Source organism: Thermoflavimicrobium daqui (assembly GCF_003313465.1).
In the GTDB taxonomy this organism is placed as follows: Bacteria; Bacillota; Bacilli; order Thermoactinomycetales; family Thermoactinomycetaceae; genus Thermoflavimicrobium; species Thermoflavimicrobium daqui.
Genome location: NZ_KZ845675.1, coordinates 1 through 57,671, shown reverse-complemented (window position 1 = coordinate 57,671; position 57,671 = coordinate 1). Strand labels below are relative to the sequence as shown.

Here is a 57,671-nt window from a genome sequence, read left to right as displayed (position 1 = left end):
CACATAAAAATGGTTACGACATCTGAATATGTCGTAACCAAAAGTCACTTTCTATTAACAATCCAAACCACAATCTGGAACATCACAACAATCACAATCCGGGAGATCACAGCAATCACAGAAATCTAATTTTAATTTCTTTTTCAACTTCATCGCAAATGTTTTCTTTTTATAAAAGTACATCGTTCCTGAACTAATCAATGCTCCAGAGCCAAGCAATGAAGCTCCCAAAAGTAAATTACCTACCATTAGAAAATGCAGGCTAGCAATAATCAAGCTAAAAAATGACATCATTAATAAAATAAACATACTTTCCCTCATTTCAGCTAACTAATTTTTATCGATAAGTTAGAAGAGAAAGCTATTTTTATATTCCCATTATACAATAAAATAGAAACAAACAATCAGTATAATAAATGATTCTATACAATAATTAAAATAAGCTATTACATATTCACTCCACCCAAAAAGTGTATTTCAATCTAAACCATACTTTAATCAGAATTAATCGCAGCAATCACAATCTGGAAGGTCACAGGAATCACAACAATCACAGTCAAACTTCGATTTTTTCTTTTTCTTTTGTGTCTCATGTTCATGTTGTGTATGTGCTTTACTTTGGTATAAGAACATGGTTCCTGTTCCAATAGCAGCACCAGAGCCAAGTAATGAAACTCCAACTAACAAATTACCTGTAGCAAAAAAATGTAAGCTCGCTATGACCACACTAAATAAGGACATACTAAGTAACATAAACAAACCGAAATTCCCCCTACCGAAAAATGGTATTATTTCATACAAATCGGAAATCTTATTTTTTAGCATTTCCATTATACTAAAAAACAGAAATTTATCTATCAAATTATTTATAGAATTGTTATTTACCATAAATGAAAAGGTGTGATCATTAATAGATCACACCTTTTCGTGTATGCGTATTCGCGATAAGTTCAGGCACAGGGTCAAAATAAAATTCATCATATTTTTTAGTAAAGCCACCTTGGCCATTTAATACACCAGAACCCCAAGTCGGGTCCATCGTCACCCAGCGCCCAGCTATCCATACTTCAACCCAAGCATGTTGCTGGTTACCTGCTTCCCCTTCTACAAAACGAGCAGGCAAATTCGCTGCTCTTAAAAGAGCTATCGATAGGAATACAAAATCTTGACAAACTCCTTTACGTAAACGAAGAGTTTTGAGTGCACTATCATCCCAAGCATAGCTGTTGTTCTTCAATTTTCTTACGTCGTAATGGATGTTTTTCGCAACATAAGAAAAAATCGCTTTTGCTTTTTCTAGATCACTTCGCTTCCCTCTCGTCAATCGAGAAGCTAAACGCTTGATAATTGGATGATCGGATTCAATCCCTCGCGATGGCATCAAATCTCGTAAATCCTTTTGTGTTTGATTCCATACCTTAAACCGTGCTATGGGATAAAAGCGAAAGTAATCATTTTTCTGAGTCGTAATCTCAGGGACAAATACCACTACATCATACATACCCATACCAAAACGGAGGCCAATTTGCCCATCAAAGCGGTTTTGTCTAATTGGCAAAAAATACGTTGCTTTGGTGCCACCTTTGTCAATTTGTACCACAATATGAGTCGTCTTTCTCGCTAAGGAGACTTTGGGGTCGATTTTTCCTGCAATCCGATAAGTTAAGCGAGTCTGAGCATAGCCTTCAATAGGATGGCTTAAGAGAATCCCTCTTTGTTTGTAAAGTTCTGTAAATTGGATGCCTATTTTTTCTTGTTTTGACTTATTTTCTATATAAAGTGTAGCTCCATTTACAAATCCATCCTTTTTTGAACGGTCTGGAAGGAGTACCTGGATTCGGTAGATACCATTTCCTTCTAACAATGGAAGTTGCTCTGAAAACTCTCCTTTATGGACAGTGATCGGAAACCGCATCACATTTGCATCTTTATGAATCTGGACCATCAGATTACTTGCTGAACTTTTGCCAGCTAGTGTAAAGAATTGATCTTGTATGGTATAACCAGAGCTTGGTGCAGCTATCTTTAGTTGATCTTGCTTGACTTGTTGACTATAACTAATATCACGTTCGATCTTGGGATTCACATTTTTGACATAAAATGAAGCAAAAGGTATGTACCTTTGCTTATCTGCTATACGAATGATGACTCGATATTCCCCAATACCAGCAAATAGTCGAATATTTTGCTGAAATTTCCCATTTCGAAGGGGTACATAATAGTCAAAGGATTTCGGCAATCCCTTCATGGTAGGCTTTAAAGAATTTACCTGAATCCAGAGATAGGAGTTAGGACGTTTCTTGAATGCCTTTATTTGCCCTGATACAAATACTTGGGCATCGGCAGCAAACTGCCTATAACTGGGGGAAGTTAAGCTCCCTCCCAGCTCCTTTGCATAAGAAGAAAGCTCTATTTTTCGCTGTGGAATGCGTTTATTTAAGGTTTGGGCTTGTAGATCTTCAAATGATGAAATTGGCTTTGGTAAACCAAATCGCAACCAATCATAATCACAAGCAGCTAGACTGAGTACGACCAGAAAAAAAAGAAAAAGCCCAGATGTAACTAACTTCTCCTTTCTCATTGAAGGGTTCCTCCACTTATTTTTTCCAGTTCATTCTATATTCATGGTAACCCTTGTATTTTCCTGTTTATAACCCATATTTCTAACAACCATACAAAAAAAGCGCATACTCACTCCATGTGATCCGAGTTTTCTGCGCTCAAAAGTATAGTAATAGAAACCAAAGACCAAAACGAGAACTGCACTTACATAAGAACGAAAAGATGAAAATAAAAACAATATTATCATACACTAAATTTGGTTTAATGTCCGTATAAAAAAGGAGATTTTTTTACTTTTTTTCATTGATCATTTAGAAAGTTTCTCTAAGAAAGAGGCTTCGTCCAAAATTTGAATTCCTAATTCCTGAGCCTTCTTTAGCTTGGATCCTGCCTTCTCTCCAGCAATTAAGATGTCCGTTTTTTTACTTACACTTCCGGTTACATGAGCTCCAAAAGACTCCAAAAGCTCAGACGCTTCTTTACGACTCATCTGCTCAAGTGTTCCTGTGATGACAATCGTTTTACCTGCAAATGGAGAGTCCCCTTGTTCTTTAGATGGTGTTACTCCAAGATAAGTCATATTGACACCTGCATCTTTGAGACGCTCAATCGTTTGTTTAACCTCCGGCTTTTCCATATAGGTTAAGACACTGGAAGCCATTTTAGGACCTATCTCATCTAAAGCAAGTAGCTCATCCTCTGTCGCTTCTAAGAGTGCATCCATCGTCTTAAAGTGCTGAGCAAGAATTTTCGCTCCTTTGGCTCCTACAAAACGAATTCCAAGACCGAATAAAAGGCGTTCTAGGGAGTTTTTCTTACTGGCTTCAATGGCTTGCAGTAAATTATCAACGGACTTTTCACCCATTCGTTCCAAACCAAGCAAGTCGGCTCTATTTAAGTAATATAAATCAGCTACATCCCGAACCAGATCTTGGCCAAATAATTGGGTAACCACTTTTTCACCTAAACCATCTATATTCATCGCACCTCGAGAAACAAAGTGAATAATCCCTTCTCGGGTTTGCGCTGGGCACTTCGGATTAATACAACGTAAAGCAACCTCTCCTTCGAGTCGGACTAACTCGCTTTCACATTCGGGGCAATGTGTAGGCATCTGATAAGGTTGCTCTTCTCCTGTTCGCTTTTGCTCAAGTACACTAACCACTTCAGGAATGATATCGCCAGCCTTTTTGATAATCACATGATCCCCTAACATCATCCCTTTTTCACGGATTATATCTTCATTATGGAGAGAAGCTCGCTTTACTGTAGTACCAGCCAAAGAAACAGGTTCTAAAATAGCAGTAGGCGTAATGACTCCTGTTCTACCCACTCGTACTTCAATATCACGTAAAATCGTCTCTGCTTCTTCAGCTGGGAACTTGTATGCAATAGCCCAACGTGGACTCTTCGCAGTCGTTCCCATCTCTTCACGCAATCGTAAGTCATCTACTTTAATCACGATTCCATCAATCTCATATGCAAGAGTGGGACGCTGCTCACGCCAATGGGCTATATACTCCAAAACATCTTCAATCTGATCCAACGTCCTTCTTTCAGGATTCACTTTTAGACCTAGCTCCTCCAAGAAGTTAAGGGACTCTGTATGTGTCGTAAATTCGAGCCCTGCAATTTCATCTAAACTATATAAGAAAATATCGAGTGATCTTTCAGCTGCTAACTTCGGATCTAGCTGACGTAATGAACCAGCCCCAGCATTACGCGGATTGGCAAAAAGAGGTTCGCCTTTTTGCTCACGCTCTTGATTCAGCCTTTCAAACGCTTTTTTGGGCATAAATGCTTCCCCACGTACTTCTAGAGTTACTGGCTGTTTTAATCGTAGAGGTAAGGAGCGAATCGTCTTTAGGTTCTGGGTAATATCTTCACCTGTTTGTCCATCTCCACGTGTTGCCCCTAGTTGAAAAAATCCATCTACATAGCGTAGAGAGACTGCCAATCCATCAATCTTTAACTCACACACATAGCGCACAGGCTTTCCTTGGGCTGCTTTTTGTACACGTTCATCAAAATCACGCAGATCTTCTTCATTAAAGGCATTGCCTAAGCTTAACATGGGTGAGGTATGTTCCACTTTTTGAAAGAAAGGAAGTGGGTCCCCTCCCACCCGCTGTGTGGGCGAATCCGGAGTTACCAGTTCAGGATGTTGCTCTTCCAGTCGAACAAGCTCCTTCATCCAGTTATCATATTGTGCATCAGAAACAATAGGGTCATCGAGTACATAATAACGATGGTTATGCTCATTAATTAGCTCTCTTAACTCATGAGCACGCTCTCTAGCTTCTGTTAATGACAAGAAAACCCTCTCCTTTCAGCGTAAGGATTTACACCTTGGTAATCGGGGCAAAGCGAGCAAGTAATTTTTTCACTCCGGTCGGAGCTGGAAAAGCGATATTTAGCTCTAAGTCTTCGCCGGCTCCTTGCACTTTCACCACAGTTCCTATCCCCCATTTACGATGCTCGGCTTTATCACCTACAGCCCAATCCGAAACAGTCTGTACAGGTCGGTGGATAGCAGAGCGGCGCATCTCTGAGCTTGGTGTCACTTTCTTCGCTTGCCCCACTTGTTCGATTAGCTCACTTGGGATCTCTTTCAAAAAGCGGGAAGGAGGGTTTGCACTGGTATGTCCAAATATAGTACGAACACGCGCTCGTGTCAAATGTAAACACTTCTCGGCACGCGTAATTCCTACATATGCTAAACGGCGCTCTTCTTCCATCTCTTCCTCATCGTCCATCGTTCGACTGTGTGGAAAAATTCCTTCTTCCATTCCAACCAAAAATACATAGGGAAATTCCAATCCTTTTGCACTGTGTAAAGTCATCAGAGAAACGGAAGAGGCTGGTCTTGACTCGTCAACCGATTCATCCAAAGCATCAATATCCGAAATGAGGGCTAAGTCTGTCAAAAAGGCTACCAAGGATTTATCTTCACTACGTTTTTCAAACTCTTGTACTACAGACATAAATTCGTGAATATTTTCTAAACGCCCTTGTGCCTCCAACGTCTTTTCTTTCTTTAACTCTTCACGATATCCTGTCCGTGTTAACACTTCTTCCGTCAACTCTTCCGCTGATAAATATTCCACCATCGCATGAAGTTGCTGAATCAATTGGACAAATTCATTGAGTGGAGTAAGGTTCCGTTTGGTAAGCCCAATCTGATCCGCTTCGAGCAAGGCATCGATGAGGGAAAGCTGGTGTGCTGTTGCGTAAGTTTGGATTTTCTCCAATGTGACGGCACCGATCCCGCGCCGTGGCACATTAATCACCCGAGTTAAACTTAAATCATCGCGTGGATTTACAATCAACCGTAAATAAGCCAAGATATCCTTAATCTCTTTACGTTCATAGAATTTAATCCCTCCAATCACTTGGTAAGGAATATTCGATTTAAGTAAAACTTCCTCTACGACCCGTGATTGAGCATTGGTACGGTATAATATGGCAAAATCCTTATAATCCGTACCTGTTTGGTTCCCTCTCATAATCTGCTCGGCAATATAATAAGCCTCATCATGTTCATTTTCCGCTTCAAATAACTGGATGGAATCACCTGTTTCATTTTCAGTCCAGAGATTCTTCGGTTTCCTCTCCGTATTGTGAGCGATCAAATGGTTAGCAGCTTCTAGGATTTTTTTGGTTGAACGATAGTTTTGCTCTAGTTTAATCAGCATCGCATTGGGCCAATCTCTCTCAAACTGCAAAATGTTACTAATATCGGCACCTCGGAAGCGATAGATAGACTGATCTGCATCACCCACAACACAAATGTTTTGATGATTGGCCGCAAGCATACGAACGAGGACGTATTGAACATGGTTTGTATCTTGATACTCATCTACATGGATATATTGGAACTTTTTCTGATAATACTCTTTCACTTCAGGTACCTGCTCGAATAGCATAACGGTTTTCATCAGCAAATCATCAAAATCCAAAGACTCATTGGTACGTAGTTTATCTTGATATTTCTCATAGACTTCTGCCGCTACTTCAGCCATAAAGTCTCCTTTGGCTAAAGCTTGCTTCAGCATTCCTTGAGGACCTAAGAGCTGATTCTTAGCTGCACTGATCCGATGTAAAATCGAGCGAGGCTCAAACTTTTTGGGATCTAAATTCTCTTCTTTTAGAATTTGTTTGATCACTGAAAGCTGATCTGATGTATCCAAAATCGTAAAATTACGAGAATAACCAATCCGATCAATATCGCGTCGTAAAATTCTCACACACATGGAGTGAAAAGTAGAAATCCAGATGTCTTCGGCAACTGAACCAACGAGTCTTCCAATTCGCTCTTTCATCTCTCTAGCCGCTTTATTGGTAAAAGTAATCGCTAAAATATTCCAAGGATGAATCTTCTTTTTAGCCAAGAGATAAGCAACACGAAATGTAAGCACCCGTGTTTTCCCACTTCCTGCCCCTGCTAAAATTTGTACAGGTCCTTCTGTAGTCTCCACTGCTTGTCTTTGCATCGGATTTAACCCATCTAGTAATGATAATGTTGAAGGGTTCATTGATGAAGTCCTCCCTTTCTACTCCCCTTTTCTAAGTGGCGTTTCTTTCACCCATTTCACTGTGTTCATCGCTCTTTCTACATGGTAGTAAATCAAATTTCCCACCACAATCGTATCAGCCCATGCTGCCATGTCTTTCGCCTGTTCTTCTGTGGTGATCCCCCCACCATAAAAAAGGCGAGATTGCTTTAAGCCTTTACGTGCTGCTTTGAGCATCTCTACTTTTCCATATGTTCCGCTATATTCAAGATAAAAAATAGGAATACGAAAAAGTTGGTCACAGAGCTGTGCATAGGCAGTGATATCTTGTGGGGTTAATTGAGTATCGCATTTGGTTAAACGACTTACTTTCGCATCTGGATTTAGAATCACATATCCTTGTAAAGCGATTTGCTGCCAAGGAATGAGGTGACCATATTTTTGAATGGCTTCAAAATGGGCCCCCTTAATCCAATAAGCTTGCTCTGTATTTAGAACAGAAGGAATCAGATAGCCATCAAATCCTGGCATGACTGCTGAGTGATTGGAAATTTCCTGAACACAGTGGATAGGATATTGCTTCACTCGCTGTAAGAGCGCAAATGTATTTTCAAATGTAATTCCATCAGTCCCACCAATAATAACGGCGTCTGTCCCAGATGTACAGACCATTTTCAGTGCTAAGTCCGATAGCTTTCGGTTAGGATCTAATTTAAATACGTGACGCCACTTTTGCATCTTCTTCCGAAACATGATGTCATACTCCTTCCGATCTAAACCAACAAACCTATTATACACAACTCTATCCAACAAAAAAAAACCTCGCATCATTTGCGAGGCATCTTCCAATTATTTCTTCTTATTTCAAATAAAACGCTTTCAAACTATTCTTTTTCATTGGCTTTGATCCGATCTAATACCAAGTTATATCCTTCCGTTCCATAGTGAAGACATCTCTTCACTCTGGAGATCGTAGCTGTACTTGCACCTGTCTCTGCTTCAATCTGATTATAAGTATATCCAGCACGAAGCATTCTCGCCACTTCCAAGCGTTGTGCTAAGGATTTGATTTCACCAACAGTGCATAAATCCTCAAAAAATTTGTAGCAATCCTCCATTGTTTTTAACTGTAAAACGGCTTCAAATAATTGTTCTATTTCTTCTTTCTTTAATTTATTTAGCTGCACAAGCTTAGCCCCCTTACTCTTCCATTCCGTTTTCACCCTTTAAAGCAATAACATTCCACATATGAATGAAAAAAACCTTCTTTTAATTTTTCTATAACTATTCCTATATCATAGAGGTTGTTGCATGTTTTTACTTTTAGTTCCATCCATTTCTAGAGTTTTTAACTATTTTTGCAACAAAGTCTATTATAATAAAATAAACCAACTACTTTATTTCGCTAAAAAACGACCGCTTCCTTATTATGCAGAAAACAACACTTCGAATCAACTTTTATTAATAAAATACCCTTTCATCTATACAAAGAAAACTCTTTCTCGAAGACGTCTACTAGAGTCTCTCATTCCCCAAAACATTGAATTTTCGATCCATAGAGCAGATGCCCTTAATCAAATTTCCCTTGTCATAAATGAAAGCAAATCATGTACAATAAAAATAACAAAGATAAAGGGGGCACTCATTTGTCTATTACTATTGAAACACGAGGTTTAGAAGAGAGCCAACATCCTTTTTATGTCATTCGTTATGCTCTACTACGAGACCAACAAGAGTGGTTGACTAGTGTAGCTCGTTATGTCCATACCAATCAAGGAGGAAGAGTACAGTTCCTTGAGCCGGATCTAAAGAAAATCCGGCAACTGCCAGATGGTCTTCAACACATCGACCAATTAGAGCAAATGCTAAAAGACGAAGGTAATAAACTGGTCACTCAGCAGAAGGGGTAGGCAGTTAGCCAAATAGAAGTCATTCGTATCACTGATGATATAGTCGTGACCAATTTCAACAGACACTTTTTAGCAGAGAGAGCTTAGTTTATAGCTTCTCTCTTTTTTGTGCTATAATGGGTCTGACGTTCCCTTAAAGGAGAGATAAATGATGAGCAAAAAAGGATACATACTCATGCAAAACGGTGAAAAGATCGAGTTCGATCTATTTCCGGGCGAAGCTCCAAATACCGTAGCCAACTTCGAAAAGCTAGCCAATGAAGGCTTTTATAATGGTCTTACCTTCCATCGTGTCATCCCTGGCTTTGTAAGCCAAGGTGGTTGTCCAATGGGAACAGGAAGAGGCTCTGCTGGATATACCATCCAATGTGAAACGGAAGGAAACCCACATAAACATGGGGTAGGCGCTCTATCAATGGCCCATGCAGGTAAAGACACAGGCTCTTGTCAATTCTTCATTGTCCACGAGCCACAACCTCACTTAGACGGAGTTCATACCGTTTTTGGACAAGTCACATCCGGTATGGATACCGTCTTAAAGATGAGAAATGGCGATGTCATGGAGAAGGTCGAAGTATTTGATGCTTAAGTAGGTTTGTGATTTCGATGATCCTCAGCTTGTACGAAAAATAAGTAAATCCTCGTGCCATCTAAACAGTGGTACGAGGATTTTTTTGCTTATAGCAAAATACCCGTATTTGAATCCAAATTATTATGTATTTTTACTAAAAGCGATAGCAAAAACCACCAAATAAACTAATCACCTAGCTAATGATGTGAATGGCTACAGTACTCCATGATATTTGGATCATGAATGTCACTTTCTCTCTAATGTTTTTCTATGGTCAAATAGCAATTTACATGTTTTTTCCTCTGCGGTGTCACAGTTTATTTTTACGATATCTTCAATATAAAAAGTGGATTCTCCGTCATCTAATCCATTCGAGGTAATTCGTGTAATGGTAACTTCGTGAGAACCCATTTCTTTGACAAAGCCAACCATATTCAGTTGACTATCATTTTCATCGATACATATGGTAACGACCAAATTTTCATCTTGTGCCCTAACTAAACACGCTCTAAATAGATCTGACTCGAACGCTACCCCCGCATTCATCAGATCTTTATACGGTTGTTTTTGAAGTGTGTATATTAATTCTAGCCGTCGTTCATACTCTCCAGCTATATCCACTCTAAAAATATCTTCGATCCTTCTCAAAATATAGCCATCATTATACCCATCTGGTGTTACATGCTTCATCGCAAATTGCTTACTAGAGAGGGAATGGATAAATCCCACTGAGCAGCTATCAGGCTGAGATCGGTCGGTAAACACAGATACCATACATTTTTCTTCCATAGAACGCTTTAACATTGATAAAATCAAGCTTTCTCCCATGAAATGTCACCTCATTCAACCATATACTTAAACTACTTTTTAAGAAGAGATTATTTCTTCTGATCTTCTATATCTAAAATAATCAAATACACCATAAACCAAAGCCTCGTGTGATTGTTAAAGGAATATCTATCCCATTATGAAAAACAAATCTTTTCTGTATTTACCCGCTCTAAGATGGATGTTAGAAATATTTATCATTTATCTTGTGACATTGGTTTTTCCTTTTCATCTTGTTTATACACAAAGTATTCGGAAATTTCACTCATAATTATAAAAATAATGCAATAATTAAGGACTTGATCAGATGACCAAATTGGAGAATGAATCACATACTTATTTAACAAATGTAATGCCATATAAATGAGTACAAGATTTTCTAATAGGTTATAAAGTTTATTTTCAAAGATTTTTTTCATCTTAGATGATCCTCCATTTCTGAAGGTAAATACGAAGGAGCTCTTTTATCTAATTTCACTTAAACCAGTTAGTGTTAAAAGGCTTAAGGTTTTCGATCATATTTATCATCCTCATCATAGAAGCTAAAGAGGATAATAAATCAAAGGTATTAGGGTTTAATTCTATTTTAAATATCTAGGTAACCTTTTTATTATTCCACCCAAAATCATAGCTATTGCAGTAAGAATTAGACGATATACTTGGTCTGGAAAAGCAAAAGCTGCACTAAATCCTTCCATTATTAAAATAGGGAGTAAAGGCTTGGGAGGAGTTAATTTAATGGATATAACCATTAAAACAATATTTAATAGGAATAGCCCGAAATATAGTAGTTTTGTACTTTTTTGCTTTCCATATATGTCTTCTAAGTAATAAATCCATAGTCCAAAATTTCCCAAACAGAGCAAATTCCCAAACCATATATAAACAATTATTTGGTTAAATATATCCATATTACTCTCCCTATAATCTTTGAGATTCTCTTTAAAATCCTATAGAATTTCACTATCTTCCCTTTCTAACATTCACAATGGAAATATGTGGGAATATTTATATATAGGGGATCCTATATTGATTCTAGTCCTATTGATATTAGATCATCCTTATTTCCTTTGTTATTTTTAGTTGGTTATCTTGATCATAAGTGAAACAGATTTCTTAAACGCTTTTTATATCCGTCTTTTTTATGACATCGGCAATTCAATTCCCTATCTTTTGTAAATTTACTATAAAACAAAAATCCTGCCATACTTAAATGAAATTTGGAGGGATGACGAGATGAGATACAATCTTGTTTGCATTAGCAGCAATCCTTGAAATTGGCTTTCCCTTCTAAGTATATCTCTATCCTTTCAGCCATCTTAAGCTAACTTAATATGATAGAAAGTATCCTCTGTCATAATTCTTTTTTCATGAAAACTCTCTAAGTCGATGATCTCTCTTCTGCATTCTGAAACCTCTTCAGTAAATACATGCCCAGAGAATGAGTCCATTTTAACTCTGCAGTCCGTTCTATAATCTTAGGGTTTTAATAGTCTTGTCGAGCATGTTACATAGTTCGATCATTCCTAGAGTTAGAGCGAATCGCTTTTATGTAGGATCAGCTTTTCCCTAAAGGGACAAGAGTTATGTTCATAGTTCCTATGTTAGTAAATGTAAACTTTCATTAAGCGAAACGGGAAATACAGCTCAATCGGGTAGAATTCTCTCAAAATGGTATTCTATCTATTCTCTCTTAGCAAAAGAAACAGTTTTTTTGCTATGAAATTGACCGAGTAATAGACAATACCAAAAGAACAGGAAAATAAAATTTCTAAAAAGGTTCCTGGCTGTATAAAACTCATAAGAGTATTCCCTTCTCCTAACCCATATAAAAGATAACCAATAATATAGATTAAAAGGACCAGCAGAATAATCAAAGCTGCTAATTCAAAAAAGCTTGTTCTACCTGTATTAATAATTTCCTCAATAGACCCATAAACAAAAACAGCTGTCAAAATTATACAACCTGTCAGTAAAGACAAACCTACACTGATTAAAAATCTTTTCATATAACCCCCCTAATGGAATTGGAACACACAGCCCCTTATCTTATTCATAAGCTAGATTCCGTTATAGGTATAACCGGCAAGGATGTTGTTGTTTTGATCCGTTTCATAGATGACATTCTTATTCTCATTATTATGGAAGGTGATGGTGCCTGATGAGGTGGTCATCGTTTTCCTGATACTACTTCTCCTAGAACTTCTTTTTCCGTGAGACGGGGTATAAGATCGACTTAGTCGAAAACACGCCTCTTCCTACCTATTTAGGTAATCGACACGACTAATTCAAATTTGATTTTCCTTTTTTTCGAGTTGAGTACTTATCTATCAATACACCAACAATAACCAAATGAATCCCAGTCACAATAGAATATACAATTCCCTTTGTAGATACAAAGCCTACCCAAGATACCTTAATATATTCTAAAACACCATGGCTCCATAATAACGAAGGCGTATTGTAGTGCATAACTAGTTGAAAACCAAGTAATACAAGAATAACCCCGATTATTATTATGACTGGGGTATTTATAAACTTTAATTGTAATTTCGGATAAGTAAGATAACGAACTTCATAAATAAATTTTCCTAATACCATAACGTTTAATAAAATATCAAACCACAAGCCTAAAAATAGAAGCAAACCGCCTACCACAATCAACGCAATAACTATACCAGCACTCTCTCTTTTACTCATATTCTCACCACTTAACACTTAATTTTCTAACTCCTTTAGGCTAACTCTAATACATTCATAATGGATATCTTTTATAAATTATTTTAAAAAAGTCAGATTTACAAGAGCGATAAAAAACCCCTTGTAAATCAAATAATCTATAGAAAACTCTACAACTATCTAAAAGTGATCACCTTCTAAACCATTTTTTACTCTTTTCTTTAGACAACATAGTAAGTAGCGCAAGAATCTGCATTTTGGCCAGGATCACAAAAAATATTGAGAATGGAATCATTTTAAAAACATTCATTTTTTCATAACTAGATACGACAAACGTATAAAAACCTTTATCAGAAAGGAGTTGGAAATCATAGTATTCAAGTGATTATTCCATTCCCCACTAACAATTAAGAACGTTTAACAGGAATACCACCATAATAGCCAGATTGAATGATCCCACTCGCTTCGCCTTTAGGATCCAAACAATAAGAAAGATCAGACCTATTCCCATACCTACAACGGTTTCAAACCATACAAAAAACACAAATAAGTGACGGCTACAATCAAGGCTACTATTCCTAAAAGGACCTTAACATATGTTTTCATCATCTAATCCCTCAACATTATTTACACAAAAATAGGCAATTAAGTGCTTAGTCCTCTATATAGTCGATTCGAACAGCTTTTTATATTTTAGTAAACAGCTGTTCGAACTCTAACATTTCCTATCTTTTTTTGAAGAAATCCTTCTCAATATCTCTCATACAGTTTTCTATTATCGATGCAACCAGAATGGTTCATTCTCTTTTTAATTGGGTATATAATGCAAAGTAAATCTGATAATAGTTTTGCTCATTTGCTACCTCTCTTGTCAAATTGTCTTTATGCTGGGCTAATTTAATTAGTGTTTTTTTGCATCTGGATATGAAGCAAAGTAACTTAGCACTTCAGCAATCAAAGATGCAAAATATCCTGTTCTATCTTCATCGATAATATGGAGTAATTGTTCGAGAATTTCTTGGCTCTGATGTTCCTCTGCTTGATTAATAATTTTTCCCATTTGACAAGTTTACCCATAAATTATCAGCTCCATAAATAGTACATAGCTGACTTATCAACTATGTACTATTTTGTGATATTTATATATTATCAGTATCCACGTGATCTTCTTTTTTGTTGATTTCTCTTACCGTTTGATTTCAATTGCCTATCTATTCGTTGTTTAACTTACGTCCTTCTGTATTTGATGCTTTATCTCTCATTTTTATTAGCTCTTCAGTTGGGATACCTGCCAATCCACTATCCCTTTTATTCTGCTTCCCACCTTTTGATCGATAAACAACACGTTTTTCCCAAGAGACCGAAGGCCTTGCTGGACGATAGACCACTCTCTTTTTATAAGTCTTCTTTCTAGGAGCCCATCGGAATAAAGCCTTAGCAAATTCGTTTTTTGAGACTGGCTACTTTGTCGTTTTCTTCATAGGTAAACCAAGCTCTATCCACACCATTTTCTTTAATTTGTATGAGCTGGTTTAGATTATTAATCTATTCATCTGTTCAACCTTTCTTAAGTATAGGCAGGAATTATTCGATAGATCTTATAATAATTTTTTTGACTCCAATATCTTAAGCTTACTAATTACTGTAGTTTTTTAGTAATTCTCTTAATTACTCCACTGAGAATCATAAACAAGTCTAGTCATAAACAGTCTGTTTGAAAAAGTTTCTTTAACCGCTTGCTAAAGCTATCATTTTCTATGTCTTTACTAGATACTCGTCTTCGATCTCTCTCATAATTTTTTCGATAATCGATGCAACCAGAATGGTTCGTTCTCTTTTTAATTGGGTATATAATGCAAAGTAAATCTGATAATAGTTTTGCTCATTTGCTACCTCTTCTAATTTTCGAGCCGCTGAACTTCTCGTCAAATGACAAGAGGATTTTAACATGCTCATCATAGATTTAAAGTATCGATCTTCCCCCAAAAAATAGAGTGCTTGATAATAATGGAGTTTAGCCCAATCCTCCGTCTCTTGTTTTAATGCTCTTTTTATACTGTTGATACTTTCTTTATCACCTAATTCCCCTAATGCTACAGCTGCAGATCCACGAACCATCTCATCTTTATGATTTAGAAAGGGCTTAATAGTTGGAGATAATTCTTTCCAGCCAAACAAGCCTATACTGTCAAGTGCTTCTGATATCACAAATTCATTCGGGTCACTCAATGCTTCTATCATTAGCTGTTTGATAAGCGGATCTTTATCCCTTTTGTAAAAGAAATATAATGATCCAAGTGCTTCATATCTTGTTAAGTAATCTTCATGACGAGCTAATGTAATTAGTGCTCTTTTCGCTTCTGGATCGGAGATAAAGTAACCTAAAGCTTCAGCAACTAAATCTATATTCCTACCTTTCTTGTCTTCTTCGATTATATTTAGTAAACTTTCTAGAGTTTCTTGGGTCTGGTATTTTCTTGAATGTTCAATGACTTTTAACCAATCATCATATTTACTCATGGAATATCAGCTCCATAAACAGTACATGGCTGATTGATCAGCCATGTACTAATTTCTATATATTATTAGTATCCACGGGATTTTCTCTTTTGACTATTTCTCTTCTTTTCTGTTTTCAAATGCCTATTAATTCGATCTTTCAACTTACGTCCTTCCTTTGTGTTTGGTGCATTTTTTTCATTTTTAATAGCTGTTCTTCTGACATTCCTACAAATGCGCTATCTCTTTTATTCTGCTTCCCACCTTTTGATCGATAAACAACACGTTTTCCCCAAGAGATCGAAGACCTTGCTGGACGATAAATCACTCTCTTTTTATATGTCTTCTTTCTAGGAGTCCAACGAGATGAAAATGCTTTAGCAAATTTACGAACTCCCCAATTAATTATCGAACGCCCTATGGGTGTCCTAGCTCCCCATTTGATTCCTTCAAAAGCTAGTCGAATTAAAATCCCCCAATGCCCATCCGGATCAACAAACATCACCGGATTATTATTCGCATAGTTGTACCCATTCTGTGTCTTTGGGTCGTCTTCATCTCCAGGATCGGGATCGAGTGTTAGGAATCTTCCTGTATCTGGGTTATAGTATCTCGCTTGAAGATAATAGAGCCCTGTCTCCTGATCATAGCGATATCCTGCATAACGGTAAGGGTTGGTGATGGTGCCTGTTTCTTTGGTGATATTTCCATAGGCATCATATTCATACGTTGCGACGACAGCACCGCTGGAATCAGTCAGGGCGATGACATCCCCATGATTATTTAGCTGGTAGTAATAGGTTTTCCCATCTCTTGTCATGCTGACAGGTTGGATTCCGTTATAGGTATAACTGGCAAGGATGTTGTTGTTTTGATCGGTTTCATAGATGACATTCTTATTCTCATCATAGTGGAAGGTGATCGTTCCTGATGAGGTGGTCATCGTTTTCCGCATACCATCTGCTCGATAGGTGTAAGAGGCAACGGTGTTTCCTTGCAAGTCTTTGACAGCTGTGAGACGATCTTGAGCATCATAGACATAGATGAAGCGATCATCTTTGACTAGGTTTCCATTGGGATCATGCTCATAAGTTGTTCCGTTCACCGCCGTAAGTTCATTGGCATCGTTATAGGTATAAGTAGTGGTGTTAGCTTGTCCATTTTTCGTTACTTTTTTGGATAAACAATTTCCTACAGCGTCATAGGTATATTCATAAACTGTACCATCTGAGTAAGATTCTTTAACCAGTTGATCTAGCTCATCATATTGATAGGTGATGGTACCTTTATCAGACTTCACTGAGGTGATATTTCCTTTATTGTCGTAATGATAGACGAAACTGTCACGTGGATTGCCATCTCGATCATAGTTCACCAACTGCACGACGTCTCCTGCTCCATGATAACGATAGAAGGAGTAGGTTCCATCGCCATTTTTGCGACTCGCTACTTTGTCGTTTTCTTCGTAGGTGAACCAAGCTCGATCTGCACCATTTTCTTTAATTTGCATAAGCTGGTTTAGGCTATTGTAGGTAAATAGACTCTGAATCACTGTAGACCCGGCTATATGCTTACGATCAGTTACATTTCCGTTTTTGTCATAAGTATATTCCGTGCTATGTCCATTTCCTTCGTTCACTGTTTTGAGTTTGTTATCCTGATCATAAGTGAATGTGGTAACTTGGTTACTCTCTACATCCGTCTCTTTGGTGACATTGCCATTAGGATCGTATTCAAATGTATATTTCTGCTTTCCATTATAGCTAGTAGAGGTTTGACGATCGACAGCGTTATATCCATGTTCAATCTTTGTTCCATTTGGACTTTCGATTTTCGTCAAATTTCCATTGATGTCATATTCATGTTTGGTGGTACGATTAAGTGGATCTGTAGCTGTCTTCACTTGATTTTGTTCGTTATAGGTATAGGTGGACACTTTATTGTTTGCGTTGATACTTTTGATTTGATTGCCATTGGCATCATACTCATATTGAGTAACGCCTTGTTTAGCATCCGTGACTTTGGTTAGTCGATTTAGTCCATCATATTCATTGGTGGTTGTACTATTTCCTTGTTTTTCGCTGGTGACATTCCCAACTGTATCATATGTTTTCTCTACCACTCGACCTTCTGCATCTGTCGTTTTTATATCATAGTTTCCTGTGGCATCATACACATGGGTGGTGGTGACAGAACCAGGAATTACTTTGGCTGTATCAAACCATGCTGTCCCTGATTGTTCACTGTATTGATAATATATTCGAACCTTATCAAATGGTTTTGTGGTTTTAATCTGCCGTGCAATATGTTGCCAGTCATGGGATTTGGATTTATCAAAGTGAAAGGTAAACTTTTCAACTTCTGTATCGATAATCCTAGTATCATAGGTGGTAATAATATATCCGTAGATTCCACCTTTTGGATTTGGATTTTGGGCTTTAGAAAAAACAGAGATGGTTAAAATGGCTCCAGCATCACCTTTGATATTAATATCTTGGTGAACGCTTCGATATTGGGAAGATTCACCCACTAATTTGACAGACTTCGTCCCATGATGCTTCTCTGTCGAATCGAGTCCATCTCCTTTACTGGTATCTCCATTTAGCAACCAACGATCTGGAATTTTATCGACTGGATCTGTATCACGTTCAAAGTTGGGATTTTCTACTACATTGTACCCACCATAATGACCTTCCTCGATTTGTAAACCATCAAACCAATATTCTCCACTATACTCATTGGTTTTTCCACCCGTGATATAGCCGCGGATTTGGATATGCGTCGTTCCACTTGGGAAGGCACTTGGCTCCACTCCTACATGTAGGCGAGTCGTATCTTGTGTTCCTGTAAGTCCTAGGCTAAAAATGGTCTTGGTTACATTTCCTTTCGCATCAAAGCCAAAGGCTGCGATTAATCCTTTTCCCTTTGCTTGATTGGTTTTGACAGAAAGTCAAAAACATTAAAAACCATCGAGACCATAAATTAACAATATTTTGGTAATTAAAAATATACTATTAACGAATACTCATCTTTGCAACTTCTAAGATCAGTGTGGTTTTTTAAAATTTGTTTCAAAATATTAACAGTTAAAAATCAATATTTAATATATTATTATTTATTTGGTATGATTAACTACGTGATAAATCCTTATCTTTCCGAGAGGAGGATCATTTCTGAAAAGAATCTTATTTCTAGTGGGTCTCTTCGTCTCTATGCTCATCACCAAACCCATGACCTATGCAGCTGAAGATATTTATGACAACTATGCAGATCTGGCAGCTCATCATAAACTGGGGGTCGACTATGATATTACAACCCAGTCTACCAATACCGATGTGATGATTTTGGGCATTCATGGCGGAAGAGTCGAAGTGGGTACTTCCGAAATCACCAAGGCGATTGCCAAAACGGATCATAGTTACTATTTGTTTGAATCAAAGATATCCTTAGATTCAAATAATGATGGTCGAAATGATCTGCATGTAACATCGACTCACTTTGATGAGCCAACAGCAATAAAAATGACCGCCCAGAAAAATAAAGTCGTTTCCATTCATGGGGCTGCTGGCAAAAACGATATTGTATATATGGGTGGACTGAATACACATCTAAAAAATATCATTAGTTCCAAGCTTTCTCAGGCGAACTTTCAAGTAGAGCCAGCTCCACCAGAACTAGATGGGACAAGTCCCCGAAATATATCTAATAAGAGCCGGAATCTACAAGGAGTTCAACTCGAAATTACTCGTGGGCTTCGTGATAAACTTCGTGCGAATACAGACGAAGGAAGAGCTCTCCTAGCCAAATTTGCAGATGCTGTTCGTGCAGGAATTGCTGCAGCATCTTCGTATCCAGAAGGCAGAACTTATGATTTTAACGGTCATAACTTTACCAATGGGTTCTGGATGTATGGAGGAAATGAATTTTATCTAACCAGCGATGATTATCTCGAAGGAGTACAAAGTCCGATCGACGTAAGCAAAAATGGAAAAATTCGCTTTGAATTATATGATCGAAATAACAACCTCGTCTTATCTAAAACAGCTGAAGCGATAGGTCATACGACTTTCAAACATCAGCTAACGGGTATTAAGACTGGTTACTATAAAATAAAAGTTGTAAACGTTTCTGGAAATGCTTCTTGGATCTATGGAGGGCTTCATTACTAGAAACTTTCCTGTCCATTGTAATAGCCAGCTACTCATCTCTAAAAGTAAGCTGGCTTTTTTAATTCTCGCAACAAAAAATTGTCTATTTTTATTAATTCTCCTATAATAAATTCATATTAACATATTTAAAATTGATTATTTATTAATTGGAATTTAAAATTAAATTATACAAAAATGAGTTATCTAAATTAAACTTTTAGGTTGGGCTAACATCAGTTTATTTAGCTCCGTACAAAAATGGGGTGCTATCAATATTGAAGCAAAAACGGGTAACCAGAAGAGAGCTTTTAAAGATGGGTTCATTAGGATTGCTTGGTGCTTTTGGAGGAATCATTACTCCTACTTTATTTCGCAATAAAATGTTAACTGTACATGCGGCCTGTACTCCCACATCTGGGATGTTTGATCCCATTCATTGGACGGGTCGTGAGCTAAAGCTAAATGATCAAGGAGACGAAGTTAGGGAGCTGCAGATCCGTATCGGTGGCTTTATCTCTAGTACAATCCAACAAACCTATCTAAAAGTTTCTCATATTTTCGATAATGCTACCGTTGAAACACTCAAGAGATTTCAAAGTGCCTATGGATTACCAACAACCGGCGTTTTTACTGCCAAAGAAGCAGAGATTCTTCATTCTTTGGAAAAAGATGATGGCTCCACTTTAAACTATCAATTCTCTCAATTCTACTCGAATGACGGCAAACAATTTACGGGCGGTACCGAGCCGAATTCTGATATCGTCAAAGAAAATATTCGCCGTTTGATGTGGAGACTCGAAGCACTAAACAAAAAGATTGGATTTGTTGTTTTTCCTAAGTCTGGATTTCGAAGCATCACTCATAATAATCAAGTTGGCGGTGTAACCAATAGCTATCATACATTTGGTTGTGCTGTAGATGTTACCAAAAAAGAATATATGTCAGGCAATCAAGGCTTTACATGTGGTTTACCTAATCGTGGGCTATCACAAGAAATCATTGATACACAAACTGCAATGATTAAAAAAATAGCAGATACTGCTAAGTCATGTGGATTTTCTGGGGTGAGAGAGTATGGTCCCACATCACGTCCGATCCCCTTTGTCCATCTCGATATACGTATGGAGATTTACCCCAATCATTGGGATCAAAAATGGTGGTGGCCAGAGCCACAAAACAACTGTAAAGAGAATAGCGATGGAGATTAATATAAGCCTTGCGAGGTGAAAAACTTGAAGTTAAATCGAAGGCAATTTGTTAAACTTGGATCTTTGAGTGCAGTAGGCACCATTGGATTAGCTAACTTACCGTTCTTTCATGCTTCTCAAGCCATAGCGGCTTGTAGTCCGATCAAAAAGCGTCTTTTTGCACCTGAAAATATTAACGAATATTTACCAATTACTTACGATCCCAACGATCAAGTCGAGCAAAAAGATCGAAGTGGATTGATTCGTGAGTTACAGATTCGAATTGGTGGATTTATCCATAAATCGACTGATGATGTAACTACCATTACAGATAAAAGCCTTAGGTTTGTACGTATTACCAATCATTTTGATCAGTTGACACGTCAAGCAATGCTTAACTTTATGGAAGCCTATAAGATCACCCCAGACTATGACCCTGTTACCAAAGAGCTTCAATTTAGCAGCGAAGTAGCTAATCGATTAAATGCTTTGGAGAAGGATGATGGCTCAACGATAAATTATGATTGGGCCGATTTTTACTCTAAAGATGGAATGAAATTCATGGGTGGAAATGAACCAGATCCAGAGGTTGTTCGTGAAAATATTCGTATGATCATGTGGCGTCTTGAGGCATTAAATAAAAAGTTGGGAACGGTATTAAGTATCCGCTCCGGCTTTCGGAGTATCGCTCATAATAAATCAGTTGGCGGGAGTTCAGATAGCTACTCGACTTATGGAATCGGTGTCGATGTAACACACCCCTCTTTCAGTCCATCTACCATTGCCAGCATCGCTAAAACGTGTGGCTTTAGTGGGGTAGCTATTCTTTCCTCTTCTGTTTATCTCGATCTACGCGCAGAATTTTATAAAACACACCCAAAATACAATCAGTGGACTTGGTAAAAGATGACTCTTCCATCAGCCCAAAAAACCCAGTTGCTTATTGATAAAAGCAAACTGGGTTTCTTATCAAGTCCATATAATAAATACAAAAGTAGAAAATATAATTGCATAAACTTATGATTTTAATGGTAATCGATAAATGTTAGCTATACCTTGTGCTATGCACGTGGCATATTCATCACGAAAAAATGAATCACGTAATAGAACGTTATCTTTCGCATGGGTAATAAAAAGAGAGCCAAGTGTAATCGCAGGCATCTGAGCCTGACGTAGTTCTATCATCTGTCCATCGAGAGTCTCTGTATCATTTTTCTTTCCTAAGTCGGCAACCCCAAGAGGCCTTAGGAAGCTTACTATTCGATTGTGTAACCAACATTGAATTCTGCGGGCCTTGGAGCCTGCAATCACACTGACATAAGATGCAAAGCCAGTTGCGCTTGGATCTGAGGAGGCATTAGTATGAAGGCTTAAAAATAAATCCGCTTGACGGCGATTCGCCCATTCACTACGTTCTTCAGGGGATGTATCAATATCGATCGATCGTGTCATGGTTACATGAATTCCCTCATACTTTTTTAGCTGCCGTTCGATTCGATAAGCTAAGTCTAAACAGACCTCTTTTTCTCTTAGAACAAACCCGACCGCACCCTGGTCCATTCCTCCGTGTCCCGGGTCCAAACAAACCAAGATACTCATCTACTTCACCTGCCTACTACATCCATTCGAAGGTTATGATCATCGACTTCGGTTTATTTATCACTATTACCACAGTTTTTTTAAAAAATAACCTGATCTATTGAAAAAAATAACAGTTATAAGCTTAAAGCACTCCAAATAGTCAAAGAAATGTGAAAGTGATCACTTTAATTTCGCCTTACAAATTATTTTATTCACTTGTTATATTACTCAACTTTCCCATCTTTCGCTAGAACAAAACGCCAACAGTCAAAATTCGCTCAAACTTTAACAATGAGTCCATTAAAAAACTTGTTAAATTCTCCATATAAAAAACAACTTCTTTGATTTTTTCTTCTTAATTAAACTTTAACGTATACATAATCAGTCCCTGCTAGTGGATGATCCCCCTTGCGTTGGACTTGCTCTTTCCTCCATACTGTTAATGGGCTGGTTCGTCCAATACATTGCGTCAGAGTGTTTTCTTTTTTATATCAATTGAATGAAACATTTTAGAAAATGGTGATTTTCCTTGACTTATTTTCAATTGGGTAGCTTATCCATTCCTGCAACGTGGCTTGCTGTCTCCATTGCGCTTTTGACTGCATCTTTCATGTATAGAGTTCTTACAGGTACAAAAGTAGGAGAGTGGTATTGGAATAGCTTTATCCTCTATTTTTTTGTCTGGAAACTAAGTTATATCCTGTTTCATTTTAATTTATTTGTTAACATGCCCTTATCGATTCTTTATTTCAATGGTGGGACAAAGGGGCATATCGTAGCATTGATTACTCTTTCTCTTTACCTACTTTTTATTGCGGTTAAGAAAAACTCCTCGATATACGAAGAATCTACTTGTCTATTTTTGCTTTACTTGATCGGCTATGAAGTGATCTTTCACCTCTTAGAAAAAAACGGTCTGGAGGCAGCTATTCATCTCATCTTGTTCACGTGCTATCTTCTCTTGTTTACCTCCCTAAAAAAGAAAAAGGGGTTGCTCTCCTATCAGATGTTTCTCCTATGGATCTTGTTGGAGCTGCTCATTATCAGTTATTTCCATACTATTTTTTCGATGGAGGCATTCACTTTCATATGGGCTGGGGTCACTGTACTGATTCTTTCTAAGAAAGCGGGTGAAAATACTTGAATAAGAAAAATCTCTTATCCATCGCCATTCTGCTAATAGCTGTGGCTATTGTCATTATCAACTTATGGAAAACAAATGAAAATAAAGATAATGCAACAAAGGAAACTGCTACCACAGAGAATCAACCGAATGTAGAACCTCTGCAGGCTGAAGAAGGAAAGCCTGCTCCGAAGTTTAACCTTGTCACTTTAGAAGGGAAATCTGTTAAACTTTCTGATTATAGAGGAAAAAAGGTGATCTTAAATTTTTGGGCTACATGGTGCCCACCATGCCAAGCTGAAATGCCCCATATGCAGAAATTCTATGAAAAAAACAAAGAAAATGGGGTTGAAATATTAGCCGTAAACCTAACAAGTATGGATAAAGGGACAGCTGCTATCCGCAAGTTTGTAAAAGATTATCGACTCACCTTTCCCATTCTACTTGATAAGGACGGAGCAGTTGGCTCTCAGTATCAGGCTATTTCGATTCCGACAAGCTACATACTTGATGCAAATGGTGTAGTAGTCAAGAAAATATTAGGCCCCATGGATGAGAACATGCTAGAAAGCTTAGTAAAAAACATCAAATCGTAAAATCCAACTCAATTCGTAGAATGGATAACATATATGAAGACTTAGCTCAAAAAGGTAGACTCCAAGGTGATGAGTTTTGTAAAAATAAGAAATGGATGTAGTCATTATAACTTGGTCAAAATGACTACATCCATTTCTCGCTAAAAATCCTGTTATCTCAAGGTTAATAAGGCGACACTCTCCACATGCATGGTCTGTGGAAACATATCGACGGGTTGTACTTCTTGGAGATAGTACCCTTGCTCTTGTAGATATTTCACATCACGGGCCAGTGTTGCAGGGTTACAGGATACATAGATTAATCGCTTTGGTTTCATCCCGGTGATCGCATCCAATAACTCAGGTTGACAGCCTTTGCGGGGTGGGTCAACAATGACCACATCGGGATAAACCCCCTCTTCTAACCATCTCGGCATTACTTTTTCCGCTGCACCTACTTCAAAGTGAACATGAGTATAGCCGTTAATCTCCGCATTTACCTTGGCATCCCGAATCGCTTCAGGAACAATTTCAACGCCATAAACTTGACTTGCGCCTTCTGCTAAGTAGAGCGCAATCGTGCCAATTCCACAATAAGCATCGATGATCACTTCTTCGCCAGTTAGCGCTGCATATTTCCGTACCTGCTCATATAGCACTTCGGTTTGGACTGGGTTTATCTGAAAAAAAGAATGAGGGGAAATAGCATAGCGAACCGAGCCAATATGATCGTAGATGACTGGTTCTCCCCACAAGAGCTTGTTTTTTTCTCCTAAAATGACATTCGTCCGTTTTGTATTGATATTTTGGATCAGTGAACGCATTTGTGGAAAGGAGTTATGTAATCTTTGAATGAATTCTTTTTTATTAGGTAACGATTCTCCATTCGTTACCAGTACGATCATCATTTCCTGTGTATGTATGCCTGTACGAACCATGACATGACGTAAAATCCCTTGATGTTTCTTCTCATCATAAGGAGTAATTCCTAGTTGATCTGCAAGCTGTTTGACTAGACGAACAGCCTGATCACTTTCTTCTGGTTGAATCAGACATTGATCCATCTCAATAATCTCATGAGAGCCTGCACGATAAAATCCTGCCACTGTTCTTCCATTTTGAATCCCTATGGGCACTTGGACTTTATTACGATAGCGCCAAGGCTCTTTCATACCCAAAACGGGATGAACAAGCACATTTTTAAAACCGCCGATCCTCTCTAAATTATCAACTACTTGCTGTCGTTTGAGAGCAAGTTGTGTTTCGTATGAAATATGTTGAAGTTGGCATCCACCACACTCTTTAAAGATAGGGCATGAAGGATTTACTCGCTGGGAGTGACCGTTCTCTACATCAAGCATTTTAGCAACTGCATAGTTTTTCTTCACTTGGATAATCTCTGCTTTTATTCTTTCACCCGGTACTGTATAGGGGGTGAAAACTGTAAATCCTTGATATTTGCCGACTCCCACCCCATTATGGGCAATTCCTGTGATTTCATATACAATCACTTGCCCAGTTTCTACAGGTCTTTTTATCTTCATCAAACATCTTCCTCTATTATCATTCCTATTTATAGTTCAATTGCTAAGAAAAAATCGCTCATTGTTTTTAATCGAATGATCTAACATTCTTTATATCTTTTGAGCAAAAAACGTTCACCATACATTGATGAACGTTTTTTAGGGACAAAACACTTCCAAATGGCGTGGTACAACGGTAAAAGATCCACATATTTCACCACTATACTCTCCATCCAAATTTAGCACAAGTGATTCCATCGTCTTTACTTCGATTTGATCGGTTTGGAAGTAGATGACTCGTGAACTTTTTATATGTTCCCCTTTATAAGCCTGAGCGGCTAATTGTAATAGCTCTGGAATGTTGACCTTAGAAATAATCAACACATCCAAATAGCCATCATTGATGCTTGCTTCAGGAGCAATTTTTTGAAAGCCTCCAACGGAAACACTGTTCGTTAGTAGCAAAAGAGAGATGTCACCTTCCCATTCTCCTTGAGCTGTTTGAATATGGACAGGGTAAGGTTTAAGAAATGAAGTGATCTTTTCAATGGCTTTAGCATAATATGCGAGGGAACCAATGACTGTTTTCAGCCGACTGGGAGCCTCATGAGCTACTTCCGCTAATTTCCCAACAGCAGCCACATTAATAAAATAGCGATCTCCATATTTCCCCAGATCAATTTGGGTTGTTTTACCCTCTACAATTACTTGACAAGCTTTTGATAAGTCTCTGGGTATCTTTAAGGCACGAGCAAAATCATTTGTGGTTCCTGCAGGCAAAATACCTAGCTTTGGGGGATTTTCATATGAAGCAACTCCATTCACAACCTCATGAATCGTACCATCTCCACCTGCAGCAATGACTACATCATAACCTCGTTCAACAGCCAAAGATGCTTCTTTAGCAGCATGCCACGAATATTGTGTCGCTCTACAAGAAGTTTCATATCCCGCTTGTTCTAGGCAGTCGAGAATTTTCGGTAACTGTCTTTTAATCAGTTCTCTTCCAGCTGTGGGATTATAGATCAAACGAGCTCTTGGCATATTGATCCCCCCTTCTGATTAAATTCATATCCAACACACTCATGCTTATTATAACTGTTTTACCTATCACAAATGAAATTTGTTCACAGACATGAAAAATACCTGCCTTATCCAGGAGCAGGTATCTTGTCCTAAGGATTTAGTGTGGAACAAAGATTAGCTGAATCACAAAGAGAACGGCAAAAACATAAATCAAAGGATGAACTTCCTTCCACTTACCTTTTAGCACTTTCATAATGGGATAGGTGATAAAACCAAGCGAAATCCCTGTGGCAATGCTCGATGTAAGTGGCATACTTAAAATGACTAAGAATGCAGGGAAAGATTCTTCATAATGATCCCAGTTTAAGTAACGAACATGGCTAATCATCATGGAACCGACAATAATAAGTGCAGGAGAGGTAATGGCTGCTACCCCTGTTAAAGAACCCATCAATGGACTAAAGAACGCACAAATAGCGAACATAATAGCAACTACCACAGCAGTAAATCCAGTTCGACCTCCAGCTGTAACACCAGATGCCGATTCAATATAAGCAGAGGTTGGACTGGTACCAAAGATAGAGCCTACCAGACTGGCGATGGAATCCGATAGCATCGCTCGAGAAGAATTGGGCGTCTCATCTCCTTTGGTAAGACCCGCTTGCTTACTAACTCCTAAGAAGGTTCCTGTGGTATCAAAAAGGGTAACCAACAAGAAGGAAAATACTGCACCATATAACCCAAATTGAATGACATCACTAACTGCTTGAATTGGATTTAATACAATCGGTTCTGGAATAGAAGGAACAGCTATAAACCCTTTGTCAAAATGAAGTTGCCCTGTTAAGTATGCGATAATTCCGGTCACGACCATCCCTATGAATAAGGCAGCTGGAATATTAAGTGAAATACATATCAGTGTGGTAAATAAACCGACTAGCGTCAAAATGACAGGAGGAGAATGAAGATCTCCTAAAGCTACTAGGTTAGTAGGGTGATCCTTGATTAAACCAGACATACGCATCCCAATAAAAGCGATAAATAAACCAATTCCAGCCGTAATAGCATGTTTTAGGCTTGCTGGAATCGCTTTGATCAGTGTAGTACGAAGGGGTGTAAGTGAGATCAATACAAAGATAATTCCCATTACAAACACAGCAGATAATGCTACTTGATAACTCATGCCTTGATGAGCTTTAACTACGGAATAGGCAAAATAAGCATTTAATCCCATCGCTGGAGCAATGGCAATGGGGTACTTAGCAAATACCCCCATCAAAAGCGTACCCACAATTGTTGCAATAATCGTAGCCATAAAACTTTGGCTAAATGGGATTCCTGCATCTTTTAATATTATTGGATTAACCACCATGACATAGGCCATAGTAAAAAAAGTTGTCAAACCAGCAAAAATTTCTTTTTTCCATGAAAAAGGCGTACTTTTATCCAATCTTAACATGTAAATATCCCCCGAAACACGAAAGTTATATTAATCATATAAATATAATATTCGTTTTTAGTATTGAAGGCAAGCTGGATGCACATCATTTACAAAAATTTTTTGGTTGATCTTAAATTCAACCCTATATAAAATATCCCCTATAAGAAATGAGTTACTCACTGATCAAATAAAAAACAACATGATCACTTCGATGATCAACAAAATAGTTGCAAATCAAAAAAAACATGATAGAATAAGAACAAATGTTCTCTCTGCTATCTCTGTTCTTTAAGCAAGTCACTATTGCAAGACTAACTTATTTACTTTTTAATGAAAAATTGCATCTGGAAAAAAATTAATTTCAATCCTATTGTATAAATTCTGACTCTTTTGTATAATAATTCCCAAGATAAACCAAAAGGAGGTTGTTAGATTAAAGAACCTTTTCTCTATGAAATAACCAGAACGATGGGTGGTCATAAAAATCACACTATTTTGGTGAAATCAATCTAACAGTCTGCTAGTTTATCTAGATAATGGTATATGGTTGATAGATCATGAAATGATTTAATCAGAATATTATACGATATCTATTATCAATAATCTTATTTCCAAATTTAGAAAATCGATCAACACCTATAATCAACTTTTCTTTCTTGTCAATAAAAATGATTAAAACATGTTTGAAAATCGTCTGAAGTGGTATCAAATGATAGAGTCAATTTATCACTGTCTACTTTAACGTACCAAAATCAATGGCAATCCACTAATTTATTTAATAAAAACTCTATAGTGCTCATGCATGAAAGAAAAAAATTTTGTAATTTCTCCGAAATAAGAAGGAAATAATGTCACTATTCGTCGAAAAATAGGATATAAACAGTGTAAAATTCGTAGGTGGCAAACTGAGGACAACGTGGTAGAATAAAAAACAAATTAGAACATTTGATCGGTGATTACTGATCTATTGAGGAGTGTGAAGAAGAATGTCACTTAGTGAAGCGGAAAAAGAGACTGTGATTCAATTTGATGAATCCACTAACCTCGCCACCGTTTATACGGCTAGTTGGACAGTAGCTCGAACTTTGAAAAAATTAGGATATCAACCTTTAAGACGGAAAGACGGTGCTTGGTGGTTTAAGATCCCTGTTGATGCCATGAGTTTTCAGGGAAAAAAGGATTCACAAACGATTTGTTAGAGAGTAAGGGCTCTTCCTACTTCGCTATTCAGGTGAGTCCACAGTCTTAAAATGGGAAGAGTCCTCTTTTGAATACGCTTTCCTTTGGGGCTGACAAAAAAAGCCATGACTTTTTTGACATGGCTTTGTTATAATCTGACCTTCCAAAGGGGGTCATCCAATATATAAAATTATAAAATGCTTTACTTGTCCAATATAAAGCTATGTGAAAGTGCTTTATTAGCAATATCTTTTCGATAGTGTGCATTGGTAAAAGTGATTTGTTGAACCAGTTGATAAGTTTTTGCTTTTGCTTTGGGGATATCTTGATCTAAGGCAGTTACTCCGAGTACTCTTCCACCAGAGGTAAATACCTTACCATTAGCTCGTTTGGTTCCTGCATGAAAAATGACTTGCTGATCTGTATCATTCGGCAATCCTGAGATGAGATGGCCCGTTTCATAAGTACTAGGATATCCCCCTGCAGCCATTACAACACATACAGCAGCTTGATGATCCCACTCTATCTCCATTTCTTCTAATTTTCCGTTAACTATTGCTAAGAGTATTTCGAGTAAATCCGTTTTTAGTCGTGGTAAAACTACTTGCGTTTCTGGATCACCTAATCGAGCATTAAATTCAATCACCTTGGGTCCTGTTTCTGTAACCATTAAACCTGCATAAAGAACACCTTGATATTGCAGTCCCTCCTGATACATAGCTTCTGCCATGGGCTTTAAAATACTAGAAATGGCTTCATCGACAACCGATTGTGGAATTTGTGGAACAGGCGAATAAGCTCCCATTCCTCCAGTATTAGGACCTTGATCATGATCAAATACGGGCTTGTGATCTTGAGAAATCACCATCGGTTTTACTGTTGTTCCATCTACAAATGCCATTAGAGAAACTTCTTGACCTGATAAAAATTCCTCAATAACCACTTCTCTTCCAGCATCTCCAAAGATATTCTTCTCTATGATCTCTTCAATAGCAAGTTCTGCTTCTTCTATTGAATGTGCCACGACTACCCCTTTGCCCGCAGCCAGGCCATCTGCTTTTACAACAATGGGAACTCCATGACTTCGTACATATTCTTTAGCCACTTCAGCATTGGTAAATGAGCGAAAAGTAGCTGTTGGAATATCATATTTTTGCATAAGCTCTTTAGCAAAACGTTTGCTTCCTTCAATTCGCGCTGCTAATTTTTCGGGTCCAAAAATAGGTAAGTTGTGCTCTTTAAATCGATCAACAATCCCTTCTAGTAAAGGAGCTTCTGGACCTACAATCGTTAAATCAATCTGTTTCTCTTTAGCAAACTTCAAGAGTCCTTCTATATCTGTCGCCGAAATAGAGATACAAGTTGCTATCTCTGCAATTCCGCCATTACCAGGTGCACAATATATTTCTGTCACTTGTGGACTTTGACTTAATTTCCAAGCTAAGGCATGCTCTCTCCCACCACTGCCAATAATGAATACTCGCAAATGCTTCTCCTCCCCCATTTTAGCTTGTCTTATCATCTTTATGATAAGAAATAGCTAATCCCAAATAAAGCAATCGTAACAATAATACAGATCAATGACCAATCTTCTCGATAAAAAGAACGTTTTTTACTATAATAAGCTTTTTCAGTCGTTAAAACTCCACCAACGATCAGTGCAATAAAGAAAAAAGCACTAGCAACCATGCGAATTTCAGTCTGCCATAAGGTTAAGTTCCAACCATCTATCAAATATTGCATGATTCCCGTAACCAAGACAGCACCTACAATCCACAGAAGTGCCCAGCGTAAAAGTTGCATCAGTGGTTCACCTCTTCTGCTTATTTTCCATAGTATACGCAGAATGAAGTGAACCCGATACATTGATACTCATTCTAACTATTAGTGTTTAAAGTGACGTACCCCCGTAAATACCATCGCAATTCCATGTTTATTCGCTTCTTTGATTGACTCTTCATCGCGAACCGAACCACCTGGTTGGATAATGGCGGTAATTCCTGCGGCAGCTGCTACTTCTACCGTATCCTTCATTGGGAAGAATGCATCTGAAGCTAACACAGCTCCCTTAGCTTCTTTTCCTGCTTGTTCAATTGCGATTTTCGCTGCTCCGACGCGATTCATTTGTCCAGCCCCTACTCCAATGGTCCTTTCTTCTTTTGCGAGGACAATCGCATTGGATTTGACATGCTTGACTACTTTCCAAGCAAATAAGAGCTGTTCCCATTCGGCTGAGGTTGGTTCACGATCAGTTACAACACGACACTCAGTCGGTTGAATCTGATGATGATCGATATCTTGGACTAGCAAGCCTCCATCTACAGATTGTAGCTTCCAGTCTGTTGTTCTGACTGTATCTAGTTCTAACTGAAGTAAACGCAGATTTTTCTTCTTCTGTAAAACAGCTAAGGCTTCTTCTGTAAAATGAGGGGCCAAAATAATCTCGAGGAAGATTTCTTTCATTTTTTGTGCAGTTTCCAAGTCAACGGGCCGATTACATGCGATAATGCCACCAAAAATGGATACAGGATCCGCTTCATACGCTTTTTGGTATGCATCAAATAACGTTGAACCTGTTCCCACTCCACAAGGATTCATGTGTTTCACAGCAACAACGGTAGGTTCACTAAATTCAGTAACCATTTCCCATGCAGCATTAGCATCATTGATATTGTTATAAGATAATTCTTTTCCATGTAGCTGTTTCGCCTTCGCAATCTGTCCCTTTTGTGCTAATGGTTCTTGATAAAAAGCAGCCTGCTGATGTGGATTTTCTCCATAACGTAAAGGGCTTACTTGATTGAAAGTAACAGTTAACTGTTCTGGGAATTGGATACCTAATTGTTGATTGAGATACTGGGCAATGAGTGCATCATAAGCAGCTGTATGACTAAAAGCCTTGGCAGCTAAACGTTTTCTTGTTTCTAAAGATGGCATACCTTGTGCAATAATTTCATTGGCAATCGCATCATAGTCCTGAGGATCAACAATAACAGTTACATATTGGTGGTTTTTGGCAGCAGCCCGTACCATAGTTGGCCCACCGATATCAATATTTTCAATCGCTTCGGCAAATGAAACATCTGGCTTCGATATTGTTTGCTGGAAAGGATATAGATTAACAATAACCAAATCAATCGGTTTGATACCATTATCTTCCATCTGTTGTTGATGTGTTTTTAGATCACGGATTGCAAGGAGACCGCCATGAATTTTCGGATGTAAGGTTTTAACACGACCATCTAACAGCTCTGGGAAATCCGTCACTTCAGAAATAGCTGTAACCGGAATTCCTGCTTCTTGAAGAGTACGATAGGTTCCTCCTGTTGAAATCAATTCTATTTGCTGATTGACTAGCTTTTGGGCAAATTCTACAATTCCAGTTTTATTTGATACACTAATTAAGGCACGTTTCATCTAGCTTTCTCCCCTCCTACTATTTATAAGTAATATCGATTTACTAGCGATAAATAAACGAAGAGAAGCGTTTTTGCCTCCATTAATACACAAATCGACACTACTGGCTTATACCCTTAGTCTAAACTTGGACAAGATATCTTCCCTGTAATTAAATCATATACAACACGTGGATAAAGCTTATGTTCAACTTGATGAACTTTTTTAGCAAAAGTTTCGATGGTATCTTCGGGTGCAATTTCAATTGGTGTCTGAGCAATAATGGGTCCTGTATCCATTCCTTCATCGACAAAGTGAATCGTTACTCCTGAGACCTTAACTGGATAGCTAAAAGCTTGTTCAATCGCATTTTTGCCCGGAAAAGCAGGCAATAAAGAAGGATGAATATTAACAATTCGATTAGAATAAGCAGTAAGCAAAGTAGGACCGATTAAACGCATATAGCCAGCGAGTACAATCCAACGAATTTGAAATTGCTTTAGTATTTCAAGAACGGCTTGCTCATATTTTGCTTTTGCAGCAAATGATTTTGGGGCTAGGGCATAACTCTCTACATCAAGAGCTTGAGCGCGCTTTAAAACTTTAGCTCCGGGACGATCACATATTAAAAGTGAAATTTGTTCAGGCCAGTGCTCTTGTCTTGCCACTTCGACAAGACTTTGAAAGTTGCTTCCACTTCCCGAAGCGAATACAGCAATACTCACACCTATTCCCCTCCTGTAAATACGAATCCTTGATCTCCTGAAACGATCTGTCCGATGTGATAAGCTTTTTCGCCTAATTCTGAGGCAGCTTGAATGACTTCCTCGACTTCACTTTCAGATACAACGAATACCATTCCAATCCCCATATTGAATATCCGATACATCTCTTGCCGAGATACCTGTCCTTTTTCGGCAAGAAAACGAAAGATAGGTGGGACTTCCCATGAATGCATATCGACCTGAGCCATTAAGCCAGCAGGTAAGATCCGGGGGACATTTTCGACTAACCCACCCCCAGTAATATGCGCTCCACCTTTTATCGTAAAGCATTTTTGTAAAGCTAAAAACGAGCGGACATAAATCCGTGTCGGTGTAAGAAGTTCTTCCTCCCATGTCGATTCACTACCCGGTACTCGCTCTTTGAAGTCAACGGATGAGTCCGATAAGAGTACCTTTCTTACCAATGAAAAGCCATTACTATGAAGTCCATTGGATGCTAGTCCAATCAATTGATCTCCTACTCGAATATCTTTTCGTGGCAATATCTGATCTCGCTCAACCACACCAACACAAAATCCAGCTAGATCATATTCCTGATCTTGATACATTCCTGGCATCTCTGCTGTTTCTCCGCCCAGTAATGCACAGCCTGCTTGCTCGCAACCATCCGCAATTCCTTTTACAATCATTTCTGCCTGTTTAGGATCTAGGTGTCCAGTGGCTAAATAGTCAAGGAAAAAAAGCGGTTCCGCTCCTTGTACGACAATATCATTGACACACATCGCAACACAGTCGATCCCAATCGTATCATGGCGATCCAAAGCAAACGCAATTTTCAGCTTAGTTCCTACACCATCGGTGGCTGATACTAATACCGGCTGATCATAACTTTGAAGTGCAAATAATCCAGCAAAACCACCTACATCTCCTATAACTTCTGGACGAACAGTTCGCTTGACATGTTTACGAATTCGCTGTACCATCTCGTTTCCTGCATCAATATCTACCCCTGCTGCCTTATATGCCTCGCTCATCGTTCTCCTCCTAACACCATCGGATACTGATTTTCTTCTTCGATTAAAGTCGGATACTGTTCTGTAAAGCAAGCAAGACAGTGCCCTCGATTTTTTTCATTTTCAGGGCGACCAATCGCTTCTAACATGCCTTCAACACTTAGGAATGATAAACTATCAGCTCCTAGAATTTTACACATTTCATCCAGCGAATGATTTGCGGCGATTAATGCTTTTTTATCTGCAATATCTATTCCATAAAAACAAGGACCAATCACAGGTGGAGAGCTTACTCGTATATGGACTTCGATTGCCCCAGCCTCACGCAATAGATTAACAATACGGCGACTGGTGGTACCACGAACAATCGAATCATCAACCATGACCACTCGTTTACCAGCTACCACTTCACGTACAGCATTTAGCTTCATCCGTACACCTTGCTCTCGTAACTCTTGTGTTGGTTGGATAAAAGTGCGACCTACATAACGATTCTTAATTAACCCTAATTCGTAGGGAATTTGTGCGGCTTCGGCAAAACCGATCGCAGCCGAAATACTTGAATCAGGAACACCAGTAACTACATCTGCCTCTACAGGAGCTTCTTCATATAGCTTTTTCCCTAACCGTTTACGTGCTTGATGGATATTAATCCCACCCAGATCACTATCAGGTCGCGCAAAATAAATATATTCAAAGGAGCAGATCGACCTGGGTTGTGGCTTTGTAAAATGAGTAGAAACCATCCCTTCACGATTTAACACCAAAAGTTCACCCGGTTGAATTTCACGGATAAACTTAGCTCCAACTACCTCAAAAGCACAAGTTTCAGAGGAAAAAATATATGCATCTTCTAACATCCCAAGCGAAAGAGGACGCAATCCATGTGGATCTAAAGCCACGATCAATTCCTGATTGGTCAAAATCAACAATGCATAGGCTCCAACAACTCGATTTAATGCTTCTTTTACTTGTTTTTGAAGTGTCTCTTTCTGTGAACGAGCCATAAAATGAGCGATGACTTCAGTATCTGTGGTGGTTTGTAAAATGGAGCCTGTTGTCTCTAACTCTCTCCGTAGCCGTACAGCATTAACCAAATTTCCATTGGTCGCTATGGCTAATTCCCCTTGAGCTTGGTTAAAGACGAGCGGCTGTGCATTCTTAAGACCTGTTCCACCTGTTGTCGAATAACGTACATGGCCAATCGCTATTTGTCCAGTCAATCGTTCGAGCTGGTCATTTTGAAATACTTCTGTGACCAATCCCATCCCACGATGAACTCGAAACTGTTCACCATCTGTGGTTACAATACCAGCACTTTCTTGACCACGATGCTGTAAAGCGTGTAAGCCATAATAAGTGAGACGGGCTGCTTCAGGGTGACCAAACACAGCAAAGACACCACATTCCTCATTTAATTGGTCGAGGTCAAAGATGGACTCATCGCGCATGGAATGGCCTCCTCATACTTTCGGGTTAATTCCTGTACGGATTCATGAATGACGGATTCTCCATTGATACAAATACGCATTTCTGGAACTTCGATTACTTCACCGAGATGAGTACACTTCACTCCCATATCTTCAGCCAATGCAATCAAATGCCAAGCCTGATTCTCAGGTACACTTAGTAAAATACGAGACTGGCTTTCACTAAATAAATAGGTTAACGCTGATAGCTGGGTTTTTGCCGTAACATTGGCTCCTAATCCGCCCGCGATACAGGATTCTGCTAAGGACATAGCCAGTCCACCTTCTGCTAGATCATGAGCTGAGTGAACGAAGCCATGACGAATCGCATGCAATACTACCTGCTGTACTTTCTTTTCTTTCTCAAGGTCAAGCACAGGAGGACGACCGCTTATTTTTCCTGTCACCAAACTTTGTAGCTCACTACCACCTAACTCAGCCAATGTTTCACCTAGCAGTAGAATGACATCACCTGCTTGTTTAAACGATTGAGTCATGATATGCTTGCGGCTGGTAATTAACCCTACCATACCGACCACTGGAGTTGGATAAATGGCTTGCCCTTTCGTCTCGTTGTATAAACTCACATTCCCACCAACAACAGGGGTATTTAGTTCTTGACAAGCCTCACTCATTCCTTGAATCGCTCCAGCTAACTGCCAGTATACTTCTGGTTTTTCGGGACTACCAAAATTCAAACAGTCGGTTAAACCGAGTGGCTCCGCCCCTGTACAGACGACATTTCGGGCTGCTTCAGCCACAGCAATTCGACCACCTTGGACTGGATCCAAATAAACATATCGAGCATTACCATCCGTACTCATCGCTAAAGCTTTATCTGTGCCACGAATTGCGATTACTGCAGCATCAGAACCTGGACATACGGCTGTACTTGCCTGAACCATATGGTCGTACTGTTGATATATCCAACGTTTACTTGCTAGATTGACAGAGGAAACAACCTGATGTAATCCTACTTGTGGATCGATATGTTGAAGTTGTTCTTCTGGACAAACTGATTCATTTTCTCTATAATAATCCGGTACTTTTTGTGCTTGTACATAGCAAGGAGCAGCATCAACGAGTGTGCGAAGAGGGATATCGGCTACTAGCTCACCTTGGAAAAATAAACGATAGCGATCTCCTTCGCTTACTCGTCCGATGACTGCTGAGGTTAAGCCCCATTTATCACAAATCGCTTGAACTTCGCTTTCTCTCCCTTGTTCCACAACGAGAAGCATACGCTCTTGCGATTCAGAGAGCATAATTTCATATGGAGTCATACCTTGTTCACGCCTCGGAACCAGATCTAAATTTAGGTCCATACCATATCCACCTTTAGCGGCCATCTCCGCACTGGAACAGGTAAGTCCGGCTGCTCCCATATCTTGAATACCAAGCAATAAATCCTTTTGCTCAACCATTTCCATACAAGCTTCTAAAAGCAGCTTCTCCATAAATGGGTCGCCAACTTGAACAGCAGGTCTTTTGCTTTCCGAGGTCTCATTTAACTCTTCAGAAGCAAACGTAGCACCATGAATCCCATCACGTCCTGTCCTTGCCCCCACATAAATCACCGGATTTCCAACACCCTGAGCTACTCCTTTTTGGAGTTCATCATGCTTCAAAAGCCCTACACACATGGCATTAACCAATGGGTTTCCTTCATAAGATGGATCAAATACCACTTCTCCACCAACCGTAGGAATTCCCATACAGTTTCCGTAATGAGCAATACCTGCTACCACTTGTTCAAATAAATAGCGGACACGTGCGGACGACTTTAAATCTCCAAAGCGGAGCGAGTTTAAAAGTGCAATCGGTCTTGCTCCCATCGAAAAGACATCACGAATAATTCCGCCCACTCCTGTCGCTGCTCCTTGAAATGGCTCAACTGCTGAGGGGTGGTTATGGCTTTCAATCTTAAAGACGACCGCTTGCTCATCGCCAATATCGATCACCCCTGCTCCTTCACCAGGTCCTTGTAAAACACGGGATCCCTGTGTAGGGAATTGTTTAAGTAGTGTTTTCGAATTCTTATAGCTACAATGTTCAGACCACATCACACTATAGATCCCCAATTCGGTCCAAGTGGGTAAGCGTTTCAGATGATGAATGATTTGTTCATACTCTTCCGACTTCAGTCCAAGCTCTTTATATAGGGTTTGTTCACGAATCATCTCAGGCGTAGGTTCATTGGGTAAGCTGATCACTTTTTGTTTAAGCTGCACCATTATTCTCCTTCCAATATTGAAGCATCGAAGTAAACAACTTGACTCCATCGGTAGACCCCATCCAATCGAAGATGGCTCGCTCTGGATGTGGCATCATCCCTAATACATTTCTTCTCTCATTACAAATCCCTGCAATATAATCGATGGATCCATTCGGGTTTTCACCTGCATAGCGGAAGATAATCTGTCCCTTTTGCTGTAGTTCCTGTAAAGTCTCCTCATCACAGTAATAGTTGCCTTCAATATGGGCAATCGGGATTCGAATCTGCTCCCCTTGACTAAAGCCAAGCGTAAAGGGAGTTTGGGTATTTTCTACAGATAAACGAGATATACTACATCTGAATTGTAGATGATCATTTCTTCGCATCGCTCCAGGTAATAATCCTGTTTCCAGTAAAATCTGGAATCCATTACAAATACCTAGCACTAATTTACCTTGGTCGGCCGCTTCACGGATCCCTTCCATGATGGGAGACTGTGCTGCAAGTGCACCTGTTCGTAAATAATCTCCATATGAAAAGCCACCAGGTATGATGATTGCGTCAAATTTTTTCAAATCGGAATCCTGATGCCAAACTGCTGTAACAGGTTGATCTAATACATCCTCAATCGCATGAATCGTGTCACGGTCACAATTAGAACCGGGGAAAATGGGAACAGCAAAGTGCATTAGGAAACCTCCTCCAGCTCATATCGGTAATTTTCCATCACTGGATTAGCAAGTAGCTTTTCACACATCATCTGGACTTGTGCTTCTGCTTGCTTGCGATCCACTTGATCCAAAAATACCTCTAATCGCTTTCCAATCCGTACTTCATGCACATTCTCTAACCCCAGCGAATGTAAAGAATTTTTCACTGCTACTCCCTGTGGATCCAGCACACTTTCTTTTAAAGTGACAAAAATAGTCGCTTTAAACATCTTCATTTCCTCCCAATCGTAATAAGATTTCTTGATATGCATCAGTGACTTGTCCTAAGTCCTTGCGAAAGCGATCTTTATCTAATATTTCACCTGACTGCTTATCCCAAAAGCGACAAGTATCTGGTGAGATCTCATCGGCTAATAGGATCTTTCCATCCAAAGAACCAAATTCTAACTTAAAATCAACAAGAATAATATGTTGCTGCTCAGCCCACTCATTGAGAAGCAGATTCACCTGTTTAGCGATTTTTTTCATTTCCATCAATTGCTCTTCGGTTGCTAGCTCAAGTACAGCAATATGATCCTGATTGAGAAGGGGATCTCCCAATTCATCCTGTTTATAGTAAAACTCGATGATAGGCTGGCTTAGCTTAAACCCCTCTGACAACCCTATACGTTTGATTAGTGAACCCGCTACTCGATTACGTACCACCACCTCCAAAGGAATCATGTTCATTTTTTTTACTAATTGTTCTGTCGGAGAAATCACCTTGATAAAGTGGTTTGGTATACCTCGTTCCGCTAGATATTGGAAAAACTTCGCTGTAATGCGATTATTCAGCTCACCTTTCCCTTCTAGCTTTGCTTTTTTCTCTCCATTAAAAGCGGTGGCATCATCTTTATATTTCACACGTAATACGTTTGGGTCTTCTGTCGTAAATAACTGTTTTGCTTTTCCCTCATATAAGAGTTGCTCCATTTCCCCCACCCTTTTACGTTTTGATTTTGCTAGCTCACCGTTTAAATTATTGACATTTCCTAAGTTACGCTTAGGTCTTATTCAAGACCTAAGCGTGTAAAGATGGTATCTACTTGTTTTAAATGGTATTGATAATTGAAACAATCCTCGATTTCTGCTGAGCTTAATGTGCTAGAGATCCATTCATCTGCTTCTACCAATGGTCTAAATTGCCGCTGTTCTTCCCAGGCTTTCATCGCTAAACGTTGTACACGATCATAGGCTTCTTCACGCTTTAGCCCTTTATCAATAAGGCTAAGTAAAACACGTTGTGAATAAATAAGACCAAATGTCCGATCCATATTGCGTTTCATATTCTCAGGGAAAACAGTTAGCTCTCTTACAATACCTGCAAAACGATTTAACATATAGTTCAGCAAAATAGTAGCATCAGGTAAAATAACGCGCTCAACAGAAGAATGAGAAATATCCCGTTCATGCCATAGAGGAACATTTTCATAGGCTGACATCATGTAACCACGAATGACTCGTGATAATCCTGTAATATTTTCAGAACCAATCGGGTTACGTTTATGTGGCATTGCTGAAGAGCCTTTTTGTCCTTTTTTAAATGATTCCTCTACCTCACGAACTTCGCTCTTCTGTAGTCCTCGAATTTCAATAGCAAACTTCTCAAGTGAAGTTGCGATTAAAGCTAACGTAGATAAATAAGCTGCATGGCGATCACGTTGTAAAGTCTGGGTTGAAATAGGTGATGGCTCCAAACCAAGCTTTTCACAAACATATTTTTCTACAAATGGATCAATATTTGCGTAGGTTCCTACAGCTCCAGAGATTTTACCTACACGTACTGTCTCGATCGCTTGTAACAACCGCTCGCGATTCCGTTTCATTTCGGCATACCAAAGTGCCATCTTTAAGCCAAAGGTTGTTGGCTCTGCATGTACACCATGGGTACGTCCCATCATAACGGTATACTTATGCTCAATCGCTTTATTTTTTAAAATCTCGATAAAACGATCCACATCTTGGAGTAGAATTTCATTTGCCTGCTTCATGAGATAAGATAAAGCTGTATCTACGACATCAGTGGAAGTTAAACCATAATGCACCCATTTCGACTCAGAACCCAATGTTTCAGCAACAGCTCGAGTAAAAGCAACCACATCATGACGGGTTTCTTGTTCAATTTCATGAATTCTTTCAACATTGATTTTCGCATTTTGCCGAATAAGGGATACATCTTCTTTAGGAATTACTCCTAACTCTGCCCATGCCTCACAAGCAAGAATTTCTACTTCTAACCACGCTTTAAAACGATTTTCCTCTGTCCAGATCGCGGTCATCTCCGGACGCGAATAACGTTGTATCATACTAATTTCCAACTCCTTCTCGTACGGTTGATTTAGCTATAATCGCCTGTTTTTCTGCTTCTGTCAATGAGGACCAAATGGGTAATTGATCAGCAATATTTAACGCTTCTGATAAGGTTTCAGCGAGTATGGTCATATGCCCCATTTTCCTTCCTCGTTTCGCTTCTGTTTTTCCATACCAATGTACTTTGCCTTGAGAAGGTAGACGCCCCATTTCGGCTTGGAATTTCTGAACATGTTCCCCCAAAATATTCACCATCACCGCCGTGGGTGAAATTAACTGAGGTGATTGCAAAGGTAAACCACATACTGCTCGGATCAACTGTTCAAATTGTGAAGTAACACAAGCATCAAGCGTATAATGTCCAGAATTATGAGGACGTGGAGCTAACTCATTCACCCATAGTCTTCCATCTTGTAATAAAAACATTTCTACTGCGATTAAACCGACTATTTGAAGCTGCTCAGCCACCTGGATGGCTAAACGCTTTGCATGGACAAACGACTCGGCTTCCATTGGTCCTGGTGCAATTGTCATATGCAAAATATGGTGACGATGAAGATTGACAACAGGTGGAAATGCTTCGATATCCCCTTCACTATTTCGGGCAACTACAACTGATACTTCTTTAATAAAGGGGACAAATTGCTCATAGATCAATGAATGATTCTCAGTAAATATCGTTTGTGGTAACCTTTTTACATCTTCCCAAGCATGGATACGCCATTGCCCTTTTCCATCATAACCTCCTGTCGCTGTTTTTAACACTCCAGGGATCCCCACTTCTTGGATCGCAGCTTGTAAGTCTTCCTGTGAATGAACAGCACGATATGGCGCGATCGGAATGTTTGCAGATGCTAATGCTTGCTTTTCCTTAAGACGATGCTGAGTGATCGATAAGAGACGACTCCCTTGCGGGACAGGCTTTAGGTTCTCTATCAATCGAACGAGATGAGGATCGATATTTTCAAATTCATAAAGGATCACATCCGATTTCTGGGCAAGCTTATGAGCAGCTTCTTGATCATCATATCTCGCAACAATATGTTCATCTGCTACTTGGCTAGCGGGACAGTCTTCTGCTGGGTCCATCGTTACAAAGCGATAACCAAGCTTTTTCCCCTCTAAAATGGCCATTCTTCCTAGCTGCCCACCACCTAAAATGCCAATGGTTTGGCCTGGTGACCAATGATTTTGTCTCTGCTTCATTTAAAGATCACTTTCCTTTAGTACTCGTTCTCGAATCGTTTCACGACGCACTTTTAGCTTCTGACGAATTGCTGAATCTTTGATGCCTAAAATTTCCGCTGCCAATAATCCGGCATTCACTGCGCCTGCATCACCTATTGCTACCGTTGCCACAGGTACGCCTCCTGGCATCTGTACAATCGAAAGCAAAGAGTCCAATCCATTTAAAGCAGAAGAACGAATCGGAACTCCAATCACTGGTAAAAGGGTCTTCGCCGCTACCATACCTGGTAAATGTGCTGCTCCTCCAGCTCCAGCAATGATGACATCAATTCCTCTTTCTTCAGCTTCTTCGGCAAATCGGTACATTTCATCTGGAGTGCGGTGAGCTGAAACTACTTTTTTTTCATAAGGAATATTAAGTTCGTTTAATACTTCACATGTTTTTTTCATGGTTGGCCAGTCCGAAGTGCTTCCCATTATTACACTCACTTTTACTTTTTCCATATTGCTTTGCTCCTTATATGGATCTTCAATTTATTTAAGTGAGGTTACATTCTAAAAAAATCCGTTTATCGCTTCCCCACTCACTCCCGTAGCCTTATCAGTCCATATAGTTTCTAAGAATAAAAATAGCCTAAACAGCCCTTTCCCCAGATTAAATCCGCATAAAACAGATACCCCTGAGAAAAACCACTGTTTAGGCAATGAAAAGCTGTTGCCATAAGTAAACTAATTGGAACCTTGATCCCCAAAAGACAAAATTCCATGATTTGCAACATACTTCATTTCGCACCTAAACAAGACTTTTCTCATAGTCAGGAAATTTACGGTTTCCCGGTAGAAACACTCAGGCCATATCCCCAAGCATATATGAGAAATCCTTTTTCAACCATAGTGTAACAGTGTCGCCATATAGAGTCAACATAAATACGAACGTTTTTTCACCAATACATTAAAAAGGTTCGCATTTAACGATTATCCTAGTTAAAATATTTATTGATAGTCTAAAAAACTAACCTGAATGTATTATCAAGTTAGTTTTTACAATATGATAATAGCTCTATGAACTATCCCTATCGCTAAAATTAATAAGATTCGTACAGTTTTTCGGTAACTTAACAACATCAATCCATCGAGCTACAAATTTCAATAAAGTGACCATCTGGATCAGCAACATAGGCTACTGTTTGCCCCCATGGCTTCATTACCGGTTCCATTAAGATCGGTACCCCTTGACTACGTAGATCTTCAATTACTGCTTTTACATCTTCTACCACAAATCCAACTTCAAATGTCTGTGATAAAGAATGCGAACTAGACACTTGTAAACCTGTTAATTCTTGTACACTCTTTCGACTATTCAAAGCTAAAATCGTAGCTCCCGTACGAAGCTCAATGTATGTACCATGTTCACCACGAATAGGTAAGCCTAAGCAATCACGATAAAACTCCTTTGACTTTTCTACATCCTTCACATAGAGAATGATATAACGCATCGACATCTTCACGGTAACACACTTCCTATCCCAACAGAATATTAAGAATATTATTGTATCATTCCATTATAGATAAGGGCAATACTCCTAATCGTTACCTTAAGGAACTACTTTATCAATAGTGTTGATATGCAAGACTGAGAGCATATTTTCGCCACTGTCTGATGATGGCTACGAGCGATAAGTCCTATCTATTTTTAGTAAATCGACGCTACAGATACTTTGTAAATATTTTTATATAAATACTTGACTAACAATTTTCACAAAGGGTATTATATAAACATATTAAACATAAATATTTATTAAGTTTGCCGAGGTGATTGATATGTATAATCCTTATGAAATAGAGGAACTCGCAAAAATCAGAGAATATGAACTAAGAAGAGAAGTACAAAGGGATACACGATTGAAAGAGGATAAAAACCAATGGAAATTCAAGGACTATTTGAAACACATCTTCATGTAGCAGATCTAAAACGCTCTGCTGCTTTCTACGAAGATATATTGGGATTAGAACTCGCATTTGTAAGCCCTCGTCAGGTTCGGTTTTATTGGGTTGGTGGCAAAGGACAGGCTATGCTAGGACTATGGCAAAAAGAGCCTAGTCAAATTCAGCGGCAACACTTTGCCTTTCGTATTTCACCCACATATATGGAGCAAGCGATTCATCATTTAAAGACTCACGGTATTCCCGTACACAACTTTTTAGCAGATGGAACCGATCGTCCCTTTGTTTTTGCTTGGATGCCTGCTGTATCGATCTACTTTGCAGATCCAGATGGTCACTCTCTTGAATTTATCTCTATGCTTCCAGATCCTCCTAAACCTGAATTAGGAGAAAAAGTATTTGCTTGGGACAAATAGGAAGCCTCGCATGGGCGAAAGAAAGATAGTTAGTGAAAAAGAAGAATAACTCCATCGGGAATGACTCTCGATTTATTTATATCATCTTAGCCAATATTTTCTCTTCGATCGGAAGTGGGATCACTTCCCTTACGATCTCCTGGCTTATTGTTCAACAACCTGATGGGGCTCAAGTTTATGGCTATACTTTTATCGGAGTGACCCTTACTTCATTTTTCTTATCACCTTATATCGGTTCCATCATTGATAAATATCCGCGAAAGAATTTTTTGCTATTTTCGCAGATATGGGGATTTAGTTTTGTATTAGCTTTAGCTTTCATCGCTCATAGCCAAGATAGTCTAACAATTTGGCAGCTCGTTATTCTTCAAGTTGTGGGCTCTCTGTATTGGAACTTTGTCTTCCCAGGAATCTTCGCTTTTGTTCACGAGATTTTTCAACCTGATCAATATCAAAAGCTAAATAGCGTATTAGAAGTACAAAACCAAGTTGCTTCCATGTTAAGTGCTGGGATCGCAGGTTTAATCATGACACATATACATGTTTCCACTATTTTATTTATCAATGCTATGACTTACTTGATTGGATTCTTCCTCTTTTTAGCAATTCCTTATACTAAGCAAAATCAAAAAAATAGAAACCAAAAAGTTCACTACTTAGAAAGTATGAAAGAAGGATTTATTTATCTGCGGAAAATGCCTTGGATCTCTTTATTTTTTATTTGCACCTTATCACCGTTTATTGTGATAATGATAGGGAATTACCTAGATCCAATTCATGTACTACATACATTAAAGGCAAATCCAAGCGCCCTAGGAACGGCTTCAGCTCTTTATGCGATTGGAGCTATCTTTTCAGGTATTTTTATAACCAAGTGGATGAAAAAACGGGGATCACATACGACTATTTTATGTACAGTAATTATTTCTCTGTTCTCAACCCTATGCATAGCACTTTCCCCTCATCTTTCCCTTTTTTATCTTGCCGCTTTAGGGAAAGGAATTGGTAATGCAGGTACGCGCATCTGTCGAAATACAATGATGATGGAAATGGTTCCTAACCATATCATAGGGCGCATTAGAAGCTGTATTGACGGAGTTGGATTAGGAATTCGAGTCATGTCTGTTTCTATATTTACCACTCTAATGGGCACCATAGGCACACGCGGTTCCTATTTCACTTTAAGTATTTTCCTTCTTTTCTCAGGGATTATCATCTATCTAAGTAAGTCAGCTATTGATTTTGCTATCTACAAGCGGACGAAGAAAGAATCGATTTCTTCTTTGTAAAGAGAGGAACGAAACAATAAATTTCAAATAAGTTAAAATAGTCTTGAATTATATCGGTTACTACCAACTTTTGTCCAATTATCTATACATAGAAACATCTAAGAGTTGAACTCTTAGATGTTTCTGTTCCTAGAGAAAAAGAGACTTTACACACAAGTATCGATCATTTCGTATAGGGATTATCCATGAATGGCGGTTTTCCTTTTTCATTTGACTTACATAACCTATACAAAGTTATTCAATCAGAAAAGGAAACTCTAGTTTGGCAGCCTCAAAAACATAGGAATTATCTATTGTTATTACCTTAGTCATCCCATTCTTCTTCAAAACCAGCAAACCAACTTAAGGCATGAAGACGTTCATATAAAATAAAAGAGTCCAAATGAATGAGTAGCTCTTTTCCTTCCTCTTCGGCTTCCGACATTGCCCAATAAACCCGATAATGTATATCAATCTGATCTAATATCTCAGATAAAGGACGTAATTTCGCTTGGGTAACAAAGGCATGGACAGATTCCCCTAAAGCTGGCATAAACTCACGGATTTCTGAGCCATCAATCTTCTCTTGAGGTAAACCAAGATAATCCACTTTTCCCAAGCACCAAAGTAATATCCATAAAGCTTCAACACGCCATGTTAAAATATTGGATCGCAACGCTTTTAGTGCCCAGGATTTTTCACCAGCATCTTTACCTGAAGTTGGAATCGAAAAAATTTCTTGCTCTCTTGGGCTTAATGAATCCCATAATCCTTCATCAATCGTCCATTGTACGATCTTTTCTGGTTCTTCATAAAAAATAACACCTAATAGGTTATATAGTGCTAACGCTCGTTTCGCTACATCTTGCGCCGAACGAGCTTGAATATCCGCCTCGCTGGGTAATACTGGAAAAGATGGATTTACTATTAAGCCAGATTGTAGTAACTTCTCTTCTGAACGTTGCTTTCTTAGTAATTGATACTTAGTCACAGTCATAGAATTAAAAATCCTTTCTATTATGTATCTTAATTTATAGACACAGCTGCACAGTCTTCTCCACTCATTCGTTCCTCATACCAATTGAGATAACTTAAAGATAAATGAGCAGCCAATGAATTATACCATAAAATTTAGAATATATGTTCCTGTAATTGGAATAAATCGCACTTTTTCGTGTCATATGATATCTTTTAGATATAAAGATCGCTTCAGAAAGTTGCTTAAAGTAGCTTTTCTAGAATAAAAAAACAATCCCATCTTTCTGATCGAAAGGGGCTATTTATGACGATCCATTCCTATCATGCAAAATTGATAACAGGCGAAGAAAAAGCCTTAGCCGACTTTGTTGGACAAGTCGTCCTCATTGTTAATACAGCCAGTAAATGTGGCTTTACACCACAATATAAAGAACTTCAAACATTATATGAAAAATATCATCAACAAGGCTTTGTCATTCTCGCCTTTCCTTGTGACCAATTTCGAAATCAAGAATTTACTGAGCATGACCAAATTGCTGAGTTTTGCCAAGTGAATTATCGTGTTTCATTTCCACTTTTTCAAAAGGTTGATGTCAAAGGTAAACATGCACATCCATTATTTCAGTATCTTACAGAAAATACCTCTGGTTTTCTTACCAAAACGATCAAATGGAACTTTACCAAATTCTTAGTAAACCAAAAAGGTCACGTTATAAAACGCTATGGTCCACCAACAAAACCCAGCGAAATTGAAAAAGATATTGTAGCTCTGCTAAAAGACTAACCAAAATAAAAAGAAGACACATTTCTTCGATGAAAAAGTCTTCTTTTTATTTATATAAACTTAGATTGCTTTTATATTAATTAAAAAGATACAACACCCATAGATTGACTGATTTACCCCCTAAATATATACTATTTATAACAGCATTTTTTCAATCTTATAAAACATATTAATATATATATAACTAACTTCATTCATATTGGAGGTGTTTGTTATGCTATGGACTATTCGATATAAAGATTCAGACAACCAATGTAAATATTGTGGAAAAGAGCTTACTGAAAACAATGGAACAAAAGTATGTCCAGAATGTGATTATTGATTTGATAAATATTTAGGAGTAAGGAAGTGATTAGATTATCACAATCAATCATCTTAACCCTAAATATCCTCTTTTAAAAAATTCATCCAACCCTTTAAAATACCGTTTAATAATATAAATCCTATTAATATAAAGGAATAACATATAGCTAAATCGATGCCCTGCTACACCTAGGAATTAGATGCGAGCCGTTTTTGTCTAGGATTAAATTCAAAAAACGATAAGCATTAAACCTCTAAGAAAGGGAAATGATATGCAAAGAGCATGGCATTACTTGCAAGAAAAATGGATAAGCTGGTTAATCCGTCTCCTTCTGATCGGTTTGCTAATGTTATTAGTTTATTATGGTTCTAAGCTTTGGATGCAATATGCTCACTCAGAGGCTTTCAAGGGTGAAGTGAATGCAGCTATTATCACTGGAGTTGTAGGTATTGTTACTTTAATTGGAACAACGATCTTTAATGGAATCTTAAGTGGCCGTTCTCAACATATTACTATTCGTGATGAAATCTTAAAAAGAAGAATAGAGGTTTACCATCAACTGCTTGACAATAGTCGAAAAGTTCATCAGGCGTTTGATAAGTTTTTAGTTAAAGACCCCTCAGTTACTAATAAGCAAGCAGTTCAAGACGCCCTTCTCGAATTTGATAACGTATTTCAGTTCAACCGTTTTTGCCTTTCTAAGAGAGTTGAAGCAGAAATTCGTTCCTATCGTTCCTTCTGTCAAAGCTTTCTTAAAATGTTAGATTACTACACTGTTAAAGATTTTGACCTTCACCTCCAACGTATGAACTTCCATTCAGACAAAGTCATCCTCACCTCTACCTTATCCCAAACCATCTTTGATTACCATCAGAACCTCTTTTTAATTGTACAAGCAGAACTAGGCTTAAAGTCCATTGATAAAGCGATTGATCGCTTACGTGATTCTTAATCACATAATGATAAACGGGGAAGTATCACGTATAAATACGCAAAGCTTCCCCGTTTCGAAACACCAAAAAGCCTCCTATATCGATGGCTTTTTATCGTGGATAAGTTGTTTTTGCCATAGGCATATCATATTTTTGTTCGGCAGGATTCCAAAAGTGATTTTTCTTTATGCGTTTATCCGAAATCAAGAAGTAGTCATAAAAAGGCTTTTGTTCATCTGTAGGTCCAATCGGATCATCAAAAGTGGCATCCATATGGTACCAATTCCCTTTGACTTTAACTAAATTCCAAGCATGCCCAATCGGTTTTCCTCCATTAAAATCTGAAATCGCCTTTCCAGTCACAATATGTGCGTCTATTCCTGCTTGTTTTAACATTTTAAAGGCTAGCATACTATATCCATAACATGCTGACTCCCCATCAAACAATGCAGAATAAGCTGTATTACTCTCACGTCCATTGTCTCTAAGTACATATTTTACATGGTTGACTATATAATCATGGATCGTTTTTACCTTTTGATACTCTGTCATATCTGGTTCAATTAACTTATCCACAATTTGTTCCACTTTTTCATCTACAGCATCCGTTTCTTCTTTACTCTCCCGATATACGATCTCATCAAACTGAAGGATTACCTCTTCATTCCATTCCGAATATGTCCATTTACAAGTATATTTTTCGATGACATGTTCTAGATATTCGTGTTCACGTAAAGCATGATCAAGCATCTTTCTAAATTGGCGGTCAAATTCTTCTGTCATTTTTTCTCGTTTTTCTGCAGCTTTTAATCCTTTGTATTTAGCCATCGTTTGCGAGTCAACCTGATATTTTACAGTAAATGAAGGATCTCTATTTTGAATATGTTTGGCAATCGTTGTCGGAATATCCTCTTTTTCCATAGCAGATCCTTGTTTTTCATGAAAGCTTTGTATCTGTTTTACAGCACTTTGGATAGTCGGAAGTGTTTGATGGATTTCTGACCACAACGGTCGAAAAAGCCATAAACCTAGTACGACCATCCCTAAACACAAAACAAAAGTTAAGAGCTTTCGCATGTTTTCTCTCCCTTAAATACTTATCCGGTTCTACTTATTTTTACTATATCAAAACTAAACCCTCTTTAATATAAATAAAAATTGAATGGTTAAATTTCCTAACATACGATTTTCATTCCAAATATATAAGTAACTTATCCCCTCCCCACTCCCCTTAATTACAAAGACGATTGATACCTATCTTTCCATTATCACGCCTTATAGAAAGTCCATTTAGACTCAAATATCTTTTTCCTAATTCCATGATTGCGAGTTGGTCACCTAATGCAGCTGCTTGTAATAAGGGATCATTTTCTTTCATTTGTATTGTTTCAGCAACTTGTGTCTCTTTGCTAAATAAGTGATCTACCTCAAAATGTTTGACTTTCATTGCTTTTCTTAACCAATATTCCCCAGTACTATTCCACTTTTCTTTATTTCGGCCTCTATTTTCTGTAAACAAATAGTACTTAACTAGTTGAGTCATCGCTTTGAACTCCCCGTGATGTGCAGCTTTTTCAAGCCACATTAACCCTTCTTGTCTATCTTGCAGGAACCCTTTTCCGTGCAGATATCGCTCAGCCAAGTTTAGCATGGCTTGACTACTTCCCAACTTTGCCGCATGAATCAACCATTTTTTCCCTTCCTCTGATGACGGTGAAAAATCAATTCCATCTATCAGTCGGTTCCCTAACTCCAAACTTGCTTGCTTATCTCCCAAAATAGCTGCCTGCTTTAACAAACTCTTCCCCTTTGCCAAGTCTCTCTTTACTTCTTTTCCTCGTATATAGTACAAACCAATCGTACGTATCAAATTTTTTAGATTTAATTCAATAGCCCTTTGTAACCATTTTTGTGCTTCTCGCTCATCTTTTTCTAATCCTTTACCATCCAATAATCGTAAAACTAGCAAATCAATAGCCTGAGGATCATTTTGTTCTGAGGCATGGATCAACCACTTTTTAGCTTTCCCACTATCTTTAGCTAATCCTTTTCCCTTTAGATAGCGAATTCCCAATTCAAAAGCAGCGGCCCGACTCCCTCTCTCTGCTGCCATCTCTACCCATGCGAATCCTTCTTTCATTTCATCTCTACTTAAAAAATACTTTCCTACTTCGAACATCGCTTCACTATCATCTAAACTAGCTGCCTGTTCTAACCATTTTTTTGCTTTCTCCAAATGAAGAGGTAAGTGATTACCGATCATATACTGTTTACCCAAGATTCTCATAGCTAGTGTTTCATTATAACTGGCTGCTTTCTCAAGCCATTTTCTACCGGTTTCACGATCTTGTATCACACCACTTCCACTTAACAATAGCTCTCCCCAATATACCATCGCTAATGGGTTCTCTTGGTGAAGTGCTTGTGCTAGTAAAGTGATCCCTTGATTTGGATTGGATGATAGCCCTGCACCGATGATCAGCCTTTTTCCTAACTCGGCTTTAGCAATAAGACAACCAGATTCAACTGCTTTTCGTAACATTTTTTCTCCTAATGGGGGGTCATTTAAAATTCCCTTACCATCGATAAATCGTTTCCCAAGCTGTACTAAACGTTCCAGACACCCCCATGTTTCTCCCCATTCTAGTCCATTTAGTGTACTCTCCATCTTCGCTTTTCTGATCCACTTCAAACCCTTATTCATATCTTGCTTCAAAAAAATACCATCGATTAAAATTTGCCCTAGCTCATACATCGCTTGAATATGGCCTAATTGGACAGCCTGAGCTAGCCAATTCTCCCCTTCTTTCGTTCTGCCATTTTGAATCAAATAGATACCCAAAAGACATTTGGCTTCTATATCATTTAATTCTATGGCTTGGCGTAACCATGATTCACCTTCGGTAACATTTTTTTTAACACGCATTCCTTCCAAATATAATGCTCCTAGGCTCTTAATGGCTGGTAAATAATAAGCCTCTGCTGCTTTTCGTATCCAATATTCCCCCTCTTGCCAACATTCCATATCCCCTTGTGATAATAGTTGAATTCCTAGCTCGTACATGGCAGGAACATAACCTGACTGAATCACCAACTGTAAGCCAACCTTATTCACTCCTGTGAAACGCCCTAAAGAACGCCAACCTTTTTGAATTAACTCATAGATCCATGTATAAGCACCCGCTTGCACCTTTTGTTCTATCCAACGTAAAACGATTTTTCTTCCCCTAGGATCTCGCTCTTTTCGTTCCTCTGTCCAATACATTAAAAATTGAATGATGAGATGATCAGCTTCCTGCTTTTCTAACTGCCGATCCAATTGTTCAAGCCAACTTAGCAACTTCTCACAAGCATACTCGGTATCTTCCAAGTGCTCCCTGATTTGCGATGGACGATCATATACTTGTTCTTGCACAATTCTACCAATTGATTCATCCCATTCCTCTAAGAGACCAATTAAGGTAGGTCTATCTATTTCCCATCCACACCATGTCAAATAAGCTTGAAGAACATCTACTGGAACAGGGTCAGTAGGGACAAAAAAATGTAAAAACAGCTGAGCATCACAAAAAATAGACTTTTCTTCGTATATTTTCCATTTATGCTCATATGGAGTTATTGTTTTGTTTGCTACATGATCTTGAACGAGACGATCCAGATTCCAATGATAAACGGATCGATTTTGAAGTAACCATTTTTCTGTTAAACTAAACGATTGTGTAAATAATAGTGCTGTTACTCCCATTGGTAGAAACTCTGGTAATATCTCTAATTTATCTATATTTAAATCAAACTTCTCTATATGGTCTAATAACAAAAAAAGCTCTCCTCTTTCTTTAACAACTCTCTCCAATGTAAAATAGATGACTTCCTTCCAAGATTCAATAGAAAGATCTAACTCCAAAAAAGAGAGTGGTAGAGGCTGGACCAATAATGTGTTAGCTTGACCGATAATCGATAATGCCAGATCAAAAACATGTTCTGTATTCCTACAATCATGAAAAATTACTTCAGGGAGCCAAGGTGCGACATTTAACACTTCTTTTGCCTTACTTCCTCTTATTTCTATAGCATTTTTATATTCACTCATCCATTTTTTACATAATGATGATTTTCCTATTTCTCGCTTGCCGGTTAAAAGAATATATTTTCCAAATGTGCTATCTAAATCAAGTTGTTGTAGCTCTTTATTAAATAAATACGTATCCATTAAAGCTCTTTTTTCTTCTGATTGTGGAAAGCTCTGTAATATACATTTGATTTTATCATAGGAAAATTCACGAACAATGAGGAAACGCAATTGATGATAAATGCGCTGCTGATGAACAAATAGGGGAGCCAATAGAATTGCAAGAGTAGCAGGAATTAATAATCCTTCCCATTCAGGTGGAATCCCCGCTGGATGGTGTAAAATACGGTTACGTATCACTCGCGCCATATAAATAAGTCGATGAATAGGATCATGTGTCACTCCCGTCTGACTCTCTTTTTCTGTCAGTAAACCCAAATAGCTAATCATATAGTAAAGCCCTACTCGTTCATCCTTCATCTCTTCACGTCGCTCAGGATAAATGATTTGGAAAATAGCCTTTAACCAAATCTCCACTTTCCCAAGCAGAGATTTTGCCATATAAAAACGCTGTTCAGGATTAACCTTAATTAAGTCACTTAAAAAATCACGAAATGTCTTTAATTCGTAAAAGTAGGGGTCATCCTCACAAAAAATTAATAATCGATCTCCCAAAAGCAATACTTCTTTCCATTTATCTTTACTCCAAGCAAATCGCTTGCTTTCTGTAAAATAAGGACCGACTGATTCCCAAAAAAAATTAGCTCCTTGATCAAATGGTAGAAACTGTAGGTTCATATCATCACCTCAATCGATTAATCAGTCCCATTTTTAATACTTGAATCGCTGAGCCATTCCCCATTTCTGCTGCCTTATTAATCCAAAATAAACCCCTTTCAATATTTCTGGGTAGCCCCATTCCAAATAAATAACGCTTCCCTAGCGAATACATCGCCGAGGTATCCCCTTCCTCTGCTGCCTGTTCTAACCAAGCTATCCCCTTATCTGAATTTTTAGGTAAATATTCCCCATCTAAGTAACCGTTTCCTAAATCATTCATCGCTTGCGATAGGCCAGCATAAGCCGCCTTTTCCAACCATTTCTCCCCTTCTTCCAAATTTTGCGGTAGACCATTACCTCGTAAATAACGCCTCCCTAGTTCGTACATGGCTTGTTTTTGCCCCGTTTCTATCCAGCGATGGAGTAACTCAAGTCCTCGATTTATATCTTGAATCTCCCTTGGTGAATCTATATAAAATCGAATCAATTCTTGTAAACAATGCGTATTTTTAAGTGCTGCTTTTTCTAGCCATAGTAACCCGTCTTCAATCCTTGGAATGACATAAGTCCCCTTTAGTAAATGTTTCCCCAGTTGAAGCATCATCATTTCATTACCTGTATTAGCGCCCCTTTTTAACCATTTTTCACCTCTTTGCCAATCCCTTTTGACCCCATTTCCTGTAAAATAACGTTTCACTAATTGAATCATGGCATCTGTACTTCCTGCACTTGCTGCTCTTTCAAGCCAAGTTACCCCAGCTTCAGGATTTCGTGATAGATATTTCCCTTCAATCATATACTGTCCCATTGCGATCATGGCATGAACTTCTCCCGCTTCAGCCGCTCTTTTTAACCATTTTTCTCCTTCTTTATTATTGTTCTTAAATAAAAACGTACTCAAACGATACATCGCTCGAGGACATCCTAACTTAGTTGCTTTATTGAACCAGTATTTTGCCTCTATGATCTCTTTTTTTACAGTATATAAGTAGTCTCCTAAATTACTCATGGCACGAGCAAACCCTTGATCTGCTGCTTTTCGTAACCATTCTTCTCCTTGTTGTTCATCTTGTTCAATACCATCTCCACGAATCAAACGCATTCCCAAATGATTCATAGCTTGTACATCTTTTGCTTCAGCGGCCATCCGAATCAAACTTTCCCCATGATTCGAATCCTGTGACACATGAATCCCTTTTAAATAATAAGTCCCTAATTGATTCATCGCTGGTGGATAATAGGCTTCAGCTGACAATGTTAAACAATAGAAGACAAGGTCATCGACTTCAGTTTTTCCTTTTTGATTCACACTTGCAATTTGATATAAGAGTTTAAATTGCTTTTTTCTACCCAAGTTGGTTATCAATTTAGTGATAACTTTCCTTACAGAATGAATGTGCATCTCCCTTTGCTCAATACATTTCCTGACAAACAAAAGAATGGCTTCACTCACTTCTTCTTGTTCTATCTCTTCAGTGGTTAGCCTCATAAACCAATTAGCAACTTGCTCAACCGAGCGACAGAAATCAAGCTGACTATAATGTTTTTTCCGTAAATAATTGATAAAAGCGGTTAAATAAAGTTGAAAAGGTCGGTCTGGGTATTGGACGGTTAATTGTTCTTTCACTGAGTCTAAAATATGCTTAATTTCTATAAGTTCTTTTTGAAATCCTCTAAAGCTTAGATAAGAATTGATTTGCGAGAGTGAAAGGTGGGCAGGATAGATAGTAAGAAGGAGCTGTTTTATTTCCTTTAATATAATTTTCGCTTCATTGGGGAAGAAAGATGGAGACCATTGTTTCATTAAGTTTCCAAATAAATACTTTTCTGATGATTCTGGGTGATAAAAAAAACAATTAGGTTGATTTTTTCTACGTAAAAATTCCATGATCTGCTTCGGCCAGCCTCTTGTTTCTTCCCATAAAAAGTCTACTTCATGATCCTCTTCCTCTAAACCTATAATTGCAGCTGTTTCTTTTTTTGAGAGTTCAGTAAGGTGAATCGTGTAGCTTCTTCGCTCCTTCGTTAGCCAATCACCTAGCATACTATGCATTTGGGTCGTTACAAGAATCGTAACTCCTGCCGGAAGTTCTTCAGGGAAAATTGCTAACCAAGAAGGGTCAGAAATAACTGGGTCAATCCCATCCAAAATCACAAGGATATTACCACGCTCTTTGGTTAGCTGTCTTAAAACTGTGAGCCATTTCTTTTTTTGCTCATAGATATCAACTCCTAATGGATCACTATCCATTAGCGGGATCGTTTCCAACAATAATGTATTAGCTTGCATGGTTAAGCAACGAATCATCTGGGCTGGAGATATCGATCTATTGCCCATAAAAAAAAGGGAGCTAGGTAACCAAGGGGCAAATTCTTGATCTTTTCCATGATGGATTCTCCAATAATTGATAGGTAATATGTCTTCAGTTAATTGACAACAGAGTGCTGTCTTACCTATGCCGGCAACTCCAGTAACGAGGATATACATTCCATGATTTCTCTTCTTTTCATAAACGATCTCTTTAACTTCTTGAATAGCATCTTCACGTCCTTGAAAGAAACGAAGATGCTCCTTCCTCTCTCTTTTCATTTTTAGAAATACATGAAATAGCTCATCCCACTGCAAATCACGAACAGTAAGAGTGGACAAACTTGCTTGAAGGGCTTCATATTTTTTATATAACGGGGCAAGAATTACTATCAAAGTTGCTGGAAGCATCAGCTGATTCCAATCTTTCGGTGGCGAACACGGGTAATGGGTTTGACGGTTCCGTATTAGTCGGGCAATCATCATTAATTTTTTAACATCACAGCTTGACTCTTCCCTGGCTAGGTCAATCTCTATTTCGCTATATAACTCATCATTGGTAAGCAGTTGTAATTTATGATACAGCATAGCAAGTGATCCATTCTCTGTAACTCCTGCTAGTTCATTCTGTTCCCCTTGATGGATGAAGTAATAAATAGTTTTCAGCCAGATCTCCAGTTTAGCCAAAACTCTTTCTATATTCGCGTGGGTTCTTCCTGACTTGGTATAAATTCGTGATAAAAACCAAAAAAAGTCATGTATCTCTTTTAAGTTGGGGTGATACTTACAAGCTTGTACAACACGGTCTCCCAATAATAAAATCGAGTCAAGTTGTGACAATAATCCTTTATATTGATGATCGTCGATCAAATATTCAGTCAAATACTTCTCAAATACTTCCTTCCCTGATCTAAAAATATGATTCAGATCTGTCAAAGAGATCCCTCACTTTAAATTTTAAAAAAGTATAGTTCCACCATTAATAAAAATACCCGTTTTTCCTCTCGTATCAAACATATTTTCATGTGGGCAATAATAAGCAGCGAAATTTTTACTTCGCTTATCTTGTTGTCGAAATTCATACCTGATGATCCCCTAAAGAGAATCATGTATATGTGTCCAAACGCCAGTGGAGTGTTATATCAAACAATAGTAGGGATAAATTGGCGAAATCGGACACATTGAATCAGGAATCTTCTAGACATAAGGATTTCTTCTATATTTTAGTAACAGTACATACCAAAAAGCCATCCAGAAAAACTGGATGGCTTTTTGGTATGCCTGGCAACGACCTACTCTCCCAGGGGTCTGCACCCCAAGTACCATCGGCGCAGAAGGGCTTAACTGTCGTGTTCGGGATGGGAACGAGTGGAACCCCTTCGCTATAATCACCAGACGTTTCCCGGAATCTGCGATTCTGGGACAATATTGAGATGTGTGAATCACACACCTTGAAAATTAGAAAGGAAATGAAGTCAGAGTGAGAGTAAGTAGGTTAAGCCCTCGACCGATTCGT

The 57,671-nt window shown here is 38.4% G+C and carries 50 protein-coding genes, 1 rRNA gene and 1 riboswitch; of the genes, 12 read left to right on the top strand and 39 right to left on the bottom strand.

Annotated elements, in window-relative coordinates; translation table 11 throughout:
* Nucleotides 1–54: 54 nt before the first annotated feature.
* From DL897_RS16175 to DL897_RS16145, 7 genes are all read right to left on the bottom strand, one after another.
* Complete coding sequence (locus DL897_RS16175) at nt 55–309, bottom strand: hypothetical protein (protein WP_113660166.1); 255 nt, start codon at nt 307–309, stop codon at nt 55–57.
* Between the two features lie 195 nt (nt 310–504).
* A complete protein-coding gene (locus DL897_RS16170) occupies nt 505–759 on the bottom strand; it encodes a hypothetical protein (protein WP_113660165.1) in 255 nt (84 codons plus the stop codon).
* Nucleotides 760–907: 148 nt separating this feature from the next.
* Entirely contained in the window at nt 908–2,581 is a 1,674-nt protein-coding gene (locus DL897_RS16165; RefSeq protein ID WP_113660164.1) for a transglutaminase-like domain-containing protein, read from the bottom strand.
* A 288-nt stretch (nt 2,582–2,869) separates the two neighbouring features.
* Complete coding sequence (gene ligA, locus DL897_RS16160; protein WP_113660163.1) at nt 2,870–4,876, bottom strand: NAD-dependent DNA ligase LigA; 2,007 nt, start codon at nt 4,874–4,876, stop codon at nt 2,870–2,872.
* Nucleotides 4,877–4,904: 28 nt separating this feature from the next.
* Nucleotides 4,905–7,097, bottom strand: coding sequence for a DNA helicase PcrA (gene pcrA / locus DL897_RS16155; RefSeq protein ID WP_113660162.1), 2,193 nt, complete (start codon nt 7,095–7,097; stop codon nt 4,905–4,907).
* Between the two features lie 18 nt (nt 7,098–7,115).
* Complete coding sequence (pcrB, locus tag DL897_RS16150; RefSeq protein WP_240627475.1) at nt 7,116–7,829, bottom strand: heptaprenylglyceryl phosphate synthase; 714 nt, start codon at nt 7,827–7,829, stop codon at nt 7,116–7,118.
* Nucleotides 7,830–7,960: 131 nt separating this feature from the next.
* Complete coding sequence (locus DL897_RS16145; RefSeq protein ID WP_113660161.1) at nt 7,961–8,263, bottom strand: YerC/YecD family TrpR-related protein; 303 nt, start codon at nt 8,261–8,263, stop codon at nt 7,961–7,963.
* A gap of 459 nt (nt 8,264–8,722) precedes the next feature.
* Here DL897_RS16145 and DL897_RS16135 point away from each other — a divergent pair, with 459 nt between their 5' ends.
* Both DL897_RS16135 and DL897_RS16130 read left to right on the top strand, forming a co-directional pair.
* A complete protein-coding gene (locus DL897_RS16135) occupies nt 8,723–8,986 on the top strand; it encodes a hypothetical protein (protein WP_113660159.1) in 264 nt (87 codons plus the stop codon).
* A gap of 151 nt (nt 8,987–9,137) precedes the next feature.
* Entirely contained in the window at nt 9,138–9,575 is a 438-nt protein-coding gene (locus tag DL897_RS16130; RefSeq protein WP_113660158.1) for a peptidylprolyl isomerase, read from the top strand.
* Between the two features lie 228 nt (nt 9,576–9,803).
* Here the strand turns inward: DL897_RS16130 and DL897_RS16125 are convergent, their stop codons facing one another.
* The 9 genes from DL897_RS16125 to DL897_RS16095 form a co-directional block, all read right to left on the bottom strand.
* Complete coding sequence (locus tag DL897_RS16125; protein ID WP_113660157.1) at nt 9,804–10,385, bottom strand: hypothetical protein; 582 nt, start codon at nt 10,383–10,385, stop codon at nt 9,804–9,806.
* A 197-nt stretch (nt 10,386–10,582) separates the two neighbouring features.
* Entirely contained in the window at nt 10,583–10,804 is a 222-nt protein-coding gene (locus DL897_RS16120; RefSeq protein WP_113660156.1) for a hypothetical protein, read from the bottom strand.
* A 162-nt stretch (nt 10,805–10,966) separates the two neighbouring features.
* On the bottom strand, nt 10,967–11,296 hold the full coding sequence (locus DL897_RS16115; protein WP_113660155.1) for a hypothetical protein: 330 nt from the start codon (nt 11,294–11,296) through the stop codon (nt 10,967–10,969).
* Nucleotides 11,297–12,064: 768 nt separating this feature from the next.
* Nucleotides 12,065–12,394 carry a hypothetical protein gene (locus DL897_RS16110; protein ID WP_113660154.1) on the bottom strand — a complete coding sequence of 110 codons (330 nt, stop codon included), beginning with the start codon at nt 12,392–12,394 and terminating at the stop codon, nt 12,065–12,067.
* A 274-nt stretch (nt 12,395–12,668) separates the two neighbouring features.
* A complete protein-coding gene (locus DL897_RS16105; RefSeq protein ID WP_145962238.1) occupies nt 12,669–13,085 on the bottom strand; it encodes a hypothetical protein in 417 nt (138 codons plus the stop codon).
* An 880-nt stretch (nt 13,086–13,965) separates the two neighbouring features.
* Complete coding sequence (locus tag DL897_RS18370) at nt 13,966–14,124, bottom strand: hypothetical protein (protein ID WP_168188846.1); 159 nt, start codon at nt 14,122–14,124, stop codon at nt 13,966–13,968.
* Nucleotides 14,125–14,275: 151 nt separating this feature from the next.
* Entirely contained in the window at nt 14,276–14,452 is a 177-nt protein-coding gene (locus DL897_RS18365) for a hypothetical protein (protein WP_168188845.1), read from the bottom strand.
* Between the two features lie 367 nt (nt 14,453–14,819).
* Nucleotides 14,820–15,584 (bottom strand): HEAT repeat domain-containing protein, encoded by a 765-nt coding sequence (locus DL897_RS16100; RefSeq protein ID WP_113660152.1) that lies wholly within the window; start codon nt 15,582–15,584, stop codon nt 14,820–14,822.
* Nucleotides 15,585–15,723: 139 nt separating this feature from the next.
* Entirely contained in the window at nt 15,724–18,375 is a 2,652-nt protein-coding gene (locus DL897_RS16095; RefSeq protein ID WP_113660151.1) for an RHS repeat domain-containing protein, read from the bottom strand.
* Between the two features lie 400 nt (nt 18,376–18,775).
* On the opposite strand from DL897_RS16095, the gene DL897_RS16090 reads away from it, so the two are divergent.
* The 3 genes from DL897_RS16090 (at nt 18,776) to DL897_RS16080 (ending at nt 21,801) form a co-directional block, all read left to right on the top strand.
* Nucleotides 18,776–19,732, top strand: a complete 957-nt coding sequence (locus tag DL897_RS16090; RefSeq protein WP_145962237.1) for a poly-gamma-glutamate hydrolase family protein — start codon at nt 18,776–18,778, stop codon at nt 19,730–19,732.
* A gap of 254 nt (nt 19,733–19,986) precedes the next feature.
* A complete protein-coding gene (locus DL897_RS16085) occupies nt 19,987–20,919 on the top strand; it encodes a D-Ala-D-Ala carboxypeptidase family metallohydrolase (RefSeq protein ID WP_113660149.1) in 933 nt (310 codons plus the stop codon).
* A gap of 24 nt (nt 20,920–20,943) precedes the next feature.
* Nucleotides 20,944–21,801, top strand: a complete 858-nt coding sequence (locus tag DL897_RS16080; protein WP_113660148.1) for a D-Ala-D-Ala carboxypeptidase family metallohydrolase — start codon at nt 20,944–20,946, stop codon at nt 21,799–21,801.
* A 114-nt stretch (nt 21,802–21,915) separates the two neighbouring features.
* Here DL897_RS16080 and DL897_RS16075 read toward each other — a convergent pair whose 3' ends face one another.
* Nucleotides 21,916–22,497 (bottom strand): N-acetylmuramoyl-L-alanine amidase family protein, encoded by a 582-nt coding sequence (locus DL897_RS16075; protein ID WP_113660147.1) that lies wholly within the window; start codon nt 22,495–22,497, stop codon nt 21,916–21,918.
* Between the two features lie 511 nt (nt 22,498–23,008).
* Between DL897_RS16075 and DL897_RS16070 the strand changes: the two genes are divergently transcribed.
* Nucleotides 23,009–23,623, top strand: coding sequence for a hypothetical protein (locus tag DL897_RS16070; protein WP_113660146.1), 615 nt, complete (start codon nt 23,009–23,011; stop codon nt 23,621–23,623).
* Complete coding sequence (locus DL897_RS16065; protein ID WP_168188844.1) at nt 23,620–24,198, top strand: peroxiredoxin family protein; 579 nt, start codon at nt 23,620–23,622, stop codon at nt 24,196–24,198. Before DL897_RS16070 ends, DL897_RS16065 begins: the two co-directional genes overlap by 4 nt.
* 152 nt (nt 24,199–24,350) lie before the next feature.
* Here DL897_RS16065 and rlmD read toward each other — a convergent pair whose 3' ends face one another.
* From rlmD to DL897_RS16050, 3 genes are all read right to left on the bottom strand, one after another.
* A complete protein-coding gene (rlmD, locus tag DL897_RS16060; RefSeq protein WP_113660145.1) occupies nt 24,351–25,721 on the bottom strand; it encodes a 23S rRNA (uracil(1939)-C(5))-methyltransferase RlmD in 1,371 nt (456 codons plus the stop codon).
* A 138-nt stretch (nt 25,722–25,859) separates the two neighbouring features.
* Nucleotides 25,860–26,744, bottom strand: a complete 885-nt coding sequence (locus tag DL897_RS16055; RefSeq protein WP_113660144.1) for a diacylglycerol kinase — start codon at nt 26,742–26,744, stop codon at nt 25,860–25,862.
* Nucleotides 26,745–26,883: 139 nt separating this feature from the next.
* Nucleotides 26,884–28,185: an NCS2 family permease gene (locus DL897_RS16050; protein WP_113660143.1), complete on the bottom strand. Its 1,302-nt coding sequence runs from the start codon at nt 28,183–28,185 to the stop codon at nt 26,884–26,886.
* A gap of 968 nt (nt 28,186–29,153) precedes the next feature.
* Between DL897_RS16050 and DL897_RS16045 the strand changes: the two genes are divergently transcribed.
* Nucleotides 29,154–29,366, top strand: coding sequence for a hypothetical protein (locus DL897_RS16045; RefSeq protein WP_113660142.1), 213 nt, complete (start codon nt 29,154–29,156; stop codon nt 29,364–29,366).
* A 182-nt stretch (nt 29,367–29,548) separates the two neighbouring features.
* Here the strand turns inward: DL897_RS16045 and purD are convergent, their stop codons facing one another.
* From purD to DL897_RS15975, 14 genes are all read right to left on the bottom strand, one after another.
* The gene (purD, locus tag DL897_RS16040; RefSeq protein WP_113660141.1) at nt 29,549–30,832 is read right to left on the bottom strand and encodes a phosphoribosylamine--glycine ligase; all 1,284 of its coding nucleotides are present in this window, start codon (nt 30,830–30,832) and stop codon (nt 29,549–29,551) included.
* 38 nt (nt 30,833–30,870) lie between these two features.
* Nucleotides 30,871–31,149, bottom strand: a complete 279-nt coding sequence (locus tag DL897_RS16035; protein ID WP_113660140.1) for a hypothetical protein — start codon at nt 31,147–31,149, stop codon at nt 30,871–30,873.
* Between the two features lie 81 nt (nt 31,150–31,230).
* Nucleotides 31,231–32,763 (bottom strand): bifunctional phosphoribosylaminoimidazolecarboxamide formyltransferase/IMP cyclohydrolase, encoded by a 1,533-nt coding sequence (purH, locus tag DL897_RS16030; RefSeq protein ID WP_113660139.1) that lies wholly within the window; start codon nt 32,761–32,763, stop codon nt 31,231–31,233.
* Nucleotides 32,764–32,879: 116 nt separating this feature from the next.
* Nucleotides 32,880–33,467 carry a phosphoribosylglycinamide formyltransferase gene (gene purN, locus DL897_RS16025; RefSeq protein ID WP_240627474.1) on the bottom strand — a complete coding sequence of 196 codons (588 nt, stop codon included), beginning with the start codon at nt 33,465–33,467 and terminating at the stop codon, nt 32,880–32,882.
* A gap of 2 nt (nt 33,468–33,469) precedes the next feature.
* Entirely contained in the window at nt 33,470–34,501 is a 1,032-nt protein-coding gene (purM, locus tag DL897_RS16020) for a phosphoribosylformylglycinamidine cyclo-ligase (protein ID WP_113660137.1), read from the bottom strand.
* Complete coding sequence (gene purF / locus DL897_RS16015; protein WP_113660136.1) at nt 34,498–35,931, bottom strand: amidophosphoribosyltransferase; 1,434 nt, start codon at nt 35,929–35,931, stop codon at nt 34,498–34,500. The genes purM and purF overlap by 4 nt, the downstream gene beginning before the upstream one ends.
* Nucleotides 35,895–38,183, bottom strand: a complete 2,289-nt coding sequence (gene purL / locus DL897_RS16010; RefSeq protein ID WP_113660135.1) for a phosphoribosylformylglycinamidine synthase subunit PurL — start codon at nt 38,181–38,183, stop codon at nt 35,895–35,897. The genes purF and purL overlap by 37 nt, the downstream gene beginning before the upstream one ends.
* Complete coding sequence (gene purQ, locus DL897_RS16005; RefSeq protein ID WP_113660134.1) at nt 38,170–38,853, bottom strand: phosphoribosylformylglycinamidine synthase subunit PurQ; 684 nt, start codon at nt 38,851–38,853, stop codon at nt 38,170–38,172. Before purQ ends, purL begins: the two co-directional genes overlap by 14 nt.
* Complete coding sequence (purS, locus tag DL897_RS16000) at nt 38,853–39,104, bottom strand: phosphoribosylformylglycinamidine synthase subunit PurS (RefSeq protein WP_113660133.1); 252 nt, start codon at nt 39,102–39,104, stop codon at nt 38,853–38,855. Before purS ends, purQ begins: the two co-directional genes overlap by 1 nt.
* On the bottom strand, nt 39,097–39,807 hold the full coding sequence (gene purC, locus DL897_RS15995; protein WP_113660132.1) for a phosphoribosylaminoimidazolesuccinocarboxamide synthase: 711 nt from the start codon (nt 39,805–39,807) through the stop codon (nt 39,097–39,099). Before purC ends, purS begins: the two co-directional genes overlap by 8 nt.
* Nucleotides 39,808–39,884: 77 nt before the next feature.
* On the bottom strand, nt 39,885–41,180 hold the full coding sequence (purB, locus tag DL897_RS15990; RefSeq protein WP_113660131.1) for an adenylosuccinate lyase: 1,296 nt from the start codon (nt 41,178–41,180) through the stop codon (nt 39,885–39,887).
* Nucleotide 41,181: 1 nt separating this feature from the next.
* Nucleotides 41,182–42,390 carry a 5-(carboxyamino)imidazole ribonucleotide synthase gene (gene purK, locus DL897_RS15985; protein WP_113660130.1) on the bottom strand — a complete coding sequence of 403 codons (1,209 nt, stop codon included), beginning with the start codon at nt 42,388–42,390 and terminating at the stop codon, nt 41,182–41,184.
* Nucleotides 42,391–42,876 carry a 5-(carboxyamino)imidazole ribonucleotide mutase gene (gene purE, locus DL897_RS15980; protein WP_113660129.1) on the bottom strand — a complete coding sequence of 162 codons (486 nt, stop codon included), beginning with the start codon at nt 42,874–42,876 and terminating at the stop codon, nt 42,391–42,393.
* 288 nt (nt 42,877–43,164) lie between these two features.
* A riboswitch (purine riboswitch) is annotated at nt 43,165–43,266 on the bottom strand.
* A gap of 230 nt (nt 43,267–43,496) precedes the next feature.
* The gene (locus DL897_RS15975; RefSeq protein WP_113660128.1) at nt 43,497–43,880 is read right to left on the bottom strand and encodes a VOC family protein; all 384 of its coding nucleotides are present in this window, start codon (nt 43,878–43,880) and stop codon (nt 43,497–43,499) included.
* A 414-nt stretch (nt 43,881–44,294) separates the two neighbouring features.
* On the opposite strand from DL897_RS15975, the gene DL897_RS15970 reads away from it, so the two are divergent.
* Together DL897_RS15970 and DL897_RS15965 are read left to right on the top strand one after the other, a co-directional pair.
* A complete protein-coding gene (locus DL897_RS15970) occupies nt 44,295–44,732 on the top strand; it encodes a VOC family protein (protein ID WP_113660127.1) in 438 nt (145 codons plus the stop codon).
* Between the two features lie 32 nt (nt 44,733–44,764).
* Nucleotides 44,765–46,021, top strand: coding sequence for an MFS transporter (locus tag DL897_RS15965; RefSeq protein ID WP_113660126.1), 1,257 nt, complete (start codon nt 44,765–44,767; stop codon nt 46,019–46,021).
* 304 nt (nt 46,022–46,325) lie between these two features.
* Here DL897_RS15965 and DL897_RS15960 read toward each other — a convergent pair whose 3' ends face one another.
* Nucleotides 46,326–46,997, bottom strand: coding sequence for a DUF4272 domain-containing protein (locus DL897_RS15960; protein WP_113660125.1), 672 nt, complete (start codon nt 46,995–46,997; stop codon nt 46,326–46,328).
* A gap of 285 nt (nt 46,998–47,282) precedes the next feature.
* Here DL897_RS15960 and DL897_RS15955 point away from each other — a divergent pair, with 285 nt between their 5' ends.
* Both DL897_RS15955 and DL897_RS15950 read left to right on the top strand, forming a co-directional pair.
* On the top strand, nt 47,283–47,762 hold the full coding sequence (locus DL897_RS15955) for a glutathione peroxidase (protein ID WP_113660124.1): 480 nt from the start codon (nt 47,283–47,285) through the stop codon (nt 47,760–47,762).
* A 575-nt stretch (nt 47,763–48,337) separates the two neighbouring features.
* Entirely contained in the window at nt 48,338–49,018 is a 681-nt protein-coding gene (locus DL897_RS15950; protein ID WP_113660123.1) for a hypothetical protein, read from the top strand.
* A 91-nt stretch (nt 49,019–49,109) separates the two neighbouring features.
* Here the strand turns inward: DL897_RS15950 and DL897_RS15945 are convergent, their stop codons facing one another.
* From DL897_RS15945 to rrf, 4 genes are all read right to left on the bottom strand, one after another.
* On the bottom strand, nt 49,110–50,075 hold the full coding sequence (locus DL897_RS15945; RefSeq protein WP_113660122.1) for a transglutaminase domain-containing protein: 966 nt from the start codon (nt 50,073–50,075) through the stop codon (nt 49,110–49,112).
* A 154-nt stretch (nt 50,076–50,229) separates the two neighbouring features.
* Complete coding sequence (locus tag DL897_RS15940; protein ID WP_113660121.1) at nt 50,230–53,865, bottom strand: tetratricopeptide repeat protein; 3,636 nt, start codon at nt 53,863–53,865, stop codon at nt 50,230–50,232.
* Nucleotides 53,866–53,869: 4 nt separating this feature from the next.
* Complete coding sequence (locus DL897_RS15935; RefSeq protein WP_113660120.1) at nt 53,870–57,091, bottom strand: NACHT domain-containing protein; 3,222 nt, start codon at nt 57,089–57,091, stop codon at nt 53,870–53,872.
* Nucleotides 57,092–57,434: 343 nt separating this feature from the next.
* Nucleotides 57,435–57,551: ribosomal RNA gene (gene rrf, locus DL897_RS15930) — 5S ribosomal RNA — on the bottom strand.
* Between the last annotated feature and the right edge of the window lie 120 nt (nt 57,552–57,671).

Excerpts from the sequence above, each read along its gene's own strand:
- DL897_RS16175 (WP_113660166.1), bottom strand. The coding sequence starts at position 309 with ATGTTTATTTTATTAATGATGTCATTTTTTAGCTTGATTATTGCTAGC.
- DL897_RS16165 (WP_113660164.1), bottom strand. The coding sequence starts at position 2,581 with ATGAGAAAGGAGAAGTTAGTTACATCTGGGCTTTTTCTTTTTTTTCTG.
- pcrA (WP_113660162.1), bottom strand. The coding sequence starts at position 7,097 with ATGAACCCTTCAACATTATCATTACTAGATGGGTTAAATCCGATGCAA.
- pcrB (WP_240627475.1), bottom strand. The coding sequence starts at position 7,829 with ATGTTTCGGAAGAAGATGCAAAAGTGGCGTCACGTATTTAAATTAGAT.
- DL897_RS16130 (WP_113660158.1), top strand. The coding sequence starts at position 9,138 with ATGAGCAAAAAAGGATACATACTCATGCAAAACGGTGAAAAGATCGAG.
- DL897_RS16125 (WP_113660157.1), bottom strand. The coding sequence starts at position 10,385 with ATGGGAGAAAGCTTGATTTTATCAATGTTAAAGCGTTCTATGGAAGAA.
- DL897_RS16120 (WP_113660156.1), bottom strand. The coding sequence starts at position 10,804 with ATGAAAAAAATCTTTGAAAATAAACTTTATAACCTATTAGAAAATCTT.
- DL897_RS16115 (WP_113660155.1), bottom strand. The coding sequence starts at position 11,296 with ATGGATATATTTAACCAAATAATTGTTTATATATGGTTTGGGAATTTG.
- DL897_RS16110 (WP_113660154.1), bottom strand. The coding sequence starts at position 12,394 with ATGAAAAGATTTTTAATCAGTGTAGGTTTGTCTTTACTGACAGGTTGT.
- DL897_RS16105 (WP_145962238.1), bottom strand. The coding sequence starts at position 13,085 with ATGAGTAAAAGAGAGAGTGCTGGTATAGTTATTGCGTTGATTGTGGTA.
- DL897_RS18370 (WP_168188846.1), bottom strand. The coding sequence starts at position 14,124 with ATGGGAAAAATTATTAATCAAGCAGAGGAACATCAGAGCCAAGAAATT.
- DL897_RS16100 (WP_113660152.1), bottom strand. The coding sequence starts at position 15,584 with ATGAGTAAATATGATGATTGGTTAAAAGTCATTGAACATTCAAGAAAA.
- DL897_RS16090 (WP_145962237.1), top strand. The coding sequence starts at position 18,776 with ATGCTCATCACCAAACCCATGACCTATGCAGCTGAAGATATTTATGAC.
- DL897_RS16075 (WP_113660147.1), bottom strand. The coding sequence starts at position 22,497 with ATGAGTATCTTGGTTTGTTTGGACCCGGGACACGGAGGAATGGACCAG.
- rlmD (WP_113660145.1), bottom strand. The coding sequence starts at position 25,721 with ATGAAGATAAAAAGACCTGTAGAAACTGGGCAAGTGATTGTATATGAA.
- DL897_RS16055 (WP_113660144.1), bottom strand. The coding sequence starts at position 26,744 with ATGCCAAGAGCTCGTTTGATCTATAATCCCACAGCTGGAAGAGAACTG.
- DL897_RS16050 (WP_113660143.1), bottom strand. The coding sequence starts at position 28,185 with ATGTTAAGATTGGATAAAAGTACGCCTTTTTCATGGAAAAAAGAAATT.
- DL897_RS16045 (WP_113660142.1), top strand. The coding sequence starts at position 29,154 with ATGTCACTTAGTGAAGCGGAAAAAGAGACTGTGATTCAATTTGATGAA.
- DL897_RS16035 (WP_113660140.1), bottom strand. The coding sequence starts at position 31,149 with ATGCAACTTTTACGCTGGGCACTTCTGTGGATTGTAGGTGCTGTCTTG.
- purH (WP_113660139.1), bottom strand. The coding sequence starts at position 32,763 with ATGAAACGTGCCTTAATTAGTGTATCAAATAAAACTGGAATTGTAGAA.
- purM (WP_113660137.1), bottom strand. The coding sequence starts at position 34,501 with ATGAGCGAGGCATATAAGGCAGCAGGGGTAGATATTGATGCAGGAAAC.
- purF (WP_113660136.1), bottom strand. The coding sequence starts at position 35,931 with ATGCGCGATGAGTCCATCTTTGACCTCGACCAATTAAATGAGGAATGT.
- purL (WP_113660135.1), bottom strand. The coding sequence starts at position 38,183 with ATGGTGCAGCTTAAACAAAAAGTGATCAGCTTACCCAATGAACCTACG.
- purQ (WP_113660134.1), bottom strand. The coding sequence starts at position 38,853 with ATGCACTTTGCTGTTCCCATTTTCCCCGGTTCTAATTGTGACCGTGAC.
- purS (WP_113660133.1), bottom strand. The coding sequence starts at position 39,104 with ATGTTTAAAGCGACTATTTTTGTCACTTTAAAAGAAAGTGTGCTGGAT.
- purC (WP_113660132.1), bottom strand. The coding sequence starts at position 39,807 with ATGGAGCAACTCTTATATGAGGGAAAAGCAAAACAGTTATTTACGACA.
- purB (WP_113660131.1), bottom strand. The coding sequence starts at position 41,180 with ATGATACAACGTTATTCGCGTCCGGAGATGACCGCGATCTGGACAGAG.
- purK (WP_113660130.1), bottom strand. The coding sequence starts at position 42,390 with ATGAAGCAGAGACAAAATCATTGGTCACCAGGCCAAACCATTGGCATT.
- purE (WP_113660129.1), bottom strand. The coding sequence starts at position 42,876 with ATGGAAAAAGTAAAAGTGAGTGTAATAATGGGAAGCACTTCGGACTGG.
- DL897_RS15970 (WP_113660127.1), top strand. The coding sequence starts at position 44,295 with ATGGAAATTCAAGGACTATTTGAAACACATCTTCATGTAGCAGATCTA.
- DL897_RS15960 (WP_113660125.1), bottom strand. The coding sequence starts at position 46,997 with ATGACTGTGACTAAGTATCAATTACTAAGAAAGCAACGTTCAGAAGAG.
- DL897_RS15955 (WP_113660124.1), top strand. The coding sequence starts at position 47,283 with ATGACGATCCATTCCTATCATGCAAAATTGATAACAGGCGAAGAAAAA.
- DL897_RS15950 (WP_113660123.1), top strand. The coding sequence starts at position 48,338 with ATGCAAAGAGCATGGCATTACTTGCAAGAAAAATGGATAAGCTGGTTA.
- DL897_RS15945 (WP_113660122.1), bottom strand. The coding sequence starts at position 50,075 with ATGCGAAAGCTCTTAACTTTTGTTTTGTGTTTAGGGATGGTCGTACTA.
- DL897_RS15940 (WP_113660121.1), bottom strand. The coding sequence starts at position 53,865 with ATGAACCTACAGTTTCTACCATTTGATCAAGGAGCTAATTTTTTTTGG.